At 51.1% G+C, this 57671-nt stretch carries 49 protein-coding genes and 1 pseudogene (2 of these 50 running past the window's edge); 11 read left to right on the top strand and 39 right to left on the bottom strand.

Going from position 1 to position 57671, the window contains the following annotated elements; all coding sequences use genetic code 11:
• The 15 genes from ABID47_RS31740 to ABID47_RS31670 form a co-directional block, all read right to left on the bottom strand.
• Positions 1-841 carry the 5' portion of an aldehyde dehydrogenase family protein gene (locus tag ABID47_RS31740; protein ID WP_354503013.1) on the bottom strand. Its footprint begins 599 nt before the window's first position, so 841 of the gene's 1440 nt are visible here — the first part of the coding sequence; its start codon is at positions 839-841; the stop codon falls past the left edge of the window.
• Between the two features lie 28 nt (positions 842-869).
• Positions 870-1769, bottom strand: coding sequence for a dihydrodipicolinate synthase family protein (locus ABID47_RS31735; protein ID WP_354503011.1), 900 nt, complete (start codon positions 1767-1769; stop codon positions 870-872).
• Positions 1770-1812: 43 nt separating this feature from the next.
• Positions 1813-2811 carry a proline racemase family protein gene (locus tag ABID47_RS31730; RefSeq protein WP_354503009.1) on the bottom strand — a complete coding sequence of 333 codons (999 nt, stop codon included), beginning with the start codon at positions 2809-2811 and terminating at the stop codon, positions 1813-1815.
• A gap of 26 nt (positions 2812-2837) precedes the next feature.
• Complete coding sequence (locus ABID47_RS31725) at positions 2838-3839, bottom strand: proline racemase family protein (protein WP_354503007.1); 1002 nt, start codon at positions 3837-3839, stop codon at positions 2838-2840.
• Entirely contained in the window at positions 3836-5032 is a 1197-nt protein-coding gene (locus ABID47_RS31720; RefSeq protein ID WP_354503005.1) for an NAD(P)/FAD-dependent oxidoreductase, read from the bottom strand. Before ABID47_RS31720 ends, ABID47_RS31725 begins: the two co-directional genes overlap by 4 nt.
• 22 nt (positions 5033-5054) lie before the next feature.
• A complete protein-coding gene (locus ABID47_RS31715) occupies positions 5055-6125 on the bottom strand; it encodes a M24 family metallopeptidase (RefSeq protein WP_354503003.1) in 1071 nt (356 codons plus the stop codon).
• A gap of 127 nt (positions 6126-6252) precedes the next feature.
• Positions 6253-7083, bottom strand: a complete 831-nt coding sequence (locus ABID47_RS31710) for a carbohydrate ABC transporter permease (protein ID WP_105442956.1) — start codon at positions 7081-7083, stop codon at positions 6253-6255.
• A 5-nt stretch (positions 7084-7088) separates the two neighbouring features.
• Positions 7089-7979, bottom strand: a complete 891-nt coding sequence (locus tag ABID47_RS31705; protein WP_179281058.1) for a carbohydrate ABC transporter permease — start codon at positions 7977-7979, stop codon at positions 7089-7091.
• 39 nt (positions 7980-8018) lie between these two features.
• A complete protein-coding gene (locus tag ABID47_RS31700; RefSeq protein ID WP_354503000.1) occupies positions 8019-9398 on the bottom strand; it encodes an ABC transporter substrate-binding protein in 1380 nt (459 codons plus the stop codon).
• Between the two features lie 112 nt (positions 9399-9510).
• Positions 9511-11319: a cache domain-containing sensor histidine kinase gene (locus tag ABID47_RS31695; RefSeq protein WP_354502998.1), complete on the bottom strand. Its 1809-nt coding sequence runs from the start codon at positions 11317-11319 to the stop codon at positions 9511-9513.
• A 14-nt stretch (positions 11320-11333) separates the two neighbouring features.
• The gene (locus tag ABID47_RS31690; RefSeq protein ID WP_354502996.1) at positions 11334-12857 is read right to left on the bottom strand and encodes a response regulator; all 1524 of its coding nucleotides are present in this window, start codon (positions 12855-12857) and stop codon (positions 11334-11336) included.
• Positions 12858-13015: 158 nt separating this feature from the next.
• Complete coding sequence (locus tag ABID47_RS31685; protein WP_354502994.1) at positions 13016-13561, bottom strand: helix-turn-helix domain-containing protein; 546 nt, start codon at positions 13559-13561, stop codon at positions 13016-13018.
• A gap of 252 nt (positions 13562-13813) precedes the next feature.
• Positions 13814-14740, bottom strand: coding sequence for a VanZ family protein (locus ABID47_RS31680; RefSeq protein ID WP_354502992.1), 927 nt, complete (start codon positions 14738-14740; stop codon positions 13814-13816).
• Positions 14741-14982: 242 nt separating this feature from the next.
• Positions 14983-15840, bottom strand: a complete 858-nt coding sequence (locus tag ABID47_RS31675) for an SDR family oxidoreductase (protein WP_354502990.1) — start codon at positions 15838-15840, stop codon at positions 14983-14985.
• A 171-nt stretch (positions 15841-16011) separates the two neighbouring features.
• Positions 16012-18144 carry a GMC family oxidoreductase gene (locus ABID47_RS31670; RefSeq protein ID WP_354502988.1) on the bottom strand — a complete coding sequence of 711 codons (2133 nt, stop codon included), beginning with the start codon at positions 18142-18144 and terminating at the stop codon, positions 16012-16014.
• Between the two features lie 330 nt (positions 18145-18474).
• Here ABID47_RS31670 and ABID47_RS31665 point away from each other — a divergent pair, with 330 nt between their 5' ends.
• Entirely contained in the window at positions 18475-19086 is a 612-nt protein-coding gene (locus ABID47_RS31665) for a nitroreductase family protein (protein WP_354502986.1), read from the top strand.
• A gap of 132 nt (positions 19087-19218) precedes the next feature.
• On the opposite strand, the gene ABID47_RS31660 is transcribed toward ABID47_RS31665, so the two are convergent.
• The 4 genes from ABID47_RS31660 to ABID47_RS31645 form a co-directional block, all read right to left on the bottom strand.
• Positions 19219-19605: a RidA family protein gene (locus ABID47_RS31660; RefSeq protein WP_354502984.1), complete on the bottom strand. Its 387-nt coding sequence runs from the start codon at positions 19603-19605 to the stop codon at positions 19219-19221.
• A gap of 117 nt (positions 19606-19722) precedes the next feature.
• A complete protein-coding gene (nhaC, locus tag ABID47_RS31655) occupies positions 19723-21249 on the bottom strand; it encodes a Na+/H+ antiporter NhaC (RefSeq protein ID WP_354502982.1) in 1527 nt (508 codons plus the stop codon).
• Positions 21250-21283: 34 nt separating this feature from the next.
• Positions 21284-22459, bottom strand: a complete 1176-nt coding sequence (locus ABID47_RS31650) for a MalY/PatB family protein (RefSeq protein WP_354502980.1) — start codon at positions 22457-22459, stop codon at positions 21284-21286.
• A 41-nt stretch (positions 22460-22500) separates the two neighbouring features.
• Positions 22501-23172 carry a helix-turn-helix transcriptional regulator gene (locus ABID47_RS31645; RefSeq protein ID WP_089547296.1) on the bottom strand — a complete coding sequence of 224 codons (672 nt, stop codon included), beginning with the start codon at positions 23170-23172 and terminating at the stop codon, positions 22501-22503.
• Between the two features lie 465 nt (positions 23173-23637).
• Between ABID47_RS31645 and ABID47_RS31640 the strand changes: the two genes are divergently transcribed.
• The 9 genes and pseudogenes from ABID47_RS31640 to ABID47_RS31600 all read left to right on the top strand — a co-directional run bounded on the left by ABID47_RS31640 (position 23638) and on the right by ABID47_RS31600 (position 34071).
• On the top strand, positions 23638-23934 hold the full coding sequence (locus tag ABID47_RS31640; protein WP_354502978.1) for a winged helix-turn-helix domain-containing protein: 297 nt from the start codon (positions 23638-23640) through the stop codon (positions 23932-23934).
• Between the two features lie 27 nt (positions 23935-23961).
• Positions 23962-25056: pseudogene (gene pdxR / locus ABID47_RS31635) on the top strand (MocR-like pyridoxine biosynthesis transcription factor PdxR); the annotation flags it as partial.
• A 206-nt stretch (positions 25057-25262) separates the two neighbouring features.
• A complete protein-coding gene (locus ABID47_RS31630; RefSeq protein WP_354502974.1) occupies positions 25263-26141 on the top strand; it encodes an alpha/beta fold hydrolase in 879 nt (292 codons plus the stop codon).
• Between the two features lie 260 nt (positions 26142-26401).
• Positions 26402-27358 carry an ABC transporter permease gene (locus tag ABID47_RS31625; protein ID WP_354502972.1) on the top strand — a complete coding sequence of 319 codons (957 nt, stop codon included), beginning with the start codon at positions 26402-26404 and terminating at the stop codon, positions 27356-27358.
• 13 nt (positions 27359-27371) lie between these two features.
• Entirely contained in the window at positions 27372-28301 is a 930-nt protein-coding gene (locus tag ABID47_RS31620) for a carbohydrate ABC transporter permease (protein WP_354502970.1), read from the top strand.
• A gap of 81 nt (positions 28302-28382) precedes the next feature.
• Positions 28383-29879: an ABC transporter substrate-binding protein gene (locus tag ABID47_RS31615; protein ID WP_354502968.1), complete on the top strand. Its 1497-nt coding sequence runs from the start codon at positions 28383-28385 to the stop codon at positions 29877-29879.
• Positions 29880-30038: 159 nt separating this feature from the next.
• On the top strand, positions 30039-31799 hold the full coding sequence (locus tag ABID47_RS31610) for a sensor histidine kinase (protein WP_354502966.1): 1761 nt from the start codon (positions 30039-30041) through the stop codon (positions 31797-31799).
• Positions 31774-32535: a response regulator transcription factor gene (locus ABID47_RS31605; RefSeq protein ID WP_354502964.1), complete on the top strand. Its 762-nt coding sequence runs from the start codon at positions 31774-31776 to the stop codon at positions 32533-32535. The genes ABID47_RS31610 and ABID47_RS31605 overlap by 26 nt, the downstream gene beginning before the upstream one ends.
• 36 nt (positions 32536-32571) lie before the next feature.
• Positions 32572-34071, top strand: a complete 1500-nt coding sequence (locus ABID47_RS31600) for an ABC transporter substrate-binding protein (protein ID WP_354502962.1) — start codon at positions 32572-32574, stop codon at positions 34069-34071.
• 89 nt (positions 34072-34160) lie between these two features.
• Here the strand turns inward: ABID47_RS31600 and ABID47_RS31595 are convergent, their stop codons facing one another.
• From ABID47_RS31595 to ABID47_RS31585, 3 genes are all read right to left on the bottom strand, one after another.
• The gene (locus tag ABID47_RS31595; protein ID WP_354502960.1) at positions 34161-34712 is read right to left on the bottom strand and encodes a GNAT family N-acetyltransferase; all 552 of its coding nucleotides are present in this window, start codon (positions 34710-34712) and stop codon (positions 34161-34163) included.
• Positions 34713-34850: 138 nt separating this feature from the next.
• Positions 34851-36347: a WD40/YVTN/BNR-like repeat-containing protein gene (locus ABID47_RS31590; RefSeq protein WP_354502958.1), complete on the bottom strand. Its 1497-nt coding sequence runs from the start codon at positions 36345-36347 to the stop codon at positions 34851-34853.
• Positions 36344-36859 carry a WD40/YVTN/BNR-like repeat-containing protein gene (locus ABID47_RS31585; protein ID WP_354502956.1) on the bottom strand — a complete coding sequence of 172 codons (516 nt, stop codon included), beginning with the start codon at positions 36857-36859 and terminating at the stop codon, positions 36344-36346. Before ABID47_RS31585 ends, ABID47_RS31590 begins: the two co-directional genes overlap by 4 nt.
• A gap of 318 nt (positions 36860-37177) precedes the next feature.
• Here ABID47_RS31585 and ABID47_RS31580 point away from each other — a divergent pair, with 318 nt between their 5' ends.
• Positions 37178-37957 carry a DJ-1/PfpI family protein gene (locus ABID47_RS31580; RefSeq protein ID WP_354502954.1) on the top strand — a complete coding sequence of 260 codons (780 nt, stop codon included), beginning with the start codon at positions 37178-37180 and terminating at the stop codon, positions 37955-37957.
• Between the two features lie 222 nt (positions 37958-38179).
• Here ABID47_RS31580 and ABID47_RS31575 read toward each other — a convergent pair whose 3' ends face one another.
• The 17 genes from ABID47_RS31575 to ABID47_RS31495 form a co-directional block, all read right to left on the bottom strand.
• Complete coding sequence (locus ABID47_RS31575) at positions 38180-39034, bottom strand: phosphotransferase (protein ID WP_354502952.1); 855 nt, start codon at positions 39032-39034, stop codon at positions 38180-38182.
• 66 nt (positions 39035-39100) lie between these two features.
• Positions 39101-40588 (bottom strand): stalk domain-containing protein, encoded by a 1488-nt coding sequence (locus ABID47_RS31570; RefSeq protein WP_354502950.1) that lies wholly within the window; start codon positions 40586-40588, stop codon positions 39101-39103.
• A gap of 144 nt (positions 40589-40732) precedes the next feature.
• Positions 40733-42169 (bottom strand): hypothetical protein, encoded by a 1437-nt coding sequence (locus tag ABID47_RS31565; RefSeq protein ID WP_354502948.1) that lies wholly within the window; start codon positions 42167-42169, stop codon positions 40733-40735.
• Positions 42170-42846: 677 nt separating this feature from the next.
• Entirely contained in the window at positions 42847-43491 is a 645-nt protein-coding gene (locus ABID47_RS31560; protein WP_354502946.1) for an SDR family oxidoreductase, read from the bottom strand.
• A 50-nt stretch (positions 43492-43541) separates the two neighbouring features.
• The gene (locus ABID47_RS31555; protein ID WP_354502944.1) at positions 43542-43790 is read right to left on the bottom strand and encodes a hypothetical protein; all 249 of its coding nucleotides are present in this window, start codon (positions 43788-43790) and stop codon (positions 43542-43544) included.
• A 241-nt stretch (positions 43791-44031) separates the two neighbouring features.
• Positions 44032-44508, bottom strand: a complete 477-nt coding sequence (ybaK, locus tag ABID47_RS31550) for a Cys-tRNA(Pro) deacylase (RefSeq protein ID WP_152404442.1) — start codon at positions 44506-44508, stop codon at positions 44032-44034.
• A gap of 184 nt (positions 44509-44692) precedes the next feature.
• On the bottom strand, positions 44693-45682 hold the full coding sequence (locus tag ABID47_RS31545; RefSeq protein ID WP_354503119.1) for a phage baseplate protein: 990 nt from the start codon (positions 45680-45682) through the stop codon (positions 44693-44695).
• Between the two features lie 247 nt (positions 45683-45929).
• On the bottom strand, positions 45930-47564 hold the full coding sequence (locus ABID47_RS31540) for a thiamine pyrophosphate-binding protein (RefSeq protein ID WP_354502943.1): 1635 nt from the start codon (positions 47562-47564) through the stop codon (positions 45930-45932).
• Positions 47561-48874, bottom strand: coding sequence for a two-component system sensor histidine kinase NtrB (locus ABID47_RS31535; protein WP_354502942.1), 1314 nt, complete (start codon positions 48872-48874; stop codon positions 47561-47563). Before ABID47_RS31535 ends, ABID47_RS31540 begins: the two co-directional genes overlap by 4 nt.
• Positions 48875-49384: 510 nt before the next feature.
• Complete coding sequence (locus ABID47_RS31530; RefSeq protein WP_354502940.1) at positions 49385-50263, bottom strand: hypothetical protein; 879 nt, start codon at positions 50261-50263, stop codon at positions 49385-49387.
• Between the two features lie 224 nt (positions 50264-50487).
• Positions 50488-50700 (bottom strand): hypothetical protein, encoded by a 213-nt coding sequence (locus ABID47_RS31525; RefSeq protein WP_076165586.1) that lies wholly within the window; start codon positions 50698-50700, stop codon positions 50488-50490.
• A 153-nt stretch (positions 50701-50853) separates the two neighbouring features.
• Complete coding sequence (locus tag ABID47_RS31520; protein ID WP_354502938.1) at positions 50854-51873, bottom strand: ABC transporter substrate-binding protein; 1020 nt, start codon at positions 51871-51873, stop codon at positions 50854-50856.
• A gap of 16 nt (positions 51874-51889) precedes the next feature.
• Complete coding sequence (locus ABID47_RS31515) at positions 51890-52651, bottom strand: ABC transporter ATP-binding protein (protein WP_354502936.1); 762 nt, start codon at positions 52649-52651, stop codon at positions 51890-51892.
• 3 nt (positions 52652-52654) lie between these two features.
• Complete coding sequence (locus tag ABID47_RS31510) at positions 52655-53734, bottom strand: FecCD family ABC transporter permease (RefSeq protein WP_354502934.1); 1080 nt, start codon at positions 53732-53734, stop codon at positions 52655-52657.
• A gap of 223 nt (positions 53735-53957) precedes the next feature.
• The gene (locus tag ABID47_RS31505) at positions 53958-56021 is read right to left on the bottom strand and encodes a glycoside hydrolase family 65 (protein ID WP_354502932.1); all 2064 of its coding nucleotides are present in this window, start codon (positions 56019-56021) and stop codon (positions 53958-53960) included.
• A gap of 15 nt (positions 56022-56036) precedes the next feature.
• Positions 56037-57581: an extracellular solute-binding protein gene (locus ABID47_RS31500; protein WP_354502930.1), complete on the bottom strand. Its 1545-nt coding sequence runs from the start codon at positions 57579-57581 to the stop codon at positions 56037-56039.
• Positions 57582-57650: 69 nt separating this feature from the next.
• A protein-coding gene (locus ABID47_RS31495) for a carbohydrate ABC transporter permease (protein ID WP_354502928.1) crosses the window boundary here: on the bottom strand, positions 57651-57671 show its 3' portion. Its footprint extends 846 nt past the window's final position; 21 of the gene's 867 nt are visible here — the last part of the coding sequence; the start codon falls outside the window, past its right edge; it ends in the stop codon at positions 57651-57653.

The following is a 57671-nucleotide window of genomic DNA, read 5'->3' as shown; positions in this document are numbered from 1 at the left end:
TCTGGCCGGCCGAACGATACGCGCCGCTCACAATCATCGGGACCGTCTTCTCCAGGTCGGCGTCATTCAGGATCACGGCTGCATTTTTCCCGCCCATTTCAGTCTGATACTTGATGTTTCGTTTCGCACAAATTTGGGCGATGCGGGTTCCTGTCGCCGTTGAGCCAGTAAAGCTTACGGCATCAAGGGAAATCTGCTCCAGAAGGGCGTCGCCGATCCTGCTTCCTTTGCCGACCACCAGGTTCAGGACGCCTGGCGGGAGAGCTGCTGCCGCAAACACTTCGCACAGCAGGGTGGCGGTCAATGAGGCGTTCTCTGCCGGCTTCCAGACCACCGTATTGCCGCAAATGAGCGCAGGTGCGATTTTCCATAACGGGATCGCCACCGGGAAATTCCATGGCGTAATGACACCTACCACGCCCAAGGGAACCTTCTTCGTATGCTGGAGCACGTTCGGCTCGCTTGCGGGGATGACCACTCCGTTAGAGCGGACGCCTTCCGCCGCGTAATACCGAAGCAGGTTGACCCCCCGGATGACTTCGCCTTGCATTTCGGTGATCGGCTTCCCCATTTCCATGCTGGCGAGGCGGGCGACATCCGCGGAGGCGGACTCGAGCGCAGCCGCCATGCGATACAAATGCTCACCTCGGGCGGCACCGGTCAAACGGGACCAGGAACGATATGCGGCTCGGGCTGCCTGCTCCGCCTGGGCGATATGCGATGCATCCGACAGATGAAGCACCCCGATCTCCTCATGAATGTTGGACGGGTTCTTCACGGCCAGCTCATCCGGCGCGGGGGTGATCCACTCTCCGCCAATCCAATTTCGGCTGTGTACCATACGCTAACCCTCCTTTTTCAATCTCTTCTTATGAGCTCTTCGCTTCACCGGCAGGTTGGTGGTTAACCGCATGCTCAAATGCCCTTTGAATCGCTTCGTACTCAGATTCCGGAAGTGGAAGACGCGGAGGTCTGGTTGGACCGACCGGGAATCCGGCAAGCTCCATCATGTACTTGATCGACTGCACTAACTGGGGACTCGCATCATAATGGAACAATGGGAGCAAGCGGCGGTATAGCGTGGTCGCTTCCTGAACCTTCCCTTGTCTAGCCAGATTAAAAAGCTCCACGCCTTCCTTAGGCAGCGCGTTCGGCACCCCGGAAATCCAGCCCACGGCCCCCATCAGCGGACCTTCCATAGCTAAGTCGTCGACGCCAATCAGCACATCCAATTCGGTATATTCCAGGATGTCGTGCACCCTGCGGATATCGCCCGAAAACTCCTTCACCGCCACGAGATGCTCCAGTCTCGAAAGCCTGGCGAGCAGCTGCGGCGTCAAATCAACCTTATAATCATGGGGATTATTGTAGGCGATCATCGGCAGCCCGACTTCATTCAGCGCTTCATAATGGGCAATAACTTCATGTTCCAGTGGACGGTACTGGATCGGCGGCAGGGCCATCACGCCTGCAGCGCCCGAATCCTTGGCATGCCGGACCCACTCGGCGGCTTGCCTCGTGGATGGCGCCGCTGAACCGACGACAACCGGTACGCGTCCCGCTGCGGCTTCAATGACGGTATTTACGACCTTAGCCCGCTCCTCATTTGTCAACGTGGCATATTCCCCTAGCGATCCTGTCGGAACCAAGCCGTGGACGCCCTGCGAGATAAGCCAGTCGCACAGCTCAGCTAGACGCTTGTAGTCCACTTCAAATGCGGCTGTAAACGGTGTGACAATCGCAACATAAACCCCTTCAAATCTTGGCATATCAAGATGTCTCCTCTCATGATTCAAGTTGATATTTATAAGGCTAATTCAGTAAGAACCCATCCGGCAGCGGGTCATCCGGATCCAATACGAAATTCATGAAACCAAGTACATAGGCGGTTCCCGTTAGCTGTGGAATGATGGTTTTATTGCCAGCCAGAAGGCTGTCTCTGGCGATGCTTCCTATGACCTGAACCCCGCTGATCCCCTGATACACAGCCTGCTGTCCGGGTTCGAGCCGTCCGCGGGAGCTAAGGACCGCCAAATGAGCGCATACTCCAGCACCGCCCGGCGACCGGTCAAGCTGCTCTCCGGCAAAGACGCATGCGCTGCGGAAGGACAGACGATCACGCTCATTCCGCTGATAGAAGAACACGCCGTGAATATCGGATATCCAACCAAGCTGCGGATGCTGAAGTTCAAGCCGGCTTTCAGCTTCACTGCGGATCATACCTGCCCATTCCCTAAGCTGATGGGGCTCCAAGGAAGTCGCTCCGAACTCGCCTATATCCACCACGGCAAAAAATTCACCGCTGAAAGCGACGTCCACCCTGATTTCCCTCCCTTGGATCGTCACAGGAAGTCGCTCTGTGTGCACATAACTGGGCACATTCCGGAACGACACCGACCGAACCTCGTCTCCCTCCACTTCAGCGACCACCTGGACGGTTCCCGACGGGCAATCAATCAGTATACCCGTCGCCGCATCGGACGGGGCGATTTGCCCCGTCGCGGTCCAAGCCGTGACCGCGGCGATGATTCCGTGCCCGCTGACGGATGCAAGTCCTTGCTGGTTCAGGAACAGCAAACCGAATCGCGCTTCCGGCGTCACCGGCGCTGTAACGATAGCACCGGTCATTGCATAGTGGCCGCGCGGCTCCGACATCAGCAGCTTCCTTGCGTCATCCTCATGCCGCTGGAAGAATACAGCCTTATCGCGCATCGTCGAACCGGCCAATGGCCGCAGGCCGCCCGTGATGATCCGCAGCGGCTGTCCGCAGGAATGCACATCGATCGCCGCATACCATTTTTTCGTTTCCATAGTGCTGGCCCCCGTCGTAGTGATGTTTAGAGCAGGAAGAACCCCGTATTCAGTTCATCCCGTTCCTGAAGAATGAATTGGTGAAAGCCCATCACCCAAGCCGAGCCGGAAATTTGCGGAATCACGGCCGGCAGATGGCCGACGGACGTGTCCTCCAGGACACGGGCGCGAAACATCGAACCCACGATGCTCTCATGGACGAACTCCTCTCCGATTGCCAGTTCGCCCTTGGCACGCAGCACGGCTACTTTGGCGGATGTTCCCGTTCCGCAGGGGGAGCGGTCAATCCCCCCGGGAGGGACGACGACCGTATTCCGGCAGTGGGCCACTGGCGATACCGGATCGCTGTAGAACTCGATATGGGTCAGTCCGCGAATGACAGGAATTTCGGGATGGACGATTTCAAGCTTGTGATTTACCGCATCCCGGATCCGAACGGCGGTGCGGACGATCTCGGAAGCCCGCTGGGGAACCAGCGGCAAATGCAGTGATCGGGCATCGACGAGCCCGTAAAAATTGCCGCCGTAAGCAAGATCCAAGGAGACCTCCCCAAGGTCGCCGACCTGCACCCGGACATCCTGCTTGTAGAGGAAAGACGGAATATTCGTAAAAGTGACCTGTTTGACCTTCCCCTTCTCGATCGTAAGCCTGGCTTCCACAAGGCCGGCCGGCGTGTCAAGCCGGATGACGTCCTTGGTTGCCGGATAATATCCCGCCTCAATCAGCGCCGTGCAGAGTCCGATCGTATCGTGACCGCACATCGGCAAATACCCGCCGGTTTCGATAAACACCACCCCAATGTCGGCATTCTCATCGCATGGCGGAGTCAAGATGCAGCCGGACATGACCTCGTGCCCGCGGGGTTCGAACATCAGTGCTTGGCGGAAATCGTCATGATGCTCGGACATGTAGACCATCTTCTCGGTCATCGTTTTCCCGAAAAGCTCCGGAGCCCCGGACGTGACAGTCCGGGTCGGATTCCCGCCGGTATGCGTGTCGATCGTGGTGACCATCTTGGACCATCTCATCGAATCACCTCCTGACGGTGTGGCATGCTACGGAAGCGGTCATACCGAAGACGGTCCACCGGAATGCAGGTCTCGGCCCCGCTCAGCATTTCGCTGATCACTTTCCCGGTTACGGCGGCCAGGCTGATTCCGTCCCCTTCATGCCCCGCGGCCACATAGAATCCGGGGACTTCGTCGATTGCGGAAACGATCGGCAGATGATCCGCCGTCCACGGCCTCAGTCCCGCATAGGTTCTCAGGAGCGGAATCTGTTCCAGCACAGGGAAAAAACGAATGGCTCTTTCCGCGATCAAGCTGATGACCTGCTGATCTACACCGCTGTTCATCCCTACAAATTGGCGGCTGGAGCCAATCAGGAAGTTTTGCGAAGCGGTAGGCTCGAAGACGAGCGCAACGCCATATCGGTCGAATTTGGGGTCCACGGTACGGGCACCGCCGAATTTGCTCATCAAATATCCGAACTCCATCACCTTCCGTTTCCCGATGTTCGCCCACCGGGATGCGACAAGAATATGTCCCTTGCGGGGCTCGATCGGAATCTCGATGCCCACCATCCGTCCGATATGCTTCGCCCATACCCCGGCCGCATTAATGACGATGCTCGTGCGGATTCTGCCCTCCGAGGTTTCGACGGCGCGTACTTTCCTTCCCTCGTCAAGCTGAATGCCGGTGACGGGCGTATGGGTTCGAAGCCTTGCCCCATATCGCCGGGCTGTGGACGCCAGCGAGTAGGTCAGCAGCACCGGATTGACCGTTGAATCCGTCGCGCATTCCAATCCGCCTGGCAGGTCTTCGGCCATGTAAGGCCATTCGTCCCTTAAATCCTTCTGATCAAGCATGCGGAAGGGCAGGCCGGCTTCACGCTGGCGTGCGACCCAGGATTCGGCGGCGATCATCTCTTCGTCCGTCTCACAGACCAGAATGCTTCCGGGAGCCCGGTATTCGAACTCCTCATCGAGATCCTGTACCCACTCCTTGACCAATTCCTGCGACTTCAGCGACATCTGGCTGTCGAATCCCGGGTCCTTGTCGATGGCGAGGATGTTGCCGTCGCATTTGGAAGAGGTCCCGCCGGCGATTTCCCCCTGTTCCACGACGAGAACGTCCATGTCGGCTTTCGCGGCATAGTAGGCAATGGACATGCCGATGATCCCTCCCCCGATGATGACGACTTCTGCGGTTTCATCACGCATGGATGCAATCACTTCTTTCGTTTTATAGGACAATCATCTCTTTGTTTGATTTCGTCAGCACTTCAATCCCGGTGTCTGTCACGAGAATGTCATCCTCAATGCGGACGCCTCCAAAGCCGGGCAAATAGATACCGGGTTCAACGGTCAAAACCATGCCGGGCTCCAGCAAATCCTCCGTCTTTTCGGAAAAGCGCATCAGTTCATGGATCTCCAGGCCAAACGCATGACCGAGCCCGTGTCCGAAATACTCCCCATATCCATAGCCGGCAATGCAGTCTCTAGCCAAAGCGTCCCCTTCCTTTCCGGTCATCCCCGGCTTTAAGCCTTCCAAGGTCTTTCGATTGGCTTCAAGCACAATCTGGTAAATCTCCTGATGCCGCTCCGTCGGATCACCAATAAAAACCGTCCGCGTCAGATCGGAACAATATCCCCCATAGTTCGCACCGAAATCGAGCGTCACAAATTCGTTCATTCCCAGCGGCTTTGAGCTGGCCAGGCCATGCGGCAGCGCCGAACGGACGCCGGAAGCCACGATCGTCGGGTACGCGGACGAGACGGCTCCGTTTTTGCGCATAAAGTATTCAAGCTCCGTGGCAACGTCCATTTCGGTAACGCCCTGCTTCATGTAGCCCAGAATATGCTTAAAGGCCATGTCCGTAATATCGATCGCCTTTCGAATGTGCTCCTGCTCCCGCTCATCTTTGATTCCGCGCAGCTTTTCCACAAGATTTTGCGTCGGGATCAGTTCAAAACCCTGAAAGGTTTCAACATAGGTTTGGTATGATGCGTACGTGAGATGATCTTGCTCAAACCCGACCTTACGCACTCCTGCAGCACTTAGCTTCTCCCGGATCAATTCAAGCGGCTGGCCCGTATGCTGTTCAACCTGGTATTCTTTGGCCTGTTCCGTTGCTTGACGGGTGTAACGAAAGTCGGTGATCAGCCATGCATGCTTCTTCGTTATGGCGACAAAGCCGGCTGTTCCCGTAAATCCGGTCATATATCTGCGGTTATACGGGCTGGAAATCAAAAGTCCGTCGATACCTTGACGTTCAAGCTCTTCCCTTAACTTGACGAGGCGCTGTGCTTCCATGTTAGGTTCACGCTCCTTATTCATCCTCGCAGCAGCACAGGATGCAATGGTTTCTTCATAATCAATCTAATGTAACAACATTCAACTATGTTGAATGACGGCTGCACAAATCTGCAAAATTACTTCCTTATCCCTTCATGCCGGTCAGCGTAATCCCCTCGATAAAATACCGCTGGCCGATGAAAAACACGATAATGACCGGCAGGATAACCACGGTGGAGGCTGCCATAAGCAGATGCCACTGCGCGCTGTGAAGCGACTGGAACATTTGCAGCCCTAGCGCCAGCGTAAACTTGCTTTCTTCGTTCAAGTACACAAGCGGTCCCATGAAATCGTTCCACGAGTTCATGAACGAGAATAAGCCGATGACGATCAGAGGCGGTTTGGATAATGGAATGATGATCCGCCAGAAAATCGTCCAAGGGCCGGCGCCATCCACATAAGCCGCTTCATCGAGATCTCTCGGGATGCCGGCATAAAACTGCCGCAGCAAAAAGATGTCGAATGCGGAACCGAACCAAACCGGCAATATCAATGGCACGTAAGTGTTAATCAGGTCGGCAAGCCTCCACCCGATAAAAGTGGGGATCAGCGTGACCGCGCCGGGAAGCATCATGCTGGCGAGCAGCAGTCCAAAGAAAAACTTCTTCCCCGGCCAGTCAAGTCTTGCGTAGCTGTATGCCCCGAGTGAGCTGCTGATGAGCGCACCGATCAGGCAGCTGGCGGTGATGGTCAAGGTGTTCCGAAAAAAACGGAGAAAATCGATGGTCGTCAGCGCCTCCGTATAGTTTTGAAACCGGAACGGCGAGGGAATCCATTTGGGCGGCATCTCGAAAATCTGCATGGACGACATCATGGAGCTGCGCACTAACCAGAACAATGGCAGCAAACAGAATACACTCCCCAGGATGAGAATGGCGTATACGATAATCTGCGAGACCCGGCGGCTTTTCCTCATGGGCGCTACACCTCACTTTCGTAAAATACCCAGGACTTGGATGTCCGGAAAAAGATCGCCGTGACAATCAGGATGATGATAAAGAGGATCCAGGCGATGGCTGAGGCCTGCCCCATTTCGCCGAACTGAAAAGCCTGACGGTAAATGTAGTAGTTGTAGAACAAGCTGGCGTTATTCGGTCCTCCCTGCGTCATAATCAAGGCTTCCGTGAACACTTGGAAAGCCCCGATTGACCCCATGATCAGGTTGAAGAAAATGATCGGCGTCATCATTGGAATGGTGATATGGCGGAACTTTCGGACCGCACCTGCACCATCTACGATGGCGGCTTCATACAAGGATCTGGGTACACCCTGGAGTCCTGCCAGGAAAATAATGATCGTGCTTCCCATCCCCCACAGGCTCATGATCACAATGGAAGGAACCACCGTATTTTCAGAGTACAGCCAATTTAAGGTGGGCAGATTCAGCGCTTCAAGGAAGCTGTTGAACAGTCCGAGGTCCGGGCTGAACAGCCAGATCCAGATCATCGAGGACGCGACGGCCGGCACGATCGCCGGCAAATAGAAGATCGTGCGGAACACCGATTTGCCGCGGATAAATTCCATGTTCAGCAGGAAAGCGGCGATAAATGAGACGATCAGTCCGAGCGGAACGCGGAGAATGACGTATTTAAAGGTCACCCACAGCGAATTGTAAAAATAAGGATCCGTTCCGTCGAAAAGCCGCTTATAATTCGTAAACCCGATGAATTTGGGCGTATTCACGATCCGGTAATCCGTAAAGCTGAGCAGCAAGCTGGTGAGCATGGGCAGAATGACAAACAGCATAATCCCAAAGATGCTGGGCAGGGCGAAGAGAATGCCCGCCACGGCGATACGGCGTTTGTGCAGCATGGGAATCCCTCCTTTCTGGATCGGTTCGTTCGGACGGGGTTATTTGCCGTAATAGCCTTCAATCAGTGGCTGTACTTTAGGTTCGATCTCTTTCAGTGCTTCCTCCGCTGACTTCTTGCCGGTCCAAACCAAGTCAAGGGCAGGGGTCACCAGCGCATTGATTTTATCCAGGTTCTTCACTTCAAAGCCAGGGGTCCGGATGCCGTTTTCAATCGTCTGTTTCATGAAAGCATCTGTGTATCCCTCCGGGTGAGCCTTGTTCCCCGACGCCCATTTATTGATGAGGTCCGGATTCGTATACCACTCTTTCTTGAGCGGCATCCACAAGCCGCCTTCAATCAGCGGCAGCACCGATTCCGGATCCGCCATGTACTTATACAGCATCCATGCCTCTTTCGGATGCTTGGTTGATTTGAAAATGACCGTCGGCGCGCCGTCCAGAAGCGTGTTGCTCTTCATTAATTTAGGCAGGACACCGACCCCAAGATTGAAATCCTGTTCTGCAAAAGCCTGGAGCGCCCAGTTGCCGGATACGGTCATGGCGACCTTCTTGGTCTGGAGCGCCATGTCAGGAAGGCTCTTGGTCTGCAGCGGCGTCGGCGATACGTGGTGCACATACATTAAGTCCGCCAGCTTTTGAATCGCGTCAATCGCCTCCGGCTTCGCCAGCCCGAATCCTTTTCCGTCTTCCGTCAGGAAATTACCGCCGTTCGAGACCACCGCTGCCATCATGTTGTACGGATCGTATTGGAGGCCGAACTGCTTGATCTTATTCGGATTAAAATTAGGGTCAAGCGCGTTTCGTCCCTGATCGTCCAGGGTCAGCTTCTTTGCGTACTCAATGAACGTGTCCCAGTCCCATGCCTTATCTGCCTGCGTGGGAGGAAGCTCGACACCCGCCTCAAGGAGCATATCCTTGTTGTACATGAGTCCGTATCCTTCTACAGCCGTACTCATGCCGATCGTGTTGCCCGGTTCGATTTCATACCATACTTGATCCAGGTAATCTTCCTTCTTGAATTCCTTGTCCTCCTCGATCAGCGGAGCCAGGTTCAGCAGCTTCCCGTCTTTCCCCCAGCTTAGTGCCGCTCCGGATGATAAATATCCGAGGTCTGGTGCGACATTGCCTGCGACCATCGTCGTCAGCTTGGTCAAATAGTCCGCCGGAATGTGCATAGGCTCCACTTGAATGCCGGTCTTTTGCTCAAAGCTTTTGAGCGCATCCGTGACCGTTTTCTTTTCGATCGTGTCTCCCCAGAAAGCAAACTTCAGGGTGACCTTTTCTTCCCCTTTGCCCCCTTCTTTGCTCCCTCCTTCACTTTGGGCTGATCCTCCGCTGCCCGAACAGCCCGATAGGGAAACGGTTACAGCCAGTAAAGCGGGTAAAGCGATCCCAGCGAGAAATTTGGAAATTCTCATTCTTTTACCCTCCAATCACATGGAATTGATGTTTGTAAATTCATTGTAAAAAAGCGGAGGATCAAAAAAAATTCAAACATTTTTGGAATGGTGGACAATTTTTATGTGTTGTTTATACCGGCAATTTAATAATGACGGTCGTTCCCCTGCCTTCTTCAGAGGTTACGGTCACGCCGTAGGAATCACCGTAGATGAGTTTGATTCGCTGATCAACGTTGCGTATGCCGATAGAGCGGCTCTCTTCCCGTGTCAAACCAGCCAGTTTGTGATGCGGGATGCCGATTCCGTTATCCTCCACCATGAAAATCCGCTCATCCCCAATAAGCCGCCCCCGGATCACAATCTGTCCACCGCTGTGCAGGCGGGCGAAGCCGTGAACGATGGCGTTCTCAACAAAGGGCTGCAGGAACAGCTTTGGGACCTTGTAGGAATACAGCTCAGGCGAGATGTCATAGGTCACAGTGAATTTGCCTTCAAACCGCTGCTCGGTAATCGAAAAATAATGCTTCAACCAATTCAGGTCCTCCTCCAGGTCGCCGATGTCCTGATTGCTTGCAGAAGTATACTGCAGCATGGAAGACAGGCTGACGATCATGGCACTTAATTCGTTTTGCTCGTTCTCGAGTGCCGTCCAGTTCATGATGTTGAGCGTGTTATACAGAAAATGCGGATTCAGCTGAATGTTCAGGGACATAATTTGGGTTTCTTTTTCTCTCAGCTTCACTTTATAGTTTTCTTCGATCAGGTTGTTGATTTTAACATTCATTTGATTGTACTTGTGGATGAGCAGCCCCATCTCGTTATAGGATTTGACCGGGATGCGGGTATCGAATTCCCCTTCTCCCGTTTTTTTGATCGCTCGAAGCAGCTGTTGAATGGGTTTGGTGATGGAGTTGGCCAGAAAAAATGCCAAGAGAAGCGAGACCAGCAGAAGGATCAGCGTCAAATAGAACGTGTACGACTTCACCTCCGGCAAAAAGGCGCTGCCGAGCGCCTCCGGCGAGATCGTGACACCGGAAATCCAGCCGGTCACATCGGAAGTGTCGAAGCATACGATGAGCGGCTTACCGTTTCTTGTGATCGTGAGAGTGCCGCTCTTCATCTCCGCCATTCTTTTCAATGAGGTTTCATCCATCGTGGAATCCTTTTCCTGCGAATCGGCTACCCTCTGACCGTCCCGGCTCATGATAAAAAAAGAAGCCCCGGTGGATGGGAGCACGCTGGCGAAGCGGGAACGGTAATAATCGGGCTGATAGGTGATGACCAGCACGGGAAGTTCGGCTGCACCCTGCAGCTCGATCACCTCCCCGTTATTGATCCGAAACAATTTCAGCAGTCGCACGCCGGCCAGAAGCTGAACGTTCTCGGAGGGCACGGGAGACCCGGCATTCCGATGAAACATGTCACCATACGAAAACGTCGGGACCCAGGCCATTCCCCCATCCGCTTGTACGGCAGCCTGATACAGGGCTGTTTGGTTAAACCCTTCATAAGGGATAAAGGCGGTAGCACCGGTAGGCCCGATGTCTGAATAGCTGGTGATTAAGTGGATGGAGTACATGTGCTTCAAGTCAGGAAAATATGTATTCAGCGCCCGGCTTACCTTTTTCTCCATCGTGATCATTTGGTATTCGTCTTTCGGATCCGCAGTGAGGTATTGTTCGTACAGAACCTGCTCCGCGATCAAAGCGAGGCTGCTGTCTTCGACCCTGGCGAGCTCGGCGTCCATGATTTCGTTGTTCTGCTTCACAATAGAATACAGGTTCTGTCTGGCAAAGTCGGAAATAAACCCGCTGCTTGACACAAAATATCTATAGCTAAGTATCGTTAGGGGAATGGTGACGATGAGGGCATAGGACAACATCAGCTTCGTTCGATAGCTCAGATCCTGAAATCGCGGCATCAATCGGCGGTTTCTCAATGAACATCCCTTCCTTATATGCTGGTAGCGGATAAATGGCGGTATTCATCCGGGCTTGTGCCGTACTCCTTCCGAAACAGCCGGATAAAATACTTCACATCCCTGTAGCCCACGTTCTCGGCCACTTGGTAAACTTTCTGGGAGGTTTGCAGCAGCTGGCTGGCCGCCGCCCTCATTCGAATGTGGGTGATGTATTGGTGGATGGTCATACGGGTGTGGTTTTTAAACAGAATACAAAAATACGAGGGGTTGAAATGAAACTTCACGGCCAGTGTGCTCAGGGACAAATCCTCCTCACCATAGTTGGCTTCAATATAGGCTTTGCAGCTGTCCACCACGGTCTCACTTTTACACTGTCTACGTTGGTCTATATGATTGGCCATCTCTAGAACCCACTGGAAGGCTGTCTCCCGTAATTCGTCCATGCGGCTGCAGCGCATCAGTGCTCCTTCAAAAGCGGCATTGGGGATATGAGAAAGTCCCTTTTCGCTCAAAATTGAAGTGACATGGTGAATCGAGGCGGCGACGGAATACTTCAACCTGGAGGGATCGGGATATCCCTGGGCCAATGTACGATCCAGTTCGGTCTTCAGACACGAATGAATGTCATCCTTTTTGCCGGATAGAATCGCCTTGACCAGTTTGCCTGCATCCAAATGGATGATCGCGGACGGGTCTTTAGGGCTCAGTTGGTCAGACTTATACAATTTTCCCGGCCCGTCGTAAAATAAGCTTTGAAGTGCAAAGCGCGCCTGCTGATATGACAACTGCGCCCCTTGCCCCCACTCTGTAAAGTACATGCCTATGCCTACTGTTAGTTCCTGGTTATGCTCCTTCTGAAAATGATCCATCAGTTCCTGCAGTTGCGCTTCAAGCGCATAGGTGATGTCAAAAGATACGTCGGCGCTAAGGATTACCCCCGTCAACCATTGATCCGTAACGTAAAAGGCATGGGCAAGTCCGGCTTCCTCCATGATGTGGGCAAGCATGCGTTTAAGCAGGGACAACATCCGCTTCCGGTCCGCTCCGCTTGTGTGGATCACGGCACCCAGCGAGATTCCGCGTCTCCAGCCTGAAAAGGACCTCTGCAGCAAATTGATGTCTGTTTCGGCAGGACTTCCCTCGAGCAGTTCGGACAAAGCCGATTCGATGGTCGCCTCACGCAGGACTCCCGCCTTATGTTCGGCTTTCTGAAGGAGAGGCGTCACCTTCTGGGCTTCCACCGGCTTGAGCAGGTAATCGCTTGCCCCGAGCTGCAGCGCTCGCTGTGCATAGGCGAAATCCGAGTAGGCGCTCAAAATCACCACGCTTTCGCTCCCCCCGCGGCGGGTCAAACGTTCCACGAATTCAAGGCCGTCCATGATCGGCATCTGGATATCGGTAAATACAAGATCGATCGGATGGGTCTCCATCCTTTCCAGCGCTTCCGCACCATCCCTGGCATTAAAGATGTGATACTCCGGCCTCAGATTTTTCAACATCCGCGACAACCCTTGTCTGTGCTTCGGTTCGTCGTCAACGACTAAGACGTTCAGCATATCCAATCCCCCCTGCGTATGAATGGTACAAAAAATGCCCATCCGGGTTTCAAGTAAATTGAAGGTTATGGCGCTGCCAACCGTTTACAAGAATCCTGTATGAGCATGTGACAACAAGGACAGACATCAACTTACCGAGCATTGCCGGTTAGACGGACTCAAACTTTGGAATCCGAGCAGAAAACCGACAAGTACTTTACTTCATCTGTGATGGGCGTATATTTATGATTTTCGTAGGAGTCGAAATACAGGCTGTCGCCGGCATGCAGTGTATAAGCTTCCTGGCCGACATAATAAATCATGGTCCCTTCGAGCACATAAATGAATTCCTGCCCGATATGGGAGACCGTTCGCTTCTCCGTCTTCCCTTTCTTCGCTACAAAATAAAAGGGCTGCATCAACTTCTCGGGCCGCTCGGCCGCAATGGCCGAAAACGAATATCCTTTCTCCGACGTGACCATCTTATCCAGGGTCCCCGTCATTGTGGTATACACCGTCCCGTTTTGGTCGCTGTCATCAAGCAAAATGGATATTTTGGTTCCAAGCGCCTCGGCGATTTTGATCAGCGTGCCGATGGGCGGCACCGTTTTTCCGTTTTCGATTTTGGACAGCAGGCTTTTGGTAAAGCCACAGGCATGGGCGATTTCGTCCAGGGTCCGATTTTGGTCCTTGCGAATTTTTCGGATCTTACTCCCCAATTCCATCACATTGATCTCCTAAATAGAATGAAATTCAACTTAGTTTAATAAAATGAAACAATATTTAATGACGATTGTCAATAAAATTTTCCAATGTATTCAGGCATTTTTTTCTGTGTGCGGTAGGCCGGAAAACTACCATTTACAGCAAAAAAACAGGGAATATCCTAATTTAGGACACTCCCTGTTTGTGATTAATCTGATTAATGATTTATATTATTAAATATAAACGACTTCTATTTTTCGCATCAGCAAGCACTAATTCCAGAAATACTGCATTTCCCTGTAACCGAGATCCCACAATCTCGCATTTCCCTTAATGGTGATTGTAAGTTTATTCGCTTTTTCAATTGGAATTTCGTACGTATCAGCAGCTCCCTCTTGGTAGGTTGGTGCTTCTGTCAGCAGGAGCTGCTGCCCATCGACCGTAATCGCAAGCGTTCCTCCCAGCTTACCTGTTGCTCCATACTTGAAGTAGAGGATGATATCTTTTCCACTTAGTTCAGAGGTGTAAATTGCTGCAGTTTGCTGTTTGAAACTGAACACATTGTACTGAGGCAGCACCTGTTCGCCGCCCAATTCAAAACGAAATGGTGCTGTGTGTTGAACCGTATTTCCACTTGCGTTCTTCACTTCGTTGATTGCAACGAAAGGTCCTTCTTTTTTTGTCAGCGCCGTTTCGATCACTTCGCAGCAGCCCCATACGGCAGCGAAAATGAACAATGCGGAAAATCCGGAAATCACAAGCTGCTTCTTTATCGTTTTTGCGTTTGAGCCTAATTTGAATGCCGCGTATCCGATGGAAGCACCTATTGAATTTTGAAGCGCGTCGTTGATATCGCCGCTGCCCAGATAAGTAAGCATCTGTACCGTTTCGACCACCATGATGGACAAAAAGAACAATGTAATAAATCGAACGTAGCGCATGGGAAACAACATCGGAATCAAAAAGCCGAAAGAAATAAATGCAGCGAAGTTGCCAAAACCAAACAGAGCCATTAAGGAAAATCGAAACAAATCAGGCAAATCCGGTACATGATAAAAATCAATGGGCGTAAAAATAAATTCGTACTCTGTTATCTGGTGCGATGCCCCGATTCTGCCAAACGCAAAAAACATAAAATACAAAATGAGGACTGTATAAAGGATGGTGATGATCAGGATAACCTTGCGATTCTTTCCCATAAATTCTGCTCCCTATTGCGAAATGAGTGGGTATCTCATGCAAGTTTATCCCAAGATTCATACTTCTCCTAGGGTTCTTTCTTACACCAAACTTACGCGGTTGTCACGTAAGGGGAACGATCGGACGCAACAAAAAAAGAGCATCAGGTGAACCAGCGCACCCTTTGCCCTTAATAAATGTTACCTAGGAATACAGTCCGCAGGGGACATGAACACTTCAAGTGGCTGTCTACCCGTTTTGCCTAGGCTTGCAAAGCTTTTGTTATAAGTTCTTTAAGCGTCGTCTGATATCCGATCAATTGATGTAAATCGTCGGTCGTTTTCTCCATAGTTCCTTCTGCAACAGTGTTATAGATAAAGGCCGTCGTTTGAGCTAAAGATTCCGATAAGCCTGCTTGAACAAGCATAGCCTTCTCTTCGTCGAAAGAAACCTTTTGATGGATGATGTGCTTACCTGATACTTCGGAGAGAACTTCCGCCAACTCATCGAAACTCCATGGACGATTGGAAACCAGCGTGTATTGCTTGTTTTCGTGTCCTTCCCCGGTCAGTACCGTCGCGGCAGCAAGTGCCAGATCACTGCGGCTGACCGCATTCACTCTCCCTGTGCCCGTGTTGGTGACGATCGCCCCGCTTTCTACATTTGCTTGAAGGTGGTCATTGATGAAAAACTCCGCATATCCGCCATTTCGCAAAAAGGTATATGGGATATGGGTTGCGCGGATGGCATATTCGGTGGCCATATGAACGAGTGCAAACGGATTTTCCTCGGCAAAAGCGAAGCTGGTATAGGCAATATGCCTAATTCCCGCATCTCTGGCAGCTTTGATCACATTGGCATGCTGAACGATCCGCAGCGAATCATCGGTATCCGGACTGGATACAAACAGCAGTTTGGTCCCGCCTTCAAAGGCTGCGCGAAGTGTTCCCGGATCGTTGTAATCGCCTTGGCGGACTTCCAGCCCTGCCTCCGTTAGCGAAGCAGCTTGATCCAGTTTTCGAACGACTGCAATGATCTGGCTTCCCGGAATCTTTTTCAGTAAATGGTCTATAACGAGCCCGCCTAAGTTTCCCGTGGCTCCTGTGATAACCAGCTTCATCCGATGTGCTTCCTTTCAGAAAGGTAGTCTGCGTGCGGAATCATTTCGATTCCATATACAATCATCCTACCACAATCAATTGGTAAAAAAAGGTTATAACCGAACTTTCCTCATGCCAATTGATGGAGGGTTATCTCACTAACATTCTGGTATTTACTGCTGATAACCGTTTTAGCTATGCTTCACGATGTTTTCCGAAGTGCGGAATGCCAAAGCTAGAATCGTCAGTACCGGATTCACTCCGCCGTTGGTTACATGCACGGATCCGTCGCTCACCCACAGGTTGTCGTAACCGTGTACGCGTCCCGTCGGATCGGTGACCGAAGTGGCGGGATCATCCCCCATCCGAAGCGTGCCTGCCTGATGCTGTCCGCCGCTAAGCCCGGTTCCCGGAGTCGTTCGCCAAATCTGGCGCGCACCGGCAGCCCAGAGCCACTTCTCGGCCTGTTCGCCCAGCATCGCTGCCGCCCGCAGCGACTCCGGATGGACCTGGCCCGAGAGCTGGGCGACTGGCATACCGAAACGGTCCTTGACCGTTCGTGAGAGACGTACTCTCGATTCCGACGTCGGGATCTCTTGAATCGGTCCCTGGATCTGACTGGTGCGCAAATAGCTGTCACGCATCACTTCTTTGCCTGCCAGCCCCCATCTCGGAGCGTCTGGAGCAAGTGCCCTGTACCAATGGATAAGGGGAAGCCGGGTGAATTCGTTGGCGAGGAGTCCGCCCCCGATCACGCCGCCGCCATTGTCATGGGCGAAGCGAAGCGTAGCGATGCTGACACCAGGGCCAAGACCGTCCTGGATCGGATCGTCCATGAGACCGTACGCGCCCGTGTAGACATGCCCCTGCAGATTCCGGCCGACTTGGCCGGAACGGTTGCCGATGCCGTCCGGCTCTGCATCGGTAGCCGAGTTCAGCAGCAAACGCGCGCTTTCGATCGCGCCGGCGGCTACGATGACTTGACCGGCTGCCACCAGTTGACGCCGGATCTTCCCGCCTGCTTCCTGCACCAGCCGTACCCCGGTGGCCCGCTTCCCGCCTTCCGCCTCAATCCGCTCCACCATCGTATCGCAGATGATATCGCAGTTACCGGTGGTGGCCGCTCGGACGAGCATCGTGTTATGTCCCCCGTTTTTGCTGTTGGTTGGACAAGCGAAGCCAACGCATTGGCCGCACTGTCCGCATGCCGGCCTGCCGTCCCGTTCGACCGAGTTGATCAGCAGCGGCACCGATCCGGCGTCCCATCCCAAACGGGCTGCCGCTTCCGCCAGCCGCCGCGCTTCCGTCGTCAAGGGCATAGCCGGCATCGGGTAAGGCCGGCTCCGCTTGGCATGCCCGGTGTGGGCGTTCCCGTCACCGGATACGCCCACCTCCCATTCGGCCCTCACATAATAAGGTTCCAGATCCTCGTACGAGATCGGCCAGTCGCTAAGAGAACTCCCGTCCGGGATGCCGTAGTGGCTTGCCATGCGAAAATCCTCCGGATGGAACCGCCACGCCTGAGCGCCGTACACCCGCGTACCGCCGCCAACCGTCATGGCATTGTTGTGGTAATCTCCTTCATGCGGAGCTGTGATTCTCTCTTCCCCAGCCTCAGCAAGAAACGTACGCGGACTGCCCTCCAGATCAGGTCCGGTGTTGTGGCCGAATTTGCTCAGACGGTGGTTGCGCAAATGGTCCCGGCCTACCTGGTCATACCGAAGCCAGCGGCCGCGTTCGATGACGAGAACGCGCATGCCCGACTCAGCCAGTACCGCCGCCGCGACCGATCCGCCCGCTCCGGCTCCGATAACGACGGCATCGTAGCGGTCTTGTAGCTGATCGAGTGTTCGTAAAGGCAAATCGGCTTCGACTGGCGGTCCCTGTTCGCCGGATACCGGACCTGGCCGAAAACCGATCATTTCCCATGATTTACCTTCGCGATTCCCACCGGATTCAGGATTTCCATAGTAGCCTTCGACGACAAGCTCCAACAATGCGTTGAAGAACATTGCGGACGAAACAGGCCAATCGCGGACGCGGTCATGCTGGACATCCTGCAGCAATCCATCCTGTTGCTCCCCGAACAGTTCTGAAAATGCGTGCCCATACCGGGCCAACGCTTCCGACTCGAGTGCGCGGAGGCCGGGTTCGATCAGCTTGTTCCAAGTTGAAGGATCCTCATTTGCCCTACGTTCCATATAGACGAGTGCACCTCCGCCGGCCGCAGACGGCCACTCATTTTCCGGGATGAATCGATTAGAAACCGCTTCCAATATGGGATGCCACTCGACTAATCGGGATGTTTGATTGTTCTGATTCATTTGCTGCCACCTTTCTTCTCCTTCGAATTGTCGCTTTTTGGTTTTTCGATACATTCGTAGACTAAAACTGTGCTTCATGCAAAATTACCGATTCATCGTAACCGTTCTCATTCTAAGTGATGCATCTAATATTCTCTTTATTCGTCTCTAAACCCTGCTTGCGGCCATGCTCATTCTGCAATTATACCTAATCATCCATTAAAGATTTTGATTTGACTATATCCAAGTTAAATCATATATTTAATTATATTTAATTTGTAAGTACGTAAGTTTAAGTAAGCAGCAATGACAATACTGCAGATATTTATTTAAAAAGGAGAGAAATCGTATATGAGCAGCGTTCAATCCATCGTCAATGAAATTTTGCCGGAGGTGCAAGGACAGCGCAAATCCGAATACCCGGTAAGCCCGCTATTTCTAAATCGCTGGTCTACACGGGCTTTTTCCACCCGCAAAGTCAGTGATCAGGACCTTTATACCATCCTTGAGGCCGCACATTGGGCTCCATCCTCTTATAATGATCAGCCTTGGCGCTTTATCGTCGCTAAAACCGAAGAGCAGCTCAGCACATTTCATTCATTTTTAAACGAATTCAATTTAACATGGGCGTCCAGTGCGCCAATTCTCATTGTGGTCGCTTCCGACAAGCTTAGAGAAAACGGCGACCCGAACGGTGCGCATGCCTTCGATGCCGGCGCAGCTTGGGCTTCCTTGGCGATTCAAGCGACAATCCTCGGTCTGCATACGCATGCCATCGGCGGTTTTGACCGCAATAAAGCCCGTGAATTATTGAACGTACCGGATCACATCGAGCTTCACGCCGTGATTGCCCTCGGCTATCTGGGCGATAAATCCGTACTTCCGGAAGCGATCCAGCAGCGAGAAGTGCCGAATGACCGCCGCCCACTGAACGAGCTTGTTTTTGAGGGAAAATTTGAGTAAAGTAAGCCGCTCCATCGCATCTATTTAAAAAGCTGGCCAAGTTCGGCCAGCTTTTATTGTGCTGCATCTAATCCCGTGAAAAGAGAACAACCCCTTGGAGAACCAAGAGGCTGTTATGTCTATATTTTTAATTTAAGCCTTAACGGCAATCACTTCGATCTCGACCAGACCACCCTTTGGCAGCTTGGCTACCTGAACCGCACTGCGTGCCGGATAAGGTTCTGTGAAGAACGTGGCGTACACCTCATTGACTTTCTGAAAATCGTTCATATCCTGCAAAAATACCGTCGTTTTAATCACATCGTTCATGGTAAAGCCCGCTGATTCGAGAATCGCTTTTACGTTGAGGAGTGAACGTTGTGTCTGCTCCTCCACAGATACCGGAAATACGCCTTTCGTGTCCATTCCGAGCTGTCCGGATGTGATTAGCATGTTTCCGATTTGAACTGCCTGGGAGTAAGGTCCGATGGCTCCGGGAGCTTCGGTTGTTGCGATCGTTTGTCTCTCTTGTGATGTCATAGTTTCTCTCTCCTTGTCGCGCTTGAAAGCACGTATAAATGTTTATGGGAATTGCAAAAACCTGGTCAGCGTCAACCTGTATTTTTGCAAGTACCTGAATGGAAATTAAGGTTATCGTTAGTTCGTATGGGCTGCCTTTGCCGCGGCCATCGTTTCCGAATTCATTTCTTCTGCATTCGGACCGTCATATTCTTGCAGCATTTCTTGTTGCTGTTCCGGCGTCAGCTTGGCGATCCCAAAACCGGTGAAGCCCCAGATCATGGCGAAAATGATCCCTGTCCAGCACAGCATGGCCCATGGCAGATAGGAGAGCGTTGCGACGCCCAGCGTACCGGCCATGTAGGCGCCTGCTGCCGTCCATGGCAAAATGGGTTCCGTAATCGCAGCGGAGTCTTCGACCGTCCGCCCGAGATTTTTCGGATGCAGTCCACGGCGGATGTATGCTTCGCGCAGCATTTCGCCCGGCATCAGGATGGACACTTGGCCGTTGCTTGTGACGCCGATCATCGTCAATCCGGTCACGATCGTTGCAACGATCATGGACCCTGTCGAGCGTACATGCTTCAGGATTCGGTTCACGATCAGCTCAAGCGATTTGGTGAGCGATATGGTGCCGGCAAACGTAATTGCGCTGAAACAGATTAACAATGTTCCCATCATGGAGTTCATTCCGCCGCGGTTCAGAAGCTTCGGTACATCCGGGATGACCGCAGCCGAGTCGAATCCTTGAACGTGAACCATCGCGATGTCGAATCCGTTCAATACGGAGCTTACGACATCATGCAATGTGAAGCCTTGGAAAATCAGGGCATTTGCCATCGCAAAGGCTGAAGACAGCAGCATGACCGGCAGCGTAGGCTTTTTTCGGATCGAGCCGTACAACACGATGAGTATCGGGACGATGAGCAGTAAATTCCAGTGGTAAATCGTGCCCAGCGTATCCATAATGGTCCCTACTTTTTCAGGGATACCTGCACCTGCCGTATGCGTGTTCAACCCCGTAATGACATACACAATTCCGGCCACGATAAATGAAGGCAGCGTCGTGTACAGCAAATGACCAATATGCTCATACAGGTTTACACCTGTGGACAGCGCGGCAATATTCGTCGTATCCGAGAGCGGTGACAGCTTGTCACCGAAGTAGGCACCGGCAACCACCGCGCCGGCAACGGCTGCCAGATTCACATCCAGTCCGGCGCCCACGCCCATAAACGCTACCCCGATCGTTCCTGCCGAGCCCCAGGACGTACCGGTACAGACCGATACGACCGACGTCACCAAAAAGGCGGTGATGAGCAAAAACTGCGGGTTGATGATTTTAAGCCCGTAATAAATCATCATCGGGATCGTGCCGCCCACCATCCATGCCCCGATCATCAACCCTACGGCAATCAGGATTAGAATGGCCGGCATCGTTTTGGCAATTTTTTGGGCGATAGAATTCAAAATATCGTTGTAGCTGTGCCCCAGCTTAACCGCAATGATCCCCGCTACAACCGTTGAAGCGATAATGAGCGGTTCAGGCGGCAGCTCGAACATGACGTATCCCAAGCACAGCAGCACCACCATCGTTATGATCGGAAGTAAGGCTAAAAAAAGCGTCGGTTCTTTAATTTGTTTTCCCTTCGTTTGCTCTGTCATCGATGTATTCCCCCTGGGATAAATGAATTGTGAACTACTTTTCGTGCAAAGGATAGTGATCTGCCATACGCTGCAGGGCATCCCGAAGAAGTGACCTCGGAGCGGCAATGTTTAGCCGGATATAACCTTCACCAATCGCCCCGAAGGAGGTTCCGTAGCTGACACTGACTCTGCTCTTGTTTTGAATCCACTCCACTAAATCGCTTTCAACCTTGCCGCAGGCGGTGCAGTCCACCCACAATAAATAGGTGCCTTCAGGCTGGATGACTTTAAGTTCGGGCATATGTGATTTTATAAAATCGATCGTATATGCGATGTTGTCCGTTATATAAGCGCGAATCTCATCCAGCCATTTATCGCAAGCCGTATAGGCTACTTCCAGGGCAGGCACGGCAAAAAAAGTCGGATTATGAATCCCTGCCTGCTGCAGCCCATCTTTAAAGCGTTTCCGCAGGTGTGCGTTCGGAATGATGATGTTGGCGATTTCAAGACTCGCGAGATTGAACGACTTTCCCGGGGATGTGCAAATGATCGAACGGTCTGCCACCTGCTCCGTCAGCTTGGCGATCACGGTATGCTCGTATCCCTGATGGATGAAATCTGCATGGATGTCGTCGGATACAATCAGTGCGTCGTATTGGATACACAGCTCGCTGATCCGCTTCAGCTCTTGGATCGTCCAGACCCTTCCGGTTGGATTATGCGGGGAAACGAGCATGACCATCTTCACGCCATCCCTCATTTGCTCTTCCATGTCTACAAAATCGATCTCATACCGTCCGTTCACAAGCTGCAGCGGACTTTCAACCAGCTCTCTGCCATTGATCGCAACCGCTTTCGCGACGGGTTGATAAGCAGGTGTATGGATGAGGATGCGGTCACCCTTCTCCGTCAGGTTCTGAATCAGGACAGAGACGGCTTGTACGATTCGAGGGCAGAATACGATCCATTCCTGCGGTACCTGCCAATCATAGGCTTTGGACAGCCAGCCTTGTACCGCTTCGTAATATGGCGGGAACGGATCGGTGTAACCGTAAATGCCGTGTCTGGCCATTTCCGTTATCCGGTCCACCACGGCCGGCGGCGCCGGCAAATCCATGTCCGCGACAGACAGTGCGATCATGTCCTCCCCCTGAAATTGGGCCATTCCGTCCCATTTGGCGCTGTTCGTTCCGTATCTGCTGATGATGTGGTCAAAATTATATTTCATTGATGTCACCTTTCCTTGATCCTGCGTATGCCAGTTCCTGATTACTTAAGCTTTTGCAAATAACGGTAGACAGTAGGCTCGGATATCGCTAATGCTGCGGCTACTTGGGAAACGCCGCCTTTCAGCAAGAATACCCCCTGCTCATTTAACTCACGCACGAGCTCGATTTTCTCTTGTGAGGATAACCGGTCGACAGGAATGTTTATTTTGCTGATTACGGATGCGATCATATGAGTAAGCAGATCATCCGCGTTGCCCTGCAAATATTCCTTAGATTGTTTGTCCTCCTGCGGAGCCTCAATTGAAGCTGGAGGAAGCGGCGAACCGCCTTGTAAAATATGCTGAATCCATTCTGCGGCAGCCTCCATGTGGGTGATGTCAATGTTCAGACACATCAGCCCGACGAGCTCGTTGTCGTCATTTTTGATAAAAAAGGTGGACGATCTGAAGCTTTGCCCCATCTTTCCCGAAGCCTTATAGTTGGCGATAAACTGTTCTTCCCGGTATGCTTCCGCTTTCAGCAGTTTCAAGACCAAGTCCGTTGACGCGTCTCCTACCTTACGCCCGCTGATGTGACCGTTCTCAATAAAAATAATCGATCGTTCCGGATCGCTAATGTCATGGACTACGACCTCGCATTTGGGCCCAATAATAGCCGCAATAAATGAGGCAATTGGAAAAAACTTCTCAAGGAACTGCCGGTTATCATTCATGTACGGGTGATCTCCTTCCTTGTAAACCTTATGTGTCGTTATAAAATTTATCCATATAATAATTTATTATCGTGATAAGAGTATATTACATTTTTAAAACGGTTTCAATCACTTTTTTGCAAAACTGCGCGAAACATGTCGGAAATTGTTTTTTTTGATGAGGACATGGATTACCCAGGCTTTAATAGCGAAAAAAAGCCCCGGGCAGGCGGCTTCAGCATGATAAATTTTTATCAAATCGTTTTAGGTTTACATAATATATATTACGTTAATCAATATGGCAATTCCTCTTCTTTCAAAGCCACAAGCTCGGCAATCTGCCCAACCTCGGCATCCATTGCACGTTTAAACATTCCTTCATTCCCTTTGTGCGTGTTCTTCAGCTTCCGTATAATGGTTATAATTGGTCATCATAGGAGTCGGAAAATTATCTATAGGAAGAACCAATGTAAAGGAGACATGGCTATGTTCGGATTTAGAGCTGCTGCAGGGGCAGGTTCGGTCACCAAGCAGCTATGCAGCTACCTGCGTCAGGAAATTGAGAGTGGTGCACTCGCACCCGGTCTCCAGCTGCCGCCGACGCGCCGGGCCGCCTTGGACCTTGGGATAGCGCGCAACATCGTGATCGAAGTGTATGAGCAATTGACCGCCGAAGGGTATTTGACGTCCCGAGCCGGTTCCGGAACGTTTGTCGCTGAGGGCATCGAAACCCGCAAAGCTATGAAAATCGACCCTATGCCTTCTTCAGCATCAACCGCTTGATCTGAGTCCGATCCTAAGAAACCGAAGCTCATTGACTTTGACGGGGGTCTGCCCGATTTGTCTCATTTTCCCCGCAGGCTCTGGAGCAAATACGTACGGGAAATTACCGATTCGGCGGCGGAAGACATATTTTCGTATGGCAATATTCAGGGGCTGCCTGCACTGCGTGAGGCCATTGCCGGTTATCTGTACCGTGTAAAAGGCATGGCGTGCAGCATGGACCAAATCGTCATTACGTCGGGGACCTCCGAAGGAATTCTGCTGCTGGCGTCTACCCTTTCGGACCGTTTTCATACGGTTTACACGGAAGAGCCGACGATCGGGTTTGTCGGTGATATATTCCAAAGATTAAACTATACCATCCATCCGGTCGAGGTTGATCATCAAGGAATGCAGATCCACCGGATTGAGCATAACTTCCCTGCCGGTATGATTGTGCTAACTCCTTCCCACCAATACCCGACAGGCAGTATTCTCTCGATTCAACGGAGACAGATGGCTATTGCGCTGGCTGAAAAGGCTGGTCACTATATCATTGAAGATGACTATGACAGCGAATTCCGGCATAAAGGCGGGCCGGTCCCTCCACTGCAGCTGCTTGCCCCGAGCAAGGTCATCTATGCAGGCACGTTTAGCAAAACGCTGTCGCCCGCCCTGCGAATCGGATTCCTCGTTGTGCCCCCGGAACTGATCGAGCCGGTCATTCGCACCAAAACGGAGCTAAACCTGACAACTTCCGGTATCATGCAGTCGGCACTTGCGCGTTTTATATTGGACGGGCATTTTGACAGGCATATTCACAAAATGAGAGCGATATACAAACGAAAACGCGTATATATCGCGGAACAATGCCGCCGCTTATTCGGCGACCGCGTTGAACTGCTGGGTGACGAAGCTGGAATGCATGTCCAGCTCCATTTTAAGCAGGATGCTTACGGGCCGATGGACTGGCACAACATGGAGGGGCTCGGCGTCCGCCTCTCATCTTTTGAAGACTATGCAGTGTTAAAAGGTCGCTCCCCCGGCAAGGTGGTACTCGGATACGGGAATCTGACAGAGAGGGAAATAGCTGAAGGGCTGCGTAGAATCCAGCAGTTTACCGAATCTTGGAGAAGGATCTGAGATATAGCTTACGTTTATTAAACTGGTATTTCGTTTCGATCAATACAGTTCCATGGCCGGCACTCGAGTTTAAAGTTAAACCTTCAAGTGCTACAACAATATAATTTTGCAAATCATTCAAGTATATCAAGGAAGTAAACCCGCGAAACCGAAAGATTGCATGAATGTTATATGATGACTGTATAAACCATTGGGGAGTGAAATAAATGGAAAAAGTCATCAAGCTCAAGGATTCATCCGAAATCAAAGTTGGTTTGGCAGGACGATCCGGAGGCAAAACAATTATGCTGCCTGTCGCCAAGGAATCCGTGTACGGCCAAGAAGCTGAAAGCCTGAAGCTGTGGGGTGTCGACCCCGAATCCGGACAGCATTTCCTCGAGGGACTGGCTGATATGTTCCAAGTCTTGTACTTTGACTATGAAGGCCATCGCATGAAGCACCCCAATCCCGACCATCTGACACCAGAGCAGATTGTAGAAGATCTGCTGTTCATCGCTGATGAAATGAATATCCGCCATTTTAGCTATTATGGTTACTCCTGGCTCGCGCTGGTCGGGCTGCAGCTGGCTATCCGCACGGAGCGGCTGGAGAGCTTGATCATGGGCGGATTTCCGCCATTGGACGGGCCCTATAAAGAAATGATGGTGGTGACCCGCAGTACTTATGAACAAGCTGTACGCAATCAAAATACCCCTATAATGAAAGATTGGCAGGATTCGAGCAGTCCGGAAAAGGTGGATTGGGACCAGGTTCAGGTCAAGATCGACACAAATCAGACCAAGCAGTTTATGACGCTGTACCAGCATTTGATGGATTTTGACGATCGGGCGGTGAGTCTGAACCCGGCCGTTCCAAAGCTGACTTTTGCCGGAGAGAAAGATACGATCGTGTATGGGGAAAACTTCGGCGGCGTCACTGTGGACATTGCCGGGATATTGCAGCGAAACCAACAAGCTTTGGAAGAAATGAGCTGGGACGTTCGTATCTTAACGGGAGACGGGATGGACCATACCAAAGCCATGCACCCGGAGACCGTTCTACCGGTCATCAAGCCCTGGCTCGTATCTAATTTGTTGGACAGTTAGAAGATGTTCGGCTAACGCTTTTCAAGATGATACCTTCGATTATCATTCAAATAAGCTTCTTAATTCACCATTTAAAAAAGGCATTCGGTCGTAGGAACCGGGTGCCTTAATGCGTTTATTTCGACAAAATTTCATGTTCACCTAACGTTTTTTGACTATAGTATCAAGTTTGTTATCTGGAAGCATGGAATCTTCCTTTTATACAATGAATTTACGAAGCGCAAGCTGCAATAGAGAAACCACTGGAAGGAGTGACTAACATGAGTTCAAAAGCCGAGCAAAGCCACAATCGTAAGCGCTTACGTCCACGTTGGCACAAGCAGGATACGGAACTGACCCTGCTCGCCTTGCCGACGACCATATGGTACATCCTCTTCTGCTTTCTGCCTATGTTCGGGATCATTATCGCCTTTAAAAATTTTAGAATTAGCGGCGGATTCCTGAGCAATGTGTTCAACAGCCCGTGGATCGGCTTCAAAAACTTCGAGTTCCTGTTCAAATCGAACGATGCTTGGATCATTATCCGCAACACGATTGGTTACAACCTGATCTTTATCGTTCTAGGCATCGTCCTCCCTGTTCTATTCGCCATTATGGTAGGACTGCTGCACAGCCGGAAGGCCAGCAAAATCTATCAAACGATGATGTTCCTTCCCTATTTTTTATCTTGGGTGGTCGTATCCGCCGTAGGCTGGGCTTTCCTAAGCTTCGATAAGGGGATCGTCAACCAAATGCTCGTCAGTATGGGCAGCGATCCGGTGAACTGGTACATGGAACCGAAATACTGGCCGTTCTTCCTGATTCTCTTAAACGTCTGGAAAGGCCTTGGCTATGGAATGATTATCTACTTGGCCACCATCACGAGCATTGACAGCACCTATTACGAGGCCGCGGTTATCGATGGCGCCTCAATTTGGCAGCAGACGAGATTTATTACGCTGCCGATGCTGAAGCTGGTCATCGTCATGATGTTCATCTTGGCGGTCGGGCGCATTTTCTACACCGATTTCGGCTTGTTCTACCAAGTCACGAGGGACTCCAATTCCTTGTTCAACGTGTCTACGACTATCGATGTCATGGTATACAAGCAGCTGAAAACCGCTACTGTCGGGATGGCCTCCGCTGCAGCATTCGTGCAGTCCGTCTTGGGCTGTGCCACCATTCTGATCGCTAACTGGATTGTCCGCAAAATCGATCCGGAAAGCGCAATGATGTAAGGAGGTAGGGTCGATGTCAACAAGAACGGCTTACGATACGGGCCTGGAGAAATTTAATCGTACCCACAGAGTCGTCGACGTCATTTTCCATCTGATATTTATCATCTTGGCGCTGATCTGTGTCATTCCTGTCGTTGTGGTTCTGTCCATCTCATTTTCCAGCGAAGACTCGATCCGTGAGACGGGATATCATATACTGCCGACCGTACTATCGGGTGATGCATACGCCTATATCGCCAAGCAGGGGACGACGATTTTGAGGGCGCTTGGCGTGTCGGTTCTTGTCACTGTGATTGGGACCGTGCTCGGCGTCCTGCTGACCGCATCGATGGGTTACGTCATTTCCCGCCCCAACTACAAGCTGAAGGGGTTTCTGACCTGGATCGTATTCATTCCGATGGTGTTCAACGGCGGTTTGGTGTCCAGCTACTTTATCAATACAAATTTATTGGGTCTGAAAGACAGCATCTGGGCTCTGATTCTGCCGCTGGCCGTCTCATCCTTTAACGTGATCATCTGCAAAACGTTTTTCAAAAGCACGATTCCCGACGGACTCATCGAATCGGCGGAAATCGATGGCGCGAGCCAGCTGCGGATCTTCTTCTCTATCGTCCTCCCGATCTCGCTGCCCGTGATCGCGACGATTGGATTGTTTCTATGCTTCGCCTACTGGAACGACTGGTTTCAATCGATGCTATATATCGACAACCAGAACCTGTACTCGCTGCAGGCCCTGCTCAACAGCCTGATGAGCAACGTCGATGCCCTGGCAAAGAATGCCGCAAGTATGGGCGTCAGCTACGCCGTGCTTGTCGCGACGATGCCGAAGGAATCCGCGCGGATGGCTGTGGCGATCCTCATCGTTTTGCCTGTAGCCTGCGCCTACCCGTTCTTCCAGAAGTATTTTATCTCCGGGCTTACGGTCGGTGCTGTTAAAGGATAATGACGAAATAAGCCAAGACATCTTGGTTTATGATAAATCACTGCTATCACGGTGATTCAACATCTATAAGGGGGATTTGGAATGAAAAGATCTTTCAGGTTCATCTCGACGCTCTGTTTGCTGACCCTGTTGGCCACAGCTCTGGCGGCCTGCGGCGGCTCGAAGCCTGCTTCTACAGCCGATGGATCGGAGCCAACCACGGAGCCGTCGAAGGACTCCTCGACAACGACCAAGGATGTTCCGACGCTCGTCTGGTGGACGATCGGCGGCCAGGTGCCGAGCAACTTCAGCAAGGCGGTTGACGCCATGAATGCCTACACAGCCGAAAAGATCGGCGTGAAAGTGGACATCAAGGTCGCCAGCTGGGGCGAATGGGACACGAAGATGAACACCATCGTCAATACCGGCGAGCCTTTCGACATCATGTTCACGAACAGCGGAAAGTACAGCAAGCAGGTTGCGATGGGCGCTTTTGCCGATATTACCGATCTGGTACAAAGCGAAACGCCTGACCTGTACAAACTGATTCCGCAAAACGTATGGGACGGCACCAAAATCGGCGGAAAGTATTACTCCGTACCGACCTATAAAGATTCCGCGTTGACGCAGTATTGGGTATTCGATGACAAGTATGTGCAGAAGTACAATATCGACATCAACAACATCAAGACGCTGCAGGATCTGGATAAGCCGCTTCATGATATGAAGGCCGGCGAAGGCAAAAGCTTCTACCCGCTGCCGATGACCCAAGGCGAAGGCCTGAACGGATTCTTTAACGATTATGACGATTTAACGCTGGGCTTCCCTCCGATTGGCGTGAAAGCGGACGATGCATCGCGCAAGGTCGTTTCCGTTCTGGAGCAGCCTGACGTTATGGCTAACCTGAAACTTCTGCATCAATGGTATCAAGACGGCATCATCAATCCGGATGCTCCGACCAAAACCGAAGCTGACAAAGGCAGACCGTTCTTTGCGGCACAAGCCTTCCCTGGCGCCGAAATCAGCTGGCAAATCAATGATAACGTCCAGAAATACGACATGGTTCAGCATTATGGACCCATCTACACCACAAGTACAATCCAAGGTTCTTTGAACGCGATTTCGGCAAATTCGAAATATCAGAAGGAAGCATTAAAATACCTTGAACTGGTTAACACCGATCCGAAGCTGCGCAACATGCTGGCCTTTGGCGAGCTGGGCGTAGACTACAAGAACGTCGACGGCGAAAAGGTCATCGAGCGTACAACCGATACTTGGCCGCTGGCTGCTTACACCCAAGGCACGTTCTTTAATCTGGCGGTGACGAAAGGCGCTCCGGAAGATCAATGGGAACAGGTTAAAAAGTTGAACGAAGCGGCCTCCTCCTCCACGATCCTTGGTTTCGCACTGGACATCAGCAATCTGCAGACCGAAGTGGCAAACTGCCAGGCCGTATGGGACAAATACAAGTATGAACTCATTACCGGAGCATCCGATCCGGAGAAAATGGTGCCGAAGATTACCGCTGAACTGAAGTCGGCCGGCATGGACACGATCATGAAAGTGGCTCAAGAGCAAATCGATAACTACTTCAAGTAAAAGAAATGGAAGCGCATCCCTTAATGAGACTCTCTTAAGGGATGCTTTTTCCTTCCCATCGATGAAGTTTCGTACTAATCGTGGTACCTTTGCACTAATCGTGATACATTGGGATTAGCATTCATGCTTTCGACGAGTTGCTGTCAATCGAGGTGTCTTATGGGCTCTTTTTTGCAAATCAAAATTTACCGCCACAAGTTTATCGCCTATGTCATCTTCGTCGTGAGCATCGGACTCACGCTGGGCACACTGACCTGTGCCATGCTGCTCAACCAATGGGTCGGCAATGCCCGGATCGAGGCGGCGAACGCATTCTCGCGCGTGGAGAATGAACTGCAGTATGACGCCGACCGTATCGAGGCTTACATGCAGCGGATTTACTCCAATCCGGGATTACTCGACGATGCCAGAAGCTTTGCGAGCAGCAGTGCTGAAGGTTACTTGACGAGCAGGCTGGATCACAGCATCTACTCGCAGCCGCTGGTTTCCTTTCCCGAAGATCTTAAGACCTACTTATACAGCTGGGCGCAGGGCGAGATCACGCAGATCAGCCTGCACACCGGCGAATACGGCAATGTAGTACGGTTTAACGATAACGGTATCGCCAGTTACACATTCGGACTTCCGAATAAGGACGAGGCTTTTCATGACACGATTACGAAAGGCTTCGTATACCGCAAGAAACTGTCGAATCCTACGCTGGGCTCTCAGGAATTCGGAGAGCTGCGCTTTTTGGTCAGCAGTGAGCAAGTTTTCAGATCAGTCCAAAATTTCCGGGTTGGCGAAGCTGCGGCCGTCAGTGCTGCCGGCGATATCTACCTGATCGGCGGACACGGCGAAGATTTGGAACAAATGTCCCGGCTGGCTGCGGCAAATGGACGCACACACGGCATTATTTCAAGGGGAATGCTGAAGCCGATATTTTATGTCACCTTCGCCTCCACCAAGTTTAATTTCAAATTCGTCAGCATCATCGATTTGTCCACGCTGATTCGTCAGCATGCCGGGATGCTGATCACCCTCTTCCTGATCGTGCTGGCCGCGATGGTCAGCGTACTGCTGCTCATTGTCTACAATTTACGGGATGATGCCCTCTTCCTGCACCGCATCATCCAGTCGATCGGACGCGTCAAAACGGCCAATTTTACGACGAGCCTCCCGGCCCGGTACCGGAGAAACGAATACGGTATGATCGCCCGTGAGTTGGATGATATGATACAGCAGCTGGATAAGTACATCCGCAATGAGTATTTGCTGAAAATAAAGCAGCAGGAAACCGAAATGAAAGCGCTTCAGAACCAGATTAATCCGCACTTCCTGTACAATACGCTGGAGGTGATCCGCTCTACTGCGCTGGTCAACCGGGACACAGATACCGCCGATGCCATTGCCACTCTAGGGACGCTCTACCGCGAAATCGTGAAGAAGGAAAATATCATTTCGATCGCCAGCGAGCTGGAACTGCTGCAGAAATACTTAGAGATTATGGAGTTTAAGTATCCAGGACGTTTTTATTATCAGGTCAATGTCGAACCGGCCCTCCTCTCGATCCCGACCGTGAAATTTTGGATGCAGCCGCTCGCGGAAAATTTCTTCATCCACGGCTTCGATGCCGCTCATGAGTTTAATTTGTACGTCGTTAATGGCTGGGAAGCCGATGACGGTTATGTGCTTGAATTTGTGGATAACGGGCAGGGGATCCCGGCGGAGCGTTTAAATACCGTTCGTCGCACGCTGTTTAACCAGGATGACGCTTCCTCCGGAAGTATCGGTCTTCGCAACGTATACACGCGGCTTCATTTCTTCTATGGGGACGGCTGTACGATCCAAATTGCGAATAACGAGGAAGCCGGGGTCAAGATTGCGGTACGGATATCAAAAGAGGTGATTGAACATGTACAAGTTGATGATTGTGGATGACGAGCCTCAAATTTTGGAGGGCATGAAACGGATACTGGACTGGAACCAATACGGGTTTGGCCGCATTGAAACGTGTGAAACGACTGAGGAAGCCCTGACCAAAGTGATTGACCTGCAGCCGGACGTGGCCATCTTTGATGTCTGCATTGGCAAGACGCTCGGGTATGAGACCATCAGCAGGCTTAACGAATTTAAGATCCCCACGAAATATATTATTATGAGCGGCTATAGTGAATTCAAATATGCGCAGGAAGCCATTCGCTGCGGCGTCAAAGACTATCTGCTCAAACCGGTGGAGCGCACCAAGCTGCAGCAAGTCATTGAGAAAATCATTGTCGAGGATCTAAACGGTACGATCGGTGATAAGAACAGCGAGGACCTGAACAGGGATCCCGTATTAGGGGTTCAATATGAGCACCTCTCCAAGCTGGTCAACCGCATTTTGCTGATGATCAAGATGGAATACGCCCAGAACATCACGTTAAAATCCGTAGCGGAGCGCTTCCAAATGAACAGTACTTACCTGGGACAGCTGTTTCTTAAAGAAACCGGAATGAAGTTTTCGGAGTACCTCATGGCATACCGGATGCTGCTCGCAGAGGACCGAATCCGCTCAACCGAAGAAAAAATATCTTATATCGCGTTTTCCGTCGGCTACAACAATCTCAATTATTTCTATACGCACTTTCATAGCTTTTTCGGAAAGTCTCCTTCCGAGCTCCGCGGAAAAGCTTAAGCTGCGCACTTTTCAGAAAGGAGGCTGTTGGTGGTCATGAATTATAGACACAAGCCGGTCTTAATGACCCTCTCTCTGATTCTGCTGCTCTTATCGTCGACAGGCTGCTTTCGTCAGTCCGGCCAAAATAGCGACTCCGATGACGGCGCACCGGTCAATCTGATTTATTATACGATTGGGGAACCTGATAAGGATTTGCAGCTCGTCAACGATAAGATCAACGAAATCATGGCACCCAAAATCGGCGTCACCGTCACGTACATCAAGGTCGGTTGGCAGGAATATGAAGATCGGCTGCACACGCTCATATCCGCCGGCAGTCCATTCGACGTCGCCTTTGTTCCCGACTACGCCCCCACGGCAATGCGCGGTGCCTGGCTGAGGGTGGATGACTACCTTCAGGGACTGGGCAAGGAGATGTACGACGAGGTAGATCCGATCTTTTGGCAGGGAGTTCGCATGAATGACGGCGGCATATACGGCATTCCGACCAATAAGGAGCTGGCTGTGCGCGATCAGTGGATGTACCCTGCTTCCATCGTGGATAAATACCATATCGACATTTCCAAGTACGATACCCTGGAATCGCTTGAACCTCTTCTTCGGATGATTCAACAAAAAGAACCGGATTACGTGCCGATGGAACTCGATCGGGATTCGCACAATTTCTTCGCACTCGACGGTTATGAGTACGTCATGAATAACAAGATTCCCTTAATGATCAAATCGCTGGATCCGAGCGCCGAGGTCGTCAATATATTCGAAACCAAGGATGCGCGGCAGATTCTGGATACGCTGCGACGTTATTACAAGGCAGGCTTCATTAACAAGGACGCGGCGCTGCGGGAGCCTGGAGGTTTGAAGCGGGGAGCCAAAGTATTCTGGAAATCCTCCGGCGGCGGTCCCCTTTCAGAGACGACCTGGAGCAAGGACCGCGGCTACAAGGTTGTGGCGAATCCTGTTACGCCGAGCGTTGTCACTACGGAATCGGTCCGGGGAGGAATTATGGCGGTCAATGCCAACACCAAGCATCCCGCCGAGAGCATCAAGTTTTTGAATCTGTTAAACACGGATCCGGAAATACGGAATTTATTTAATTACGGTATTGAGGGCGTGCACTACACGCTTGATGACAAAGGGCAGGTTGTCCCCATCTCCTCAAAAGATAAGGATGGAGCCGATGCCTCGTCCCGTTATGCTGGAGTCCAGTATACTCAAGGGAATTGGTTTATCCTGAATACGATGGGCGGCGACTACCCGGATCCCCTCGATAAATGGGAGCAGTTCCGTCAATATAACGCCGGAGTCGTCAAGTCGGCCGTGCTCGGATTTACGCCGGATCTTAGCAAAATGACGGCACAAACCGATAATATTGAGATGGTCTGGCAGAAATACTACCCCAGCCTGATGACGGGCTCCGTCGATGTTGGCGCAATCCTCCCCAAGTTTAATCATGAACTGAAACAGGCGGGCATTGATGAAGTACGTAATGAAGTACAGAGACAGCTGGATGCATGGCGTGCTGTCAGCAGGTAGCTGTTTGCGAATTCAACTCTCCGCGTGAAATCCGTTCTTTAATTGATACGTTCCGGCAGCCGGTCATGCTGCATGTGACCTGCTGCCGGTCATTTCATTGAAATATACTCTTCTTTTAACAGTCCATAATACATAAGATCCTCGTATTTCCCCTGCTTTTTAGCATGCTGTCGTAACGTGCCTTCATATTTCATCCCCACCTTAGCCATCACTTTGCCCGAAGCGGGATTCCTGCCAAAATGACGCGCAAATACGCGGTTTAACCTTATTTCTTCAAAGGCGTAACGAACGATTCCTTTTGCGGCTTCGGTACAATAACCAAGATTGCTATAGGGCTTCCCGACCCAATAAGCAAGTTCGCCGTGGTCAAATGGCGGATGGAATGCGATGCAGATTGCTCCGACCACATATTGTCCTTCCTTATGTACGATAGCCAGCTCGAGGGATCGTCCCTGCTCAAACTGATCTTGGTGGGATGCGATCCATTTCTCCGCTATGCCATCATCATAGGGATGAGGAATATATAACGTCATGTCAGCGATGTATGGATCTCCGGCTAATTTCTGAACAGCCTTGGCATCGTCTAGGCAAAAAGGACGTAACAGCAGCCTGTCTAGTGGAATGGTCGGCAATGCTTGCATGTGCTAATCCCCCTGTTCTTCTTACTTCAATTTAATTAGATTTTAGTTCAAGCGAAGGATAAAAAAAACCGCCGTTTGGCGGCAGCAAATGGGCACATGTTTTCAGCTTCTCCGATTTCCGGCTAACCCTGTCGATAATCACTGCTGAACGGACCAGCTCAGCCCGCCATCAGCCGTCACGGCAGTTCCCTGCAGGAACTGAATCCAGCCATGCTGCGGATCGGAAAAGCCGATCGATCGGACGTCTATCATCTCGGCATCTGCGGGAAAAGGATGATCCGTCCAGGTGCGGCCCCCGTCAGCAGTCCTCAGTAGGCGGGTAATCACACCGTCTTTGGCTTCGAAATCTTCAAAAAGCATGTACCCGTGCGTTTCATCGCTAAAATAGACAGCGTCCGGATACCAGTCCTTGTCCAGCGTCAATACCGTCTCCTCCAAATGGTCCGCCCTGAAGTGAATGAGCTCAAGACTTCCCTTGGTGTCCATCTGCTTCAGCAGCCATCCACTGGAATAGGAGGTCAAGGCGACTTGCATCTCACTATTTTCTTTGCTCACCAGCGTTTTTCCCCAGGTCTTTCCGCCATCCGAAGTGCGATAAATAGCCTTCCCTTCTCCAGTGGCGAACAAGACACCATGATTTGTGTCAAAAAACCGGAAGGCTGAAATATTGGCGATCTCCAGCTTGTTCAGCGATTCGCTGGAAACTTCATGCCAGGTGAGCCCGCCATCCTGGGTTTTCAATAAAACATGCTGGGGGTCTTTATCCCGGAAGGCCATCATGAAGCCTTCTTTCTCACTGACAAAGCTGATTTTCTCGAGCCGGATATAAGAATCCAGGGAAGCGATGATCTTCCAGCTCGCCCCACCGTCAATCGTTTTCAGTACCTTACCGCTGTCCAGTTGGGTGCCGATGCCAAATCCGAGTTGGCGATCGATAAAAGCCATGTCCTCCGTCGGTCTGCCATACGGCTCGGATAGCGGATAAGACTCCTGCCAGCTTATTCCCCCGTCAGTCGAGTGAATGAGAAAATCGGAGCCGTTCATCCCGTCGACGGCGGCCCATATTGCCTTAGCGGACACCATCTGTACCTGATTTACCGCCACCGCCTTGCTCACGCTGGTAAAGCTGCGGCCGCCGTCCTTTGTCAGCCAAATACCTCCTTCGATCGGTCCCGCGCCCGGGTGCAGCGAAATTACGCCAGTGTTTCCGTCGATCAGCTGAATACCGTTTACATAAGGACGTCCCGTCCGCTGTGTGCTCATTTTAGTCCAATGCTTACCACCGTCAACAGTACGGTAAACGTCACCGCTCAGCATCCCCTTCTCATTTGTCAGCAGCCATCCGGTATTTTCACTCGCAAACTGGATTTGAAAAGCGGACAAAGGCGAATCCTCCGCGGAGAGGTCCAGCTGTTTGGACCATGTCCGCCCATCATTATTGGTCTTTACAACAGCAAGCTTGGTATCATCCTTGCCGACCGTTCCGACCACATAACCGGTGCCGGCTTTCGGAAAACTGGCGCTGATCGGTTTGAAGTCCTTGATTCCAAACACAGCCGTTTTAAAATGATTTCCCCCATCCTGTGTGAGCAGCAGGCGGCCGTTCACGAGCATCGCGCCGCTTTTCTCATTCACAAACGACAATTTATGCAGAATGGGAGTGCCTTGGCTGTGGTCCTCTTGGGATTCGGACTTCCATTTTGTATCCAGCTGCTGCCGCCGTCTCCTGTTTTCAGCAGACGGATCTGTTTGCACTGCAGCTGTCCTGCGCTGCTGAAACAGTTGTCTTCGACCAAAGCATACCCGGTTTTGGCTTTGATAAAATCCAGGCTGCGTATATACTTCCCAGGCAAATTCTGTTCCTTCCAATGCGTCCCGCCGTCCTGGGTGGACAGCAGCCTTAGTTGAGCGTCAGTGCGCTCTTTGACCGCAAATCCTGTTTTGGAATCGACGAAATCGATGACCGGGAGATCATACGAGATTTTCCCGTTCCAAATGAGCTCCTTTCCCTGCTGCGGCTGAATGGGGATATCAGCCGAAGACAGCGCGGCCGCTGCTGGTTCCGCCCCTTTAGCACACCCCGTAAGAACGGCTGCCAAAATGGACACAAGGACTGCTGCTCTGAAATGCCTGCGTCTTATTTTCATGTTTAACGCCTCCTTCATCCGCGCAAAAAACAGTCTGTAAAATAAATCTCCTGTGCTTTAGCCGTCCAAGGCTTAAGATTGTTCATGACAAGTTTTATTATAGAGTTTGCTTTAGTGCGATGGGTTAAGGTTTGTTCTCGTTTTGGAGTCAAGATTTTCATATTTTCATGGCTACATGGATTGTGAGGAGTTGTTGATCCTTTTGTGACTTTTATAGAACGCCGTTTGTGATATTCGCTTGATATGATTCTACTGCTAATAAAAAACGCATGAGCTATATTGCCTGGGCTTGGTGCGAAGAGAAAGGAAGATTCAGAAATGAGAAAGATGTTTGCATTATTTTTGTCATTGGCATTGGTACTCAGTCTGGCTGTCCCCGCCGCAAGTGCGAATGCTGCACCAGACAATCAAAACAGGAAGGATAATCTTCATGTTCAAGTCGTGCTGTTCGATGGATTCGATTTGCTCGACGCCTTGGCACCCTATGAAGTATTTACCGCTGCGGGTATGTATTCCGGTGACAACGTGACGGTCGAACTGGTGTCCGCAGAAGGCAAGCGTTCTGTTCCGAGCGGACTGGGTGGACCCTCTCTGGAAGCGAAATCCAAGCTGGACCCCCATCAACCGGGAATAATTGTGGTGCCTGGTGCTGCTGGCAAGCCGGCGGGAAATACTCCTGATACCATTCCGAACCTTCTTTGGAAGGCGAAGCAAACGTCCTTAACCAGTATGATTAAACAGGCAATGAACGATAAAGACGTTACGGTAGCAACGGTATGCGGAGGCTCCTTATTGCTTGCGATGGATGGACTGCTGAAAGACCGGCATGCCGTGACCAATCCGATTGGCATGGCTGCGTTAGGTGCAGCGGGTGCGATCCCGGTAGAGGCCAGAGTCGTTGAGGATGGACCACGCCTGGTCAGCGGCGGAGGCGTGACTTCGGGATTGGACGTAGCTCTATACTTGGTCGAACGCGAGTTGGGGCCGCAGATCGCTAACGCTGTAGAAAACTTATTCCAGTACGAGCAGCGCGGCACGGTATGGAAAGCCGAAGGCACGACGCCCATCGACTTTTTCAAGAATACAGCTGTAAAATGAGCAAACGCTGTTCCTTTAATAAGGTCTAAGATCGTCGTCTGAGCTGAAAATGTAGTTATGAACATCATAAGGCACCTCTAAAATGCCTCATGGGCATGCAAGAGGTGCCTTTTAGTTAACGTATCAGGATCATTTCGGTCGAGACGAGCTTCATCAGCAGGATAGAGGTAAGTTCGCACCGATACCCGGTAGCTTTTGTTATTGGGGTTGGTCGCTGCTAAGTTAGATCTGCTTCAGCTCGAGGTCGCGAGCAATTTCGGCAATAAGGCGGTCGAACCACGGCTTCCCCTGAGGAACCCATTTCCTGGCTGCTTGGGCATACCATGCGAGATGCAGGAAATGATAGATTTGCATAATGCCGATCGGGACGTAACGAACAGGATCAATACCCAGCGAATGTAATAAAGCTGCAGCATCCAGCGATACCGGCCCCCGAATCGGGCGCTGCCAGTCGAGGACCCGGTATCCGTCGTTTGTCACCAGCACATTTTCCGCTTTGAGGTCTGCATGAACATATCCTGAAGGTGAATGGAGTTCGGTAAGCAATGCCGGGGCTTGACTCCACTCGCGCAGTTTGTTGACCTTGCCGATGTCCACTTCCTTGAAGCTTCCTTCATGAATACATTCGGAAATATCATGAAGAGCACCCTCGATATATGCGGCCCATCCTTCTTCCGTACTGATGTCGAACATGACAGGCAAATCTCCATGGATCTGTGAGATCATGTCTATCAGATCATTGGCGATGCTGGCTGCCTCCGAATCTTTTAAAGGAATGTCCTGCAGCCGCGGCGCCTGGATTTCTTCCATTAGCATAGCCGTCATATTGTCCTTCGCATCGATCACGCGAACCGGCACCAGGAGCGGAGATTGGGCACGAGCATAAAATTGGGCTTCCAGCGTCGGCGGTGCCTGAACTTTATAAATGTAGCGGCCTCCCTGCTCCGTAACCATGCGCTGAACACACGATAATGGCCATTCATGGATGGTGATCCGTTGTGAGACCGAGCTTCCTAGATATTCTGCCAGTTCTTCGTCGTCGTGAAGCAGCAAGTTAAACGATGGATGACGATGCATAAGATCCTCCGTTCCTGTTCAGAATACACGGCTTTTTGGAAGAGGCATGCGCAAAGCCAATGGAATCTAATTCGTGATAGCGATCCGGTTATCCTCCTTGATCCATTCGACCTTTGCGCCCAATGACTCGCTGATGAAACGGAGCGGCAGGTAGGACGTCGCGCTTAGGTTAAATGGGGCGGTATCAAAGACAGACGCTTTCCCGTTGACCATAGTTGTTCCTTGGGGAAACTGGATTTTGATCGTGACGGCATCAGCTGCAGTAGTACCCGATTTTGAAATGGTGACCGTTTTACTGTTTACGTCCCAGTCCACTTTCGCTCCTAATTGTTCGAATACCGAACGGATCGGGACGAACGCTTGGGAATGACGGATGATCACGCCGTTGTTCAGCGCGACGGGCTGTCCGTTCAGTACTACGGTCACTGGGGGCTGCATCGGAACGGGCATATGATGCATGTACTCATAATCGCCGGTCCCTTGTTCTGCCAGCTTGTTGATCCCCCACCCCCACAACGCTCCCGTATTCGTCTGCATGATGATATGCCGTCCGCCAGCCGCCACTTCGCGAATATCCGAAGCGAGCAGGCTGAACTTGGCATTGGCTGGTAGCGATTCGCCGTCAAGCGAGGTCCCATATACTTTCCCATCATGGGTCAGTACGACCAATGAACGTTCCACCAGGAAGACTTCCTTGACATTACGGATTCCATTCAGCATAACAGGAGTCTTGTGCTCATGCAGCACGGTGCCATCAGAAACTCCCGTCAGCGTATTCCCCCAGAACCACAAGCGGTGCTGTCCATCAACAGCTGCGTTGGAGATGCGATTCGTCTTGATTAGCTGAATATCTTTAAGCGGGAGGATTGTCGGCGGTGTTACCGTCGCCCAACTTGCATTCCCCATAGCTGGAAAGACCTGTACCGTACCGTCCGCCAGCAACACGTAGTTTCCATTAATGGATTTCACATTGCCGGCCGTCTTCACTGGATTAATCGACTGCAAGTTCTCATCGCTTGACCATAGCGAACCGTCTTTTTTGAGAAACAGCAGCATCATCTTTCCTTGCGGCTCCGTGTAATAGGAAGAGATCGCAGAAATGTCCTTGAGCTTGTCAACGGCTGCAATCATATTCCAGTTCAGTTTACCTTCTTCGTTCCTCGGAATGGTATAGACGTTTCCACCTTGCTCTAATGCGATCAAAGCATTTCCTATGTCAAGGACTTGACATAATTGATGCAGCGAAGGAATTTCTTCCACGACCACCGTAGTCGCATTCTTATATTCCCAGTGCCACACGGACTGATCCTCCTTCACGACGAGTCCATTTTCAAACGAAGCGGCAACTTCATTTAGCCCGGGAACTTGCGTCGGAGCCGGATGATTCCCGCCCCATTCCCAATATGTGCCGTCCGCCTTAATCAGTGATTGAGCCTGAAAGTCCTTTATCCCGGCGGGCGTCGATGTTTCATCGGCAAAAGCAGGGAGGACAGCCGTCCCCGTCAGTGCTGCTCCCAAAACAATGCCTAGCATGGCCGTTCGTTTCAATATCATGAATTCGTCTCGCTCCTCTTAATTGTTTGGGTCTATACATGTCGTATTAGAAGACGTCTTGAGGATCATTTAGGTTACAACAATTGACGAATCCTTCATACAAATCAACTTAAACTGAAACGGCCATTAAACACGATAATAAACTTAAGATTCGGGCTCTTCTGCATCCCTCAAGGACTCTTTTGCCTGCACGGGTGCCCGGACGACCTGTACATTGGCATAGACGCTGCTACCTTTGTACTTCGCATAAATCCGGGTCATACCTGCCTTATGGCCAATCAGGTTTCCCTCCTCGTCCACTTCGGTGATGTCCGGTTGGTCGCTGCTGAACACGGCCAGCTTCGTGATATCTGTTTGCGTTTGTGTGCTGTAGTCATACAACAAGACCTTAATGTCCATTTGAGAGCCTTCCGAAACTGAATATTCACCCGAATCCAAACAAAGGCTGCCATCAACGGGATCAAATTCGTCCGTATCCTCTGCAACAACGATCACATTCAATTTGGCCGTAAAGCCTTCATAGGCTGCTTCTACATACGTTCGTCCCGGTTTATGGCCTGATATCCAGCCCAAACCATCGATATCTGCGATGGACTTGTCACCAGAGCTGTATTCAGCCGCACTGGACAAATCACTTTTTGTTCCGTCGGAATAAACGGCTTGCAGTACAGTTGGGGTGCTGTTCCCCGCTTTCAATTTCTTTTCATTCACCGCAAACGAGATGCCTGTCAGCAAACGCTCAGCAGGCTGTCCTTCCACCGGAGGAGACAGTTTCATCAATTGAAATTTTCTGACGTCTCCCCGCAAAATCGTTCCCGGAAAAATAAATCCGCCGTCCGGAGTTACCGCCGAAATTCCAACGTTGGCAATTGGAGGCCCTTTAAATAACTCCCTGCTGATCATTTCTCCATTCACATCGACACGAAGCGCGGCGTATTGGGTTTTCGACTCATTCAAGCTGTTCGTGGAACGGTGACTCCCAAGCATCGCGTAGCCTTCCTTTGTACGGACCAAATAAAGATACGATTCGGTATTTGTGCCGTCACGATACGTTTTTTCCCACTGTACCTGCCCGCTGAGATCAAACTTCGTAAGCAGCGTCACACCCTTATTGTCTATGCTTTTTCGGCTTAAAACCGCATAGCCCTCATCCTCCGCTGCAACGATCGAATAGGCAGTCCAGCCGCTTCGAGGATCGCCCCAAGGTTTCGCCCAAACCACGTTGCCTTGATCATCGATCTTCATGATCAGCAGTGCATCCTGCTCTTTTGATTCATATTCCACCTCGCCAGCGTGGCCAACCGCGATAAATCCGCCGTCTGTAGCTGGGATCAGGTCGTTTAGATAGTCACCGTTGCCTGTGAAACGGTATTTGTTGTACCACAGCTCGTTCCCCTTGTTATCCAGTTTTAAAATGTATCCTTGTTCATAGGCGAGCCAACTGATTATCCCTTCTCCGGCGATCACAAAGCAGCCATCATCCGTTTCGGTGACGTTTTTCGGAAAACTGTATATCCCATCGTCTTCATGAATTTTTTCCCACATTACATTGCCCGCTGAATCCAGCTTGATCGTGTACAATTGGTCATGAGGCTCGCCGTCCGACGTTGATGATCCTATGACGAAGTAGCCGCCTTCTTTCGTCTCAATAGCCCGGTAAGCCGTATTCCTCGTCATACCATGTTGGAGTCTGCGCTCCCACATCACCTGGCCGTTCCCATCAAGCTTCAATATGTAAGCTTTTTGATACGAATATCCTCCTGGCTCGTCAGCATCTTCAACCCCTCCTAGCGCTAAATAACCGCCGTCTGAAGTGGAAATCACGCTCTGTCCCTCAGAGTAGCTTCCGTAATCTTTGGACCACTCGACCGTCAGATGCGCTTCCTCAGCACCAACATGACCCATTCCAGGGAAAAGCCCAAACCATAGCAGCATAACGGCGATGCACCCCTTAAGCAATTGAGAGACAAATCTACCCACACGCAAGCTCCTTTCAGCAGATCCTAATTTTTGACGAGAATGTCAACATTCCCGATCATCATCATTATCTATTCGAGTCTTGGTGCAAGGATATCCCGCAAACATCACAAATCCATGTTACATTGGTACGATTTACCATCCATTACTTTAGTCAGTGACTCATCGCGGGTCATCGCATGATTCTGTTTTTTTCGGCAAAAAAGCCGCTTATTCAGCGGCTTCGATAAACTTGGTTTCTATAAAGAAATGCGGGATAAACCCGACGGAACTTACGATGTTTATAACGCGTTTAACGCATCCCTGACTGGGGTTTCGCCACTAATTATATCAAAAGCTTTACCAATCGTATGAGGATTTTCCAATGATGCTAGTATAGCCTCAGCCACATCTTCGCGGGGAATTTTTCCCCGATCTAGGTCAACCGCCGCACTGACCTTCCCCGTTCCGGGTTCATTGATCAGCCCTCCTGGGCGAACAATCGTATAATCCAGGCCGCTCTGCTCGAGCCAAATATCCGCATAATGCTTTGCGGCGCTGTAGTAAGGCGCACTCTCCATCCAAAGCTCGCGGTGATGGACCCCGATCGCGCTCACCATTATGAAGCGGCGCACCCCGGTTTGTTTGGCAGCCTCCATCGATTTGATTGCACCATCCAAATCAATCATCATCGTCTTATCGGCTCCTGTATGGCCGCCCGAGCCTGCAGTAAATACGACTGCATCTGCCCCCTCGGCAGCGCGGGCAATCTCATCGATACTTCCTTCCAGGTCAGCAAGCACCGCCTGCACGCCCTGCTCTTCAAATGCCGCTTTCTGCTCGTCGCTTCTCACCATCGCGATGGCATTGTGTCTGTTGGATTCCTGCAGCTTTCTTACAAGATGCCGGCCAATCTGGCCATTGGCTCCGATAATCAGTACGTTCATAATAAATCCTTCCTTTCTTCTATACTAATTATGGTTAGATAGGATTGTTTTTAACCCAGAAATATAATCTCACCTTTTTCTTTTTTCGCCCGAATCACAATTTTCCCCAAACAATGTTCCGGGTCCGCATAATTGCTCTCCGATTCATCGAAAGCGCCACTTAATAAGGTGAAGACTTCCGCTAATGTTGTGTCCTCTGACAGATAATACACCCTTGAAATCTCAGTGCTTTTAAACGCGTCAATGGTTCCGTCTATATCTTCTTTTCCGAACGCTTTGACTTCAATCTCTACCTTCATGACTACCTCCTAATAAGTTCCCGCCTTGCTTTCCATATTTGTTATGGATCAGGGCTATCTTTTGGTATAATCATCCTGAGGTGTTTAACGATGGATGGAAAAAGATTTGTACTGATCATGGTCATTGTTTTAGTGGTGATTGGCGGCTTTTTTATCGCATTTATGCAGCTTTTGAGTTCAATAGGCAAAATCTGACTGGACCTGCAGATAGATGTGTTTGAACCCGTTCCATCATCGCGGGCTAACTGTACACAAGATCGGCCAGCACTCCCTCCGCAGCTGCCGCTAAGTCCTGCCCACTTAGAAAAATTTGCAGCCCCCGTCTTCCTCCGCTAATGCTGACGACTTCCATGGAGCTCACGGATGTATTCATATACAGCGGATACTTCTTTTTCATGCCCAGTGGAGACACGCCGCCCCGAATATACCCTGTTAAGGATTGAATGTCTTTCACAGGCACCATCTCCACTTTTTTATTGCCGCTTGCAGCGGCCAGACTTTTCAGATTCAGTTCCCGGTCGCCTGGAATACAAGCAGCGATGACTCCTGTCTTATCCCCTTTTAAAATGAGCGTCTTGAACAGCTGGCCGGGCTCCAGCCCTACTTTCGCGGCTACCGTTGCCGCATCCAGCTGATTTTCGTCCCATTCATATTCGTGCAGCGAATACTTGATTTGAAGCGTGTCGAGTATTCGGCAGGCATTCGTCTTGGCTGACAATTTTCTTCACCTTTCCTTTGCAATGACGATTCGTTACATAACTGGCAGTTGAGTAGCTCCGTACTATTTTATCATGGTAACGGACGTCCGGAAAAATTTCATAATCGCTGCCAATAGAAAAACAACCTGAACCATGGTCAGGTTGTTTTCTGTCTTTTCATCGAACCAGCTAACACGATCGCGATTAAAAAATGCTGTCTGGAACGTAATAAATTTTCTGGGTATTCTGCTTACTGTCGGGATTGGTTACGATATTAAAATAAACGTTCCCGTTTTTGTTTTGTACGCCCTCGATTTCATGTTTTCCCACGTTGGTGATTTTCACCAGGCTCTTATAAGCTCCTGTGTTAGACATCATAGCAATCTGCGGGGTGTTTCCTTCAGCGCCGCCAGACGTATAAATTTCCGTTTTGCCAAGCAGGTCGGCACCTTGGAAGGAACCGTTCGGTCTCACGATGGCACTGCCCGACTGGGTAAAGCTGGATACACACGCTGCCTTCGCCGCCGCACTATCCAGACGGACCTGCTCGTTGCTGTCCAGCAGCTTGTTCAGTTTAACCGTATCATAAACGGACCAGGTGACCTTTCCTTGTTTCGTTTGAACGCGGAAAAAGGTATATGTGCTGTTTCCGCCGCCGTCAACACGGTACGTGTCGCCTAGTCTTGTGCCCTTTTTGTTGGCGTAATTCATATACGTGAACCGGTGAAGGTCCGTATAATCCAAGGTCTTGCCGGCCGAATATTGAAGTCTCGCGACCTGGAGCGACCAATAATTGCTTGTGGAAGGATCGGCTTTTGAGCTGAAGTAGAAATAGTTGATCCCTTTGTAGGTATACATATCAAGCGTTTGCCCGTGACCGGCATTGGTGATCTTCATTTCATCCTTGTATGTAGCGGTATTACCGTTGATAACCAGTCTTGATAGATAGACCGTCCCTTTGGACCGCTGGGTAACATATACGTATTTCGAAGCAATATAAGCTTTCTGAACCGCCAGTTTATGATGAAGTCCTTTAAGGTTGTATGCCAGTTTCGCCGAAGCGTTGACGGTTTTTCCCGGCGATGCCGCAAAGGCGGTCAGACTCGACATCCCAAAGAGCAGGATGGAAAGAGCAACGAAGCAGAATAATTTAAAATGCTTGTTCCTTGAGATCAATGACTGAAATGAATACATCATGTTGATACCTCCATTGAGAGTTATTAGCATTATGCTAATAGAAATAACTGGCTATGAAAACCGTTTTTCAAAGAATTAGGACTATATACTCACATGACTTGCCCATATTTGGGATGATCCGAATTCCTAAGGCTGCGAAACAATCCTCCCAATCTATCGAAAAAACGAAAATTTACAAAAATATAAAAGCGCCATATAGGCGCTTCTCTCGCGTGATCCGGTCAAATCGGTATGCAAAAATACCTTAGTCGAGCTTCATTTGCCGGGCCAAGGTGGAAGGGATCTCCTCTTTGTCCACGATCACGTCAATCACAAAAGGCTTATTGAGCTGCAGTGCCTGTTTAAAAACATCCGTAAATTCGCTGAGCGTCGTGCACCGCGCGCTGTCCGCTCCCATTGAAGCCGCATACGCTGCGGCATCCAAAGGCTGCTTGAAGACCGTGCCGTCGGTTCTTCCGGTAAACTCGCGCATCCCTTTTAATGCCATATCCAGCTGTCCGTTATTGATGACGATAAAAATAACCGGAAGCTGCTCGGCGACGCAGGTCGAGATTTCGGAGCCCAGCATAAATAAACAGCCGTCTCCCGTCAAGCAAATGACGTTCTGGTCCCGATCGGCAAATTTTGTACCAATCGCCATCCCGATCGCATTGGCCATGGAAGCAAAATAGGAATCGAAGAAAAATGTGACGCCCGGCTTTACATCCAGCCAACGGACCGCATGGTACCCATGTGCGCCATCATCGGCAAAAACCGTGGTTCGCTCAGGAATGATATCCCCTACCGCCTGGCAGACTTCCGCGACCGAAAGGGACTGAAGCTCGGGCAGCGGATCATGATACCGCTCACCAACCCGCACGTCATCACTCACGTTTTCATTCGGATACAGGCGCAGCAGCTCCTCGAGATTCGTTGTAATATCGCCGAACACATGCGTATGCTCAGCCTGGATAATCCCGCCCATAAATTCATAAGAGATATCGAACTGAATGATCTTTTGCGGGAAATAAGAACGGTCCAAGCCCGCCAGTGCGGTATCGCTCAACCGCGATCCCATCACCAGCATCAGGTCGACGCCCGACTCCAGCAGGTGCTTGGCTTTTTGGTGTCCGCCCAGACCAAAAGGTCCGTAATATTGTGGATGCATCGAATGGATGCTCCCCTTGCCACCGGGAGTTGTGACGACGGGAACCTGAAACTGCGCGGCGAACCTGGCGAGGGGCTCCTGAGCTCCGGAGAGGACGACCCCTTTTCCTGCCAGAATGACCGGGTTTCGGGCGGCTCGCACCTGATTCACCACATCCGTAAGATTGGTTGCGGCATAGTTTAGACGGCTTGACGGAATATGGATATTCGTCTCGGCTACCGGCGAAATCATCACATCAAACGGGATGCACAGATGCACCGGACCTTTGCGTCCGGTCATGGCTTCGCGAAGCGAATGATTAAGAATCGCCGGGAAGGTATCGGCGCGGGAAACCATCGTGCTGAACAGCGTAACGGGTTTCATAATTTCCGCCAAATCGATGCCGAATAACGAGGAATCCTGGCATTGCGGGATCCCTGTTTCCGCCGCCGACTGATGTCCCGTGATGAAGAGAACGGGAAGGCAGTTCATTTTCGCATGCGCTGCGGCAGTGACCAGATTGGTCCCTCCCGGTCCTGAAGTTCCGACGACCACCCCCAGCTTTTTCCCCGCAAAAGCATAACCTCCGGCTGCAAAACCCGCCCCGCTTTCATGCCTTCCCAGAATAAATTCGATTCCCTGGTTGCCAAATTCCAGAATCACAGGGGCAACGGATTTGCCCGGAATTCCGAAAGCATGCTGAATATCCAGACTGACCAGCGTTTCAACTAAGAGCTCTACGACATTTTTCACACAGGACACTCCTTTAAAATGCCTGACAAAGGTAATCGGATATTGAATTCCGTTCCTGCACCCAATCTGGAATCGACGGTGATCTCTCCGTTATGGTTGTTAATAATGCGGTAGGATACGGATAGACCCAATCCCGTTCCGTTCTCTTTGGTCGTAAAAAAAGGATTCTGTATTTTTGTGAGGTTTTCAGGACTAATACCGCTGCCATTGTCAGAAATAGTGATGGTTAGATGTTTGTTTTGTATGGTAGATTTTAAGGTTACGGCTTCTTTAGGCTGGGACGCTTCAACGGCATTTTGTAAAATATTGATCAGCACCTGCTTAATTTGCGAAGCATCGGCATACAGGATGTCCTGGTCACCGGTATGGTAATCCCGGATAAACCGGATATCGTGCAGCGCGGCCTGTCCTTCCATAAAATCCAGCACGCTGTCAAGAAACAGATTGATTTCGATCGGCTTGACGATTGGAAAAGAAGGCTTGGACATCGTGACAAAATCCGACACAAGATTTTTGACGCGCACCAGCTCCTCGTGTACAAAACCCAAATAACGGGTCGTGTCCGGGTCCAGCGGCCGCTCACGGATAATTTGCACAAAGCCCATGATGGAGGTTAGTGGGTTGCGGATTTCATGGGCTAAACCGGCGGCCAGCTTGCCGATGGCCGACAGCTTTTCGCTGACGATGATCTGCTGCTCCAGCAAATAACGTTCGGTAATATCCCGCAGCTGCGCATAGGCGCCTTGAATGATCCCATTTTCAAATATCGGAATGATGTCGGCAAGGCAAACCGTGTGTGTCCCGCCAGCGTGAAAATGAACCTCGATTCCCCGCTGCCGCTGTCCGTTAGCGATCGTTTGCAAAAAAAGCGGTCCGAGCTCCGTAATTTGATAGGAGGACTGTCCGACGGAAATATAATCGGGGATGATGTTTAGGGCGACGTGGTTGAAATCGACTACAATTCCGGAGCGGTCAGCCAAAAGAATTCCGGTATCCAAATTGTCGACCATGAGATGGTGCAGATCCAGCTGCCGCTGGTTTGTTTTCCTGAGCTTCAGCTCCCTTCCCATAGATTCCGCCATATTCACAAGCATGGCGAGCTGGTAATTGCTGAAATCAACGATGCTTGTCATCAGGGAGATCGTTCCTTCGCGCAATCCATGATTTCCAGGAACCGAAAAAGGGACGCTGTGGCAGGCCGATTCGTGCAGAACAAGATGATAATGATCCGTCCCTACCGTTTGAAACGGAATTTTGTTCTCCAGCGTGATCAGCGTCGCACATATCCCCACCTCTCTCTCAATCAGCAAGCTCCCTTCTTTAATATTCAGCTGTGAAAGTTGTTCTCTAATAATCCGATCACCGAAGGAATCAATTACCAAACCTTTGTCATCCGTGACGAGGAATGAAACCATTTGCCCGTTTAGTAATTGAATCGTGTTCTCTCCAAATCCCTTGGTAACCTCCAGAATGTCGGCATATAGCCGCTTCTGTCTCTGTAGATGTTCTTCGGACACGGTTGTCAAGGGTGAGGGAACATCTGTTGGCTGCATTCCATAAGCGATGCAACGTCGTCGAACCTCGGCGAGGTAATTGTTTTCCATGTGGTCGAACCCCCAAATTACGACTGTACTTCCTATATCTTATAGTAAATCTGGCTCAAGGAATATAAATATTTTGGGGATTAGGCAATATTTTCAAAGTTGATGTCGAACCAACAAAGAGGCCGTACCCAGGTCTACGGACTCAGGGACAGCCTCTTCATGGTGCCAAAGATAATCACAAATCATTTAATCATACATGGATTCAAATCACTGATTTCAAATGGCTTCTTCAACCGAAATCGCTCCGACCGAAGAGGAAAGCGTAATCACCGGGCCCCCGCCGTTGAAATCGGTAGAACCGCTCGATACACCGGAAATAGTTCCGAGTTCGCTCTGAACCTTCAAGGTGCAAGACAAGGAAGTTGCAAGTGCCGCTTGGACTCCGCCTACATCGGTACCTACCTGAAGTGTGCTGTCCTTCTCCATTTCCTGGATGTCCACACGGACGCTTCCGGCATCCGATTGGATTTTGGATTTCCCTGCAACATGCGCTCCTTCAACGGTTATACGACCCACACTATTTTCAACCTGATACGATCCGTTCAGGTTTTTCATCGTGATGCCGCCGACATCGTTAACAATTTCATAACCGGTGATCTGATCCGGCACGTTGACGACATACTCGATGAACAACTCGGATTTCCCGAAACGGGACTCTGCCCAATCCCATAAATCTCGTTTGGGATCTCCCTTTGCATGTGTCACGATTTCCATCGAGCCGTTTTTATCAACAATGGAGGATTCCGCTTGCTCGGCAATATTGCGGTGAGTTTGATCATTTACAAACCAGATGGTGGTCTCCACGGTGATCTTATTTCCTGTACCCTGTACGAGAGTGATATTCCCTGCTTTATGGTGAATTTGTACCGATGAATCCGCCCCAACTTCCTGTTCGGCAGTAAGCTGAATGCTGTCACCCTTGCTTTTGATGCTTTCTTCGATACCGCTCACTTTATCCATGACCGTTGTTCCGGCAGTCATTGCCGTTTCGTGCGCCCCCTGCTTGAGCTTTTGTGCAGCATCCTCCACGGTTCCGCAGCCTGCGAGCAGCATGACGGCAAGTACGGCGGTCGTCCCTGTGATTATGTTTTTCATTTGTACCCCCAGTTTCTTCCTGTTTGGTTATGTATAATCTTAATTATAAGGAAAATCGCATGGAGCACACCTATCAAAAGGCCAGAGTGATTACTGGACCTTAGTCGAGGATAACGGAATGGACGAGAAGCCCATCAGCCTGCTGCGTATAGATATGAACGTCTTCACGACAAAAAAACAGCCCGGATCGTTCCAGGCTGTCGTTCAGTATGCTAATGACCCATTCAGCTTTTAGACGGAAGCTGTTTTTCGCTGTTTTTGCCAAAGCCGGACTCATACACCGTAAAAAAGGAAATGTTCGAAGTTTGCACCTGATGCTCATTCAATTCTACCCATTCCTCGCTCTTCAGCCTGGAAATTACACCGCTGACGTCATCGGATATAATATTGAGTGCTTCTCCGCCGACAAAATGAATCGTAATACTGGTCTCGCTCATCGCTCCCACCTCCCATTCATTTCCTATTGGCATAGTATGGCCCAGGCTGTTACTTCTTATTTACACAAATCAGAAGGAAGGAAATCGGATGGAGGTACGCCGATTCTGTCGATTACAGAGTGTTGCCATGACGCGCTTCTCTATGATATGAAACTATTTAAACAAGTCAGGATACATTTCTTTAGCCAGCTTTTCCATCCCGTCGATCGTATTGTAGCCATAGCCAAACATATAGTTGTAGTCCACCGCATAGATTTGCTTGTTTTTGATCGCCTTCATGCTGGACAATTTGGGATTTGCATAAAGCGCCTCTTTGAGCTTATCCTGGGTCGTGCCGCCCGTCGTGCTCCAGTCCGGGATGATGAGTACATCGGGGTCTGCCTGAATCAGCATTTCGACGCTGACCTCGCCCGTTTCATTTTTAAAGACGTTGTCCAGTTTGACCATTTTGAACGCATCATTAAAAAATGTTTCTTGTTGGGCTGCGTATACGCTCACTTCCTTCGGATCGCTCATATGGAGATAGGCGAATGTTTTCTCCGCTTGGATACCCGCTAGTTTGGAAGCGATGCCTTCCTGCTTCCCCTTCAGCTCCTGGATGAACGACTCGGCCTTATCTCGTACGTTAAAAATTTCACCTAGATGTTCAATATCTTTATAAATCGAATCATAGGTTCCCCCGGTCACGGACGATTCCAGAACATAGGTTTTGATTCCCATGCCGTTCAAGGTGTCCACCGTACCGACTCCCCAATCGGCGTTATCGAATAAGCCGCCCCGTCCGTAAACCAGGTCAGGATTGGTCCCCAGCGTAACCTCTTTGCCGACGTACTCGTCGCTCAGGATATTCAGTTTGTTATATTCCGATTCGACCGCTGGATCCGGTGCCCCGAAATTTGCGCCGACCCCGGCGATTTTGTCGCCAAGTCCAAGGTGAAGCAGCAGTTCCGCTGCCGGCCGGGTATTGGCCATGATGCGTTCTGGCGCCTTATCGAATACCTGCTCTTTTTTCTCCCAGGTCGTTCCGCCTTCCGCCTTCGTGAAATTTTCGATCGTTACCGGATAGTGGCTGGCAGCCTGGGCGTCCGGTTCACTGGTTTTCGCCGCATTTCCGCAGGCGCTGAGCACCATCATTGCCGCAATCCCGGCAGTCAGCAGCAGATGTTTTTTCACTTGTCTTCCTCCCCTTTTATAGACCATAAGCAAATCCCAACCCGTTCGTAACCGGATTTATATATGTCTTACACTTAATCTGGTACAGCGCTTCAATGTTCTCCGGCGTCAGCACCTCTTCAGGCGTGCCATGCGCATATACCTCGCCATGCTTCATGGCATAGAGATAATCGCAGTAATGAGCGGCCATTTCCAAATCGTGAAGCGCGGCCAGCACCCCGATATCCAACCCCTTTACACAAGTCAAAATTTCGAGCTGGTACCGAATGTCGAGATGATTCGTCGGTTCATCCAAAATCATGAATTTGGGCTGCTGCGCGATCGTCCGCGCCAAAATGACCCTCTGCTTTTCCCCGCCGGACAACGACAAATAGCTTCGCTCTTTATAATCCAGCAAATTCGTTCTCGCCAAAGCTTCTTCCACAATCGCCATATCTTCCGCTTTGTCGGATTCCAGCAGCTTCTTGTGCGGTGTTCTGCCCAGCATGACCATCTGCTGGACCGTTAAATCAAAATTCATCTCATTGAACTGGCCAACGACGCCAAGCCGCTGCGAAACTTTCTTTTCGTTCGTTTTCAGCACATTCAGTTCGTCTAAATAAACGGTCCCTTTCTGCGGAACCAGGCTTTTGTATATGCTTTTCAACAGTGTGGATTTCCCGCATCCGTTTGGACCGATCAGGCCAACGAACTGCCGGTTTTTGACCTGGATCGAAACGTTCTTCACGATATCTTTTTTGCCGATCCGGACTTGCATTTCCTTTGCGGTCAACTCCATGTCTCACCCTCCGAAATTGTAGCCTTTTTTCACGATCATATAGATAAACAGCGGCGAGCCGATCACCGATGTAATGATCCCGATGGGCAGTTCCACATTATGAATCAGCGTTCTGGATAAAATATCCGACCAGATCAGGAACAATCCACCCAGCAGCAGCGTTCCTGCCGTCAGCCGCTTATGATCCGCGCCAAAGATCCCCCTGCCGATATGGGGAATGATTAAACCGACAAAACCGATCATGCCTGCATAAGCGACCATCGTGCCGGTAATAAGCGCCGCGGCAATCATATAAAACTTGCGGTAGGCACTCAAGTTAATCCCGAGCGTAATGGCTGACTCGTCCCCGAGCAGCATCGTATTGAGCACACGGTGCTGTAATAGGAACAAGGCGCAGCCGAGCAGTACAACCGCGGCAATGATTGGCGTTTTATCCCAGCTGGAGGAAGCCAGACTGCCCATGGACCAAAACGTGACAGTCTTGATGCCCTCCGCGTTGTTGGCAAAATAAATGACCAGGCTGGAAAAGGAACTGCACAAGGCACCGATGACGACGCCGGATAAGACGAGCTTTACCGATGTCGCTTTACCTCCGATGCTGGATAACACCAGCACGGCAATCGACGTGACCATGGCCCCGGCAAAAGCCCCGAAGGCAACGCCGAACTGGGACAGCAGCGCACCGCTGCCGAATCCGACCAGGATTGCAAAGGTTGCTCCCAGGGATGCGCCAGACGAAATGCCGAGAATATACGGGTCAGCGAGCGGATTTTGCACGACCGCCTGCATGATCGTTCCGCATAAGGAGAGCCCCATGCCGATCAAAAGGGCAAATATGACGCGAGGCATCCGGACTTGCAAAATAATGTTGACGTAGGAGTCGCTCTCGACATGGCTCATCGATCCCCATTTGCCGTTGGTCAAGGCATGCACGATGATCTCCCACGCCTGCCTGAAAGGAATATGTACCTGTCCAATCGATACGGAAAAGACAGCGGATAACGCGATTAGAATCATCAAGATCAAAATCACTGCATAATAGCCGCTTCCCAACCTAGTCGTTGTTCCTTCCTTCGTATTCAAGAATTCACCTCCTATCGATGCGTACCGATGTCTGTGTATGTAATGATAATGATTATCATTATCGAATATATTAAGGCATATTCTTCCGCATGACAATCCCTAGTTGAAAAAAATAAGTTACAAAGAGCGTCATGGAGCGCAAAAAAGCTGGCTCCGTTAAATATTCGGCGCCAGCTCAGGCAAGCAGTATTTGGTATCGAACCGTATATGTACAGCATCATACTTATAAACGTCTCACTAGTCCCTCATGCCGCACATTCCAGGTTCCATTACCCGGAAATCCCGGTGCATGGGAGTCAGGACAGCCGATCCAGCCGGCAGCCATCAAAGCTACGGCGGAGAGCAGTCCACCGTTGCCCGGAAGATAGCAGAGCAGATTATCCCGCTGGTAGTTATGGCCATTGACAAGATAGCTGTTTTTGACCTGTTCCATCATCAGCATGTCGACGGCCAGTCCCGGTTCGCCGAGCCTTGCCGCGGTCATGGCTGCCATCGGAAAATCCCATCCCCACGATGTTTCCCATTTCCAGTCATCACGGACACGGTAAAGCGTCCGAAGCATCGTTTCCCTGTCGACAAGCTTACCCGGTAATATGCCGCAAGCACCAAGCATCGACGGATGGTCGATATTCGCCTTCTCGAACGTATCCGAGATCAGTTCGTGAGCTTCATATACACCATTGAAGGCATGAGGCTTCGACAATTTGGCACGGACATGCTCCCACTGCGGTTCAGGCGGGAAACCAAGCCGGCGCCTCCACTCCAGGGCGATGCCGAGCCCATGGAACCAATATTCCAACTCAAACGTCGGATTCATCGTCCCATCGCCTCGATGGTTCTCCTGTGCCGGGATGACGGGCGGGCCCAGCACGAAGCGGCCGCCTTCCTGCTCCCATACAGCGTAGGATGCCATAAACCGGGCGCTTTCCATCACGATGTCCCGGTATCGCTCAAGCGTACGATGGGTCGGCTCCGCCTGATAACAGAGTTCGGCCAGGTCGATCGGGTGCGGCTGCTGCCAAATGAGCAGCGCACCGACATTGGATGGGCTCTGATCGCCTTCCGGACCGACCATTTTCGGCCACCGTGCCCCTTCATACCCTTGCGATGCCGCAAGAGCTCGAGCCTTGGGGAGGATTCGGCTGTACCAATCCATGCTTTTGCGGAGCAGATCGATCCTTCCCCACTGCGCAAAATGAGCGGCATGCCACCAGTGCATCTCCAGGTGGAATTTGCCGAACCAGCTGTTATACATCAGCCCGGTTTCCTGCGGAGGAAGCGAACCTGCGGAATGAAGAGCGGTCAAAAACTGCGACAGCACAATGCGCCGCTCGAGTTCTGTGGCCCGGGGATCGCGGCTGTCCGCAAGTTCCAGTGCGCCTCCACGCTGCCAGAAGCCTGCCCAGTGACGCCTCGAAGCATCGATGGTCGCGTCGAACTCTTCGCAGGCTTGCGGTTCATGGGGCGATACGCTGACGGCAAACTCAAACCGGCTCAGCGAAGGGTCTGGTATGATACGGAACGTGTGCGGTCTCTCCTCGACCAGATCCCCTGCGGTCCAAGCCAAGCGAACGTGGTAGGTATCCTCATCCATGCTCCTCTCGATTTGCGCTCCCTGACGGGTCGCACTCCGGCATATCGATCCATGCAGATCGGAGTCTTCCCAATTCAAACCGATACTGCTCCCCCAGCCGCGGGCTTGCGGATGGGGGGCCGGGAAGCGGATGATGATGGACAACCGTCCCTCTGAGATCAGCGGTGATTCGATCCGGATGCCGATCTGATCGGAGGCCGGGTGACAGGCCGTCACGACTTGGACGACCTCTCCCCCTGCACAGAATCGGCTCGTAATGATGCCGTGCCACAGGTCGAGTATCTGCTCAATGTCCTGGAGCTCATCGAGACCGATCCGATCTCCGTCCGGCGAGCGCAGGTTGAGCCCGAAAACGCCAAGCTGCACGCGATGCGGGTTTTGCCTCAGCCAATGAAAGGCTTCCTCTTGTCCGGCCGCATTCGTGGGATAGCCTACATCTCTCCCATGCGTGTCGAATGGCTCCAGCCGAAGCTGCTCCAGCGTGTGAACGTTTCGGCCACCAGTGGAATGCCAGCTCCAATGCGATTGCGTTCCCAGCGGAAAGACATACTCGTCCGGGTAGCTTTGCATGCCGGTGACGTCTACCGTATATGCCATTTCTCCGTTACCGACCGAGAGCGGTGCCATTTTCTCTGGTTGGCGCAGGACGGGATTATGCCGGGAGACAAGCTTTTTGCGTTCGATCGGATGCATGCACGTACCTCCTCGTTATTTTTGATATTGTTTCACTTTGTCGTACCAGGTCTGTGCCCGCTTCGTCACTTCGTCCCCGCCGGATTTTTTCCACTTATCCACGAATTCGTCGAACTTGTCAATCGGCCACTCGCCGATCACGATCTTGGACAGGTATTCCTGGAACAGCTTATGGGATTGAATGTCAGGGTATCCTTCGTAGACGGACACCGGCATGCCGTCGCCCGCAATGCGCCGCGCATCCGCGGTCGCCGTTGCAAAGATATCCTTGAGCATCTGCACGCGGTCCGCCGGGAAGGTTTGCTCGATGCGGACATCCATGCTTTCCTTCGTGTTGTAGTTCAGCATGCCGAGGCCGATCGTGCGGTTATCGTCTGCAGGCAGCAATTGCTTCTTCCCGTCGACGACCTCATGCTGGATTCCTTCGATGCCGAACTGGACAAAATCCGCATTTGACGGATCATAGAAGAAATCGAGCAGCTTCAGAGAAGCTTCCGCTTTATCCTCGGACACTTTCGGAATGAGCCACTCCGGTTCACCAACGCTTTTCTGCGTAACGAAGCCTTTAAATCCTTCCACGGTCGGCATCGGCATGCCCTTGATATTCACATCAGGCGCAAGTTTCTCAATCGCATCGAGCCGGCTGTTCAAATTCGCGGGAAGATGGTACCAGCTGCCGACCAGATTGTTGTTGATCTTCGCCGTCCATATTTCTCCTTTGTTCAAGAAGGTCTCGTTGTCGAGCAGTTTTTTCTCATATAACTCCCGGATAAATTGGATGGCCGCTTTCATATTTTCGGTTACGCCTGCGTATTGCAGCTTGCCGTCATAGATATCCCACTCGGGCTTTCCTTCCCACATGGCGACGCCGTACATGCCGAACAAGTGGTCCATCCATGTTCCAAATTCCCGCCCCGTCGTCGGCAGCTCATCTTTGGTGCCGTTGCCATTGGGATCCCCGTTCAGGAACGCGGTCAACACGTTCACATAGTCATCCTTGGTTTTGGGCATTTGAAGCCCCAGCTTGTCGAGCCAGTCCTGCCGGATCATCGGCGCACGCTCGGGTATCATGTAAATTTTCGGGACATAGTAAATCTTTCCGTCATCGGTTGCGGAGCGCACGATATTCCACGCCTCCTCCGGAATGCGTTCCCAAACGTGTGGCGCATACTTCGGCAGCAGATCGTCCAGCGCCAGCGCCCCGCCCTGGGAAATGAGCGTTTGCTCCACACCGCCTACCGGACGCATAATGTCAGGCAAATCACCGGATGCGATCATGACGTTCATGCTTTCGACGGGATCGCCGCCGGAAGAGGTTGTGACCAGGTTGTACTGCACGCCGGTTTTTTCCGCGATATACTTTACATGAGGATCATCGCTTTTGGGCAGCTTACCCTTTCCAAGGTGGGTTTTGTATACGTTTACAACAATGTATGGAGAATCTTGATCCCCGGCGCCCGAAGACCCCTCCCCCGTTTTACCGCCGCTGCATCCGGCAATCACTGCCGTACCGGTCACCACGCTCAGCAGCAACCGCAGGCTTTTAGCCCATGCTTTCATTTCGATCTCTCCTTTTCGCTGTCATGATTGATTTGAACTCGTCCCGGCAGCCTGCTGAGGCTATAGGCTCTACTCTTTCAAGGAGCCGAG

Origin of the sequence: Paenibacillus favisporus, assembly GCF_040545415.1 — a bacterium.
Lineage (GTDB): Bacteria > Bacillota > Bacilli > Paenibacillales > Paenibacillaceae > Paenibacillus_AQ > Paenibacillus_AQ favisporus.
Note: the sequence above shows the minus strand (reverse complement) of the source record. Positions and strands in the feature narration are given on the sequence as shown.

Excerpts from the sequence above, each read along its gene's own strand:
- ABID47_RS31545 (WP_354503119.1), bottom strand. The coding sequence starts at position 45,682 with ATGTATTCATTTCAGTCATTGATCTCAAGGAACAAGCATTTTAAATTA.
- ABID47_RS31675 (WP_354502990.1), bottom strand. The coding sequence starts at position 15,840 with ATGAAGCTGGTTATCACAGGAGCCACGGGAAACTTAGGCGGGCTCGTT.
- ABID47_RS31710 (WP_105442956.1), bottom strand. The coding sequence starts at position 7,083 with ATGAGGAAAAGCCGCCGGGTCTCGCAGATTATCGTATACGCCATTCTC.
- ABID47_RS31585 (WP_354502956.1), bottom strand. The coding sequence starts at position 36,859 with ATGAAAATAAGACGCAGGCATTTCAGAGCAGCAGTCCTTGTGTCCATT.
- ABID47_RS31515 (WP_354502936.1), bottom strand. The coding sequence starts at position 52,651 with ATGGAGTTGACCGCAAAGGAAATGCAAGTCCGGATCGGCAAAAAAGAT.
- ABID47_RS31700 (WP_354503000.1), bottom strand. The coding sequence starts at position 9,398 with ATGAGAATTTCCAAATTTCTCGCTGGGATCGCTTTACCCGCTTTACTG.
- ABID47_RS31625 (WP_354502972.1), top strand. The coding sequence starts at position 26,402 with ATGAGTTCAAAAGCCGAGCAAAGCCACAATCGTAAGCGCTTACGTCCA.
- ABID47_RS31715 (WP_354503003.1), bottom strand. The coding sequence starts at position 6,125 with ATGGAAGCACAGCGCCTCGTCAAGTTAAGGGAAGAGCTTGAACGTCAA.
- ABID47_RS31720 (WP_354503005.1), bottom strand. The coding sequence starts at position 5,032 with ATGCGTGATGAAACCGCAGAAGTCGTCATCATCGGGGGAGGGATCATC.
- ABID47_RS31570 (WP_354502950.1), bottom strand. The coding sequence starts at position 40,588 with ATGATATTGAAACGAACGGCCATGCTAGGCATTGTTTTGGGAGCAGCA.
- ABID47_RS31500 (WP_354502930.1), bottom strand. The coding sequence starts at position 57,581 with ATGAAAGCATGGGCTAAAAGCCTGCGGTTGCTGCTGAGCGTGGTGACC.
- ABID47_RS31580 (WP_354502954.1), top strand. The coding sequence starts at position 37,178 with ATGAGAAAGATGTTTGCATTATTTTTGTCATTGGCATTGGTACTCAGT.
- ABID47_RS31575 (WP_354502952.1), bottom strand. The coding sequence starts at position 39,034 with ATGCATCGTCATCCATCGTTTAACTTGCTGCTTCACGACGACGAAGAA.
- ABID47_RS31505 (WP_354502932.1), bottom strand. The coding sequence starts at position 56,021 with ATGCATCCGATCGAACGCAAAAAGCTTGTCTCCCGGCATAATCCCGTC.
- ABID47_RS31725 (WP_354503007.1), bottom strand. The coding sequence starts at position 3,839 with ATGAGATGGTCCAAGATGGTCACCACGATCGACACGCATACCGGCGGG.
- ABID47_RS31530 (WP_354502940.1), bottom strand. The coding sequence starts at position 50,263 with ATGAAAAACATAATCACAGGGACGACCGCCGTACTTGCCGTCATGCTG.
- ABID47_RS31670 (WP_354502988.1), bottom strand. The coding sequence starts at position 18,144 with ATGAATCAGAACAATCAAACATCCCGATTAGTCGAGTGGCATCCCATA.
- ABID47_RS31680 (WP_354502992.1), bottom strand. The coding sequence starts at position 14,740 with ATGGGAAAGAATCGCAAGGTTATCCTGATCATCACCATCCTTTATACA.
- ABID47_RS31660 (WP_354502984.1), bottom strand. The coding sequence starts at position 19,605 with ATGACATCACAAGAGAGACAAACGATCGCAACAACCGAAGCTCCCGGA.
- ABID47_RS31685 (WP_354502994.1), bottom strand. The coding sequence starts at position 13,561 with ATGGAATTGGGGAGTAAGATCCGAAAAATTCGCAAGGACCAAAATCGG.
- ABID47_RS31605 (WP_354502964.1), top strand. The coding sequence starts at position 31,774 with ATGTACAAGTTGATGATTGTGGATGACGAGCCTCAAATTTTGGAGGGC.
- ABID47_RS31730 (WP_354503009.1), bottom strand. The coding sequence starts at position 2,811 with ATGGAAACGAAAAAATGGTATGCGGCGATCGATGTGCATTCCTGCGGA.
- ABID47_RS31665 (WP_354502986.1), top strand. The coding sequence starts at position 18,475 with ATGAGCAGCGTTCAATCCATCGTCAATGAAATTTTGCCGGAGGTGCAA.
- ABID47_RS31690 (WP_354502996.1), bottom strand. The coding sequence starts at position 12,857 with ATGCTGAACGTCTTAGTCGTTGACGACGAACCGAAGCACAGACAAGGG.
- ABID47_RS31595 (WP_354502960.1), bottom strand. The coding sequence starts at position 34,712 with ATGCAAGCATTGCCGACCATTCCACTAGACAGGCTGCTGTTACGTCCT.
- ABID47_RS31630 (WP_354502974.1), top strand. The coding sequence starts at position 25,263 with ATGGAAAAAGTCATCAAGCTCAAGGATTCATCCGAAATCAAAGTTGGT.
- ABID47_RS31555 (WP_354502944.1), bottom strand. The coding sequence starts at position 43,790 with ATGAAGGTAGAGATTGAAGTCAAAGCGTTCGGAAAAGAAGATATAGAC.
- ABID47_RS31615 (WP_354502968.1), top strand. The coding sequence starts at position 28,383 with ATGAAAAGATCTTTCAGGTTCATCTCGACGCTCTGTTTGCTGACCCTG.
- ABID47_RS31560 (WP_354502946.1), bottom strand. The coding sequence starts at position 43,491 with ATGAACGTACTGATTATCGGAGCCAATGGCCAGATTGGCCGGCATCTT.
- ABID47_RS31620 (WP_354502970.1), top strand. The coding sequence starts at position 27,372 with ATGTCAACAAGAACGGCTTACGATACGGGCCTGGAGAAATTTAATCGT.
- ABID47_RS31645 (WP_089547296.1), bottom strand. The coding sequence starts at position 23,172 with ATGAATGATAACCGGCAGTTCCTTGAGAAGTTTTTTCCAATTGCCTCA.
- ABID47_RS31600 (WP_354502962.1), top strand. The coding sequence starts at position 32,572 with ATGAATTATAGACACAAGCCGGTCTTAATGACCCTCTCTCTGATTCTG.
- nhaC (WP_354502982.1), bottom strand. The coding sequence starts at position 21,249 with ATGACAGAGCAAACGAAGGGAAAACAAATTAAAGAACCGACGCTTTTT.
- ABID47_RS31735 (WP_354503011.1), bottom strand. The coding sequence starts at position 1,769 with ATGCCAAGATTTGAAGGGGTTTATGTTGCGATTGTCACACCGTTTACA.
- ABID47_RS31705 (WP_179281058.1), bottom strand. The coding sequence starts at position 7,979 with ATGCTGCACAAACGCCGTATCGCCGTGGCGGGCATTCTCTTCGCCCTG.
- ABID47_RS31650 (WP_354502980.1), bottom strand. The coding sequence starts at position 22,459 with ATGAAATATAATTTTGACCACATCATCAGCAGATACGGAACGAACAGC.
- ABID47_RS31610 (WP_354502966.1), top strand. The coding sequence starts at position 30,039 with ATGGGCTCTTTTTTGCAAATCAAAATTTACCGCCACAAGTTTATCGCC.
- ABID47_RS31525 (WP_076165586.1), bottom strand. The coding sequence starts at position 50,700 with ATGAGCGAGACCAGTATTACGATTCATTTTGTCGGCGGAGAAGCACTC.
- ABID47_RS31640 (WP_354502978.1), top strand. The coding sequence starts at position 23,638 with ATGTTCGGATTTAGAGCTGCTGCAGGGGCAGGTTCGGTCACCAAGCAG.